The 54,646-nt window shown below is 70.0% G+C and carries 59 protein-coding genes and 1 riboswitch (2 of these 60 only partly in view); of the genes, 32 read left to right on the forward strand and 27 right to left on the reverse strand.

All coding sequences use genetic code 11. The annotated features are described in order from the left end of the window. From AC1XX3_RS07005 to AC1XX3_RS07030, 6 genes are all read right to left on the reverse strand, one after another. Window positions 1–508 carry the 5' portion of an ROK family glucokinase gene (locus AC1XX3_RS07005; protein WP_483320368.1) on the reverse strand. The gene continues 650 nt to the left of window position 1, outside the view, so only the first 508 of its 1,158 coding nucleotides appear in the window; it begins with the start codon at window positions 506–508; its stop codon lies off the left edge, out of view. Between the two features lie 2 nt (window positions 509–510). After that, complete coding sequence (locus AC1XX3_RS07010; protein WP_483320369.1) at window positions 511–939, reverse strand: SRPBCC family protein; 429 nt, start codon at window positions 937–939, stop codon at window positions 511–513. Window positions 940–1,030: 91 nt separating this feature from the next. Further along, window positions 1,031–2,140, reverse strand: coding sequence for a glycosyltransferase family 4 protein (locus tag AC1XX3_RS07015; protein WP_483320370.1), 1,110 nt, complete (start codon window positions 2,138–2,140; stop codon window positions 1,031–1,033). After that, complete coding sequence (locus AC1XX3_RS07020) at window positions 2,140–3,243, reverse strand: peptidase MA family metallohydrolase (RefSeq protein ID WP_483320371.1); 1,104 nt, start codon at window positions 3,241–3,243, stop codon at window positions 2,140–2,142. Before AC1XX3_RS07020 ends, AC1XX3_RS07015 begins: the two co-directional genes overlap by 1 nt. A gap of 223 nt (window positions 3,244–3,466) precedes the next feature. Then, window positions 3,467–4,666: a C40 family peptidase gene (locus tag AC1XX3_RS07025; protein ID WP_483320372.1), complete on the reverse strand. Its 1,200-nt coding sequence runs from the start codon at window positions 4,664–4,666 to the stop codon at window positions 3,467–3,469. An 8-nt stretch (window positions 4,667–4,674) separates the two neighbouring features. After that, window positions 4,675–4,847, reverse strand: a riboswitch (cyclic di-AMP (ydaO/yuaA leader). A gap of 148 nt (window positions 4,848–4,995) precedes the next feature. Next, window positions 4,996–5,232, reverse strand: a complete 237-nt coding sequence (locus AC1XX3_RS07030) for a hypothetical protein (RefSeq protein WP_483320373.1) — start codon at window positions 5,230–5,232, stop codon at window positions 4,996–4,998. A 129-nt stretch (window positions 5,233–5,361) separates the two neighbouring features. Here AC1XX3_RS07030 and AC1XX3_RS07035 point away from each other — a divergent pair, with 129 nt between their 5' ends. Genes AC1XX3_RS07035 through AC1XX3_RS07045 form a run of 3 tightly spaced genes read left to right on the forward strand, consistent with a single transcriptional unit; the run spans window position 5,362 to window position 7,686 of the window. Then, the gene (locus tag AC1XX3_RS07035; RefSeq protein ID WP_483320374.1) at window positions 5,362–7,104 is read left to right on the forward strand and encodes a DEDD exonuclease domain-containing protein; all 1,743 of its coding nucleotides are present in this window, start codon (window positions 5,362–5,364) and stop codon (window positions 7,102–7,104) included. 33 nt (window positions 7,105–7,137) lie between these two features. Then, window positions 7,138–7,416: an Lrp/AsnC family transcriptional regulator gene (locus AC1XX3_RS07040; RefSeq protein ID WP_483320375.1), complete on the forward strand. Its 279-nt coding sequence runs from the start codon at window positions 7,138–7,140 to the stop codon at window positions 7,414–7,416. Window positions 7,417–7,422: 6 nt separating this feature from the next. Then, window positions 7,423–7,686 (forward strand): hypothetical protein, encoded by a 264-nt coding sequence (locus tag AC1XX3_RS07045; RefSeq protein WP_483320376.1) that lies wholly within the window; start codon window positions 7,423–7,425, stop codon window positions 7,684–7,686. A gap of 32 nt (window positions 7,687–7,718) precedes the next feature. On the opposite strand, the gene AC1XX3_RS07050 is transcribed toward AC1XX3_RS07045, so the two are convergent. Both AC1XX3_RS07050 and AC1XX3_RS07055 read right to left on the reverse strand, forming a co-directional pair. Then, the gene (locus AC1XX3_RS07050; protein WP_483320377.1) at window positions 7,719–8,570 is read right to left on the reverse strand and encodes a rhomboid family intramembrane serine protease; all 852 of its coding nucleotides are present in this window, start codon (window positions 8,568–8,570) and stop codon (window positions 7,719–7,721) included. Beyond that, window positions 8,567–9,082: a peptidylprolyl isomerase gene (locus tag AC1XX3_RS07055; RefSeq protein WP_483320378.1), complete on the reverse strand. Its 516-nt coding sequence runs from the start codon at window positions 9,080–9,082 to the stop codon at window positions 8,567–8,569. The genes AC1XX3_RS07050 and AC1XX3_RS07055 overlap by 4 nt, the downstream gene beginning before the upstream one ends. 183 nt (window positions 9,083–9,265) lie before the next feature. On the opposite strand from AC1XX3_RS07055, the gene AC1XX3_RS07060 reads away from it, so the two are divergent. The 4 genes from AC1XX3_RS07060 to AC1XX3_RS07075 all read left to right on the forward strand — a co-directional run bounded on the left by AC1XX3_RS07060 (window position 9,266) and on the right by AC1XX3_RS07075 (window position 13,440). After that, on the forward strand, window positions 9,266–10,375 hold the full coding sequence (locus AC1XX3_RS07060) for a sunset domain-containing protein (protein ID WP_483320379.1): 1,110 nt from the start codon (window positions 9,266–9,268) through the stop codon (window positions 10,373–10,375). A gap of 228 nt (window positions 10,376–10,603) precedes the next feature. Further along, a complete protein-coding gene (locus AC1XX3_RS07065; RefSeq protein ID WP_483320380.1) occupies window positions 10,604–11,116 on the forward strand; it encodes a hypothetical protein in 513 nt (170 codons plus the stop codon). 33 nt (window positions 11,117–11,149) lie between these two features. Continuing rightward, window positions 11,150–11,824 carry an A24 family peptidase gene (locus tag AC1XX3_RS07070; RefSeq protein WP_483320381.1) on the forward strand — a complete coding sequence of 225 codons (675 nt, stop codon included), beginning with the start codon at window positions 11,150–11,152 and terminating at the stop codon, window positions 11,822–11,824. 275 nt (window positions 11,825–12,099) lie between these two features. Beyond that, window positions 12,100–13,440 (forward strand): HNH endonuclease signature motif containing protein, encoded by a 1,341-nt coding sequence (locus AC1XX3_RS07075; protein WP_483320382.1) that lies wholly within the window; start codon window positions 12,100–12,102, stop codon window positions 13,438–13,440. Between the two features lie 31 nt (window positions 13,441–13,471). On the opposite strand, the gene AC1XX3_RS07080 is transcribed toward AC1XX3_RS07075, so the two are convergent. Then, window positions 13,472–13,873 carry a pilus assembly protein CpaE gene (locus AC1XX3_RS07080; protein WP_483320383.1) on the reverse strand — a complete coding sequence of 134 codons (402 nt, stop codon included), beginning with the start codon at window positions 13,871–13,873 and terminating at the stop codon, window positions 13,472–13,474. Between the two features lie 104 nt (window positions 13,874–13,977). On the opposite strand from AC1XX3_RS07080, the gene AC1XX3_RS07085 reads away from it, so the two are divergent. Then, on the forward strand, window positions 13,978–14,883 hold the full coding sequence (locus AC1XX3_RS07085) for a DUF2510 domain-containing protein (RefSeq protein WP_483320384.1): 906 nt from the start codon (window positions 13,978–13,980) through the stop codon (window positions 14,881–14,883). 10 nt (window positions 14,884–14,893) lie between these two features. On the opposite strand, the gene trpD is transcribed toward AC1XX3_RS07085, so the two are convergent. Beyond that, the gene (trpD, locus tag AC1XX3_RS07090) at window positions 14,894–15,943 is read right to left on the reverse strand and encodes an anthranilate phosphoribosyltransferase (RefSeq protein WP_483320385.1); all 1,050 of its coding nucleotides are present in this window, start codon (window positions 15,941–15,943) and stop codon (window positions 14,894–14,896) included. 22 nt (window positions 15,944–15,965) lie between these two features. Beyond that, on the reverse strand, window positions 15,966–16,400 hold the full coding sequence (locus tag AC1XX3_RS07095; RefSeq protein WP_483320386.1) for a response regulator transcription factor: 435 nt from the start codon (window positions 16,398–16,400) through the stop codon (window positions 15,966–15,968). A 126-nt stretch (window positions 16,401–16,526) separates the two neighbouring features. Here AC1XX3_RS07095 and ctaE point away from each other — a divergent pair, with 126 nt between their 5' ends. The 5 genes from ctaE to AC1XX3_RS07120 all read left to right on the forward strand — a co-directional run bounded on the left by ctaE (window position 16,527) and on the right by AC1XX3_RS07120 (window position 22,079). Continuing rightward, window positions 16,527–17,237, forward strand: a complete 711-nt coding sequence (ctaE, locus tag AC1XX3_RS07100) for an aa3-type cytochrome oxidase subunit III (protein ID WP_483320387.1) — start codon at window positions 16,527–16,529, stop codon at window positions 17,235–17,237. Window positions 17,238–17,331: 94 nt separating this feature from the next. Beyond that, window positions 17,332–18,147: a cytochrome bc1 complex diheme cytochrome c subunit gene (gene qcrC, locus AC1XX3_RS07105; RefSeq protein ID WP_483320388.1), complete on the forward strand. Its 816-nt coding sequence runs from the start codon at window positions 17,332–17,334 to the stop codon at window positions 18,145–18,147. Continuing rightward, complete coding sequence (gene qcrA / locus AC1XX3_RS07110; protein WP_483320389.1) at window positions 18,144–19,220, forward strand: cytochrome bc1 complex Rieske iron-sulfur subunit; 1,077 nt, start codon at window positions 18,144–18,146, stop codon at window positions 19,218–19,220. Before qcrC ends, qcrA begins: the two co-directional genes overlap by 4 nt. Further along, a complete protein-coding gene (qcrB, locus tag AC1XX3_RS07115) occupies window positions 19,220–21,013 on the forward strand; it encodes a cytochrome bc1 complex cytochrome b subunit (RefSeq protein ID WP_483320390.1) in 1,794 nt (597 codons plus the stop codon). The genes qcrA and qcrB overlap by 1 nt, the downstream gene beginning before the upstream one ends. A gap of 184 nt (window positions 21,014–21,197) precedes the next feature. Then, window positions 21,198–22,079 carry a hypothetical protein gene (locus AC1XX3_RS07120; protein WP_483320391.1) on the forward strand — a complete coding sequence of 294 codons (882 nt, stop codon included), beginning with the start codon at window positions 21,198–21,200 and terminating at the stop codon, window positions 22,077–22,079. A 10-nt stretch (window positions 22,080–22,089) separates the two neighbouring features. Here AC1XX3_RS07120 and AC1XX3_RS07125 read toward each other — a convergent pair whose 3' ends face one another. Then, window positions 22,090–23,157 (reverse strand): glutathione S-transferase family protein, encoded by a 1,068-nt coding sequence (locus tag AC1XX3_RS07125; protein ID WP_483320392.1) that lies wholly within the window; start codon window positions 23,155–23,157, stop codon window positions 22,090–22,092. Between the two features lie 108 nt (window positions 23,158–23,265). On the opposite strand from AC1XX3_RS07125, the gene mraY reads away from it, so the two are divergent. Beyond that, a complete protein-coding gene (gene mraY, locus AC1XX3_RS07130) occupies window positions 23,266–24,369 on the forward strand; it encodes a phospho-N-acetylmuramoyl-pentapeptide-transferase (protein ID WP_483320393.1) in 1,104 nt (367 codons plus the stop codon). Between the two features lie 25 nt (window positions 24,370–24,394). Here the strand turns inward: mraY and AC1XX3_RS07135 are convergent, their stop codons facing one another. Further along, on the reverse strand, window positions 24,395–25,441 hold the full coding sequence (locus AC1XX3_RS07135; protein WP_483320394.1) for an App1 family protein: 1,047 nt from the start codon (window positions 25,439–25,441) through the stop codon (window positions 24,395–24,397). 123 nt (window positions 25,442–25,564) lie between these two features. On the opposite strand from AC1XX3_RS07135, the gene AC1XX3_RS07140 reads away from it, so the two are divergent. Further along, window positions 25,565–26,644 (forward strand): VIT1/CCC1 transporter family protein, encoded by a 1,080-nt coding sequence (locus AC1XX3_RS07140; RefSeq protein ID WP_483320395.1) that lies wholly within the window; start codon window positions 25,565–25,567, stop codon window positions 26,642–26,644. Window positions 26,645–26,661: 17 nt separating this feature from the next. Here AC1XX3_RS07140 and AC1XX3_RS07145 read toward each other — a convergent pair whose 3' ends face one another. Further along, the gene (locus AC1XX3_RS07145; protein WP_483320396.1) at window positions 26,662–28,086 is read right to left on the reverse strand and encodes an MFS transporter; all 1,425 of its coding nucleotides are present in this window, start codon (window positions 28,084–28,086) and stop codon (window positions 26,662–26,664) included. Window positions 28,087–28,163: 77 nt separating this feature from the next. Here AC1XX3_RS07145 and AC1XX3_RS07150 point away from each other — a divergent pair, with 77 nt between their 5' ends. From AC1XX3_RS07150 to AC1XX3_RS07160, 3 genes are all read left to right on the forward strand, one after another. Next, window positions 28,164–29,627 carry a GuaB1 family IMP dehydrogenase-related protein gene (locus AC1XX3_RS07150; RefSeq protein ID WP_483320397.1) on the forward strand — a complete coding sequence of 488 codons (1,464 nt, stop codon included), beginning with the start codon at window positions 28,164–28,166 and terminating at the stop codon, window positions 29,625–29,627. Between the two features lie 114 nt (window positions 29,628–29,741). Next, window positions 29,742–30,242 carry a mycothiol transferase gene (locus AC1XX3_RS07155; protein WP_483320398.1) on the forward strand — a complete coding sequence of 167 codons (501 nt, stop codon included), beginning with the start codon at window positions 29,742–29,744 and terminating at the stop codon, window positions 30,240–30,242. 17 nt (window positions 30,243–30,259) lie between these two features. Then, a complete protein-coding gene (locus AC1XX3_RS07160) occupies window positions 30,260–31,486 on the forward strand; it encodes a glucose-1-phosphate adenylyltransferase family protein (RefSeq protein ID WP_483320399.1) in 1,227 nt (408 codons plus the stop codon). 1 nt (window position 31,487) lies between these two features. On the opposite strand, the gene AC1XX3_RS07165 is transcribed toward AC1XX3_RS07160, so the two are convergent. The 4 genes from AC1XX3_RS07165 to ctaC form a co-directional block, all read right to left on the reverse strand. Beyond that, window positions 31,488–31,760, reverse strand: a complete 273-nt coding sequence (locus tag AC1XX3_RS07165) for a DUF2277 domain-containing protein (protein WP_483320400.1) — start codon at window positions 31,758–31,760, stop codon at window positions 31,488–31,490. Between the two features lie 132 nt (window positions 31,761–31,892). Beyond that, complete coding sequence (locus AC1XX3_RS07170; RefSeq protein ID WP_483320401.1) at window positions 31,893–32,288, reverse strand: cytochrome c oxidase subunit 4; 396 nt, start codon at window positions 32,286–32,288, stop codon at window positions 31,893–31,895. Beyond that, a complete protein-coding gene (ctaD, locus tag AC1XX3_RS07175) occupies window positions 32,285–34,108 on the reverse strand; it encodes an aa3-type cytochrome oxidase subunit I (RefSeq protein ID WP_483320402.1) in 1,824 nt (607 codons plus the stop codon). Before ctaD ends, AC1XX3_RS07170 begins: the two co-directional genes overlap by 4 nt. Then, the gene (gene ctaC, locus AC1XX3_RS07180; RefSeq protein WP_483320403.1) at window positions 34,105–35,013 is read right to left on the reverse strand and encodes an aa3-type cytochrome oxidase subunit II; all 909 of its coding nucleotides are present in this window, start codon (window positions 35,011–35,013) and stop codon (window positions 34,105–34,107) included. Before ctaC ends, ctaD begins: the two co-directional genes overlap by 4 nt. Window positions 35,014–35,150: 137 nt before the next feature. On the opposite strand from ctaC, the gene AC1XX3_RS07185 reads away from it, so the two are divergent. Next, entirely contained in the window at window positions 35,151–36,296 is a 1,146-nt protein-coding gene (locus AC1XX3_RS07185; protein ID WP_483320404.1) for a cysteine desulfurase family protein, read from the forward strand. Next, a complete protein-coding gene (locus AC1XX3_RS07190; protein WP_483320405.1) occupies window positions 36,293–36,547 on the forward strand; it encodes a sulfurtransferase TusA family protein in 255 nt (84 codons plus the stop codon). The genes AC1XX3_RS07185 and AC1XX3_RS07190 overlap by 4 nt, the downstream gene beginning before the upstream one ends. Before the next feature lie 102 nt (window positions 36,548–36,649). Here AC1XX3_RS07190 and AC1XX3_RS07195 read toward each other — a convergent pair whose 3' ends face one another. Both AC1XX3_RS07195 and AC1XX3_RS07200 read right to left on the reverse strand, forming a co-directional pair. Next, on the reverse strand, window positions 36,650–37,015 hold the full coding sequence (locus AC1XX3_RS07195; RefSeq protein ID WP_483320406.1) for a HesB/IscA family protein: 366 nt from the start codon (window positions 37,013–37,015) through the stop codon (window positions 36,650–36,652). 145 nt (window positions 37,016–37,160) lie between these two features. Further along, window positions 37,161–38,231, reverse strand: a complete 1,071-nt coding sequence (locus AC1XX3_RS07200) for a glycerate kinase (RefSeq protein ID WP_483320407.1) — start codon at window positions 38,229–38,231, stop codon at window positions 37,161–37,163. Window positions 38,232–38,325: 94 nt separating this feature from the next. On the opposite strand from AC1XX3_RS07200, the gene AC1XX3_RS07205 reads away from it, so the two are divergent. From AC1XX3_RS07205 to nadA, 3 genes are all read left to right on the forward strand, one after another. Next, window positions 38,326–38,811 carry a universal stress protein gene (locus tag AC1XX3_RS07205; protein WP_483320408.1) on the forward strand — a complete coding sequence of 162 codons (486 nt, stop codon included), beginning with the start codon at window positions 38,326–38,328 and terminating at the stop codon, window positions 38,809–38,811. 69 nt (window positions 38,812–38,880) lie between these two features. Beyond that, entirely contained in the window at window positions 38,881–39,435 is a 555-nt protein-coding gene (locus AC1XX3_RS07210) for a DinB family protein (RefSeq protein WP_483320409.1), read from the forward strand. Between the two features lie 43 nt (window positions 39,436–39,478). Continuing rightward, a complete protein-coding gene (gene nadA, locus AC1XX3_RS07215; RefSeq protein ID WP_483320410.1) occupies window positions 39,479–40,666 on the forward strand; it encodes a quinolinate synthase NadA in 1,188 nt (395 codons plus the stop codon). On the opposite strand, the gene AC1XX3_RS07220 is transcribed toward nadA, so the two are convergent. From AC1XX3_RS07220 to AC1XX3_RS07230, 3 genes are all read right to left on the reverse strand, one after another. Next, window positions 40,606–41,304, reverse strand: a complete 699-nt coding sequence (locus AC1XX3_RS07220) for a DUF2238 domain-containing protein (RefSeq protein ID WP_483320411.1) — start codon at window positions 41,302–41,304, stop codon at window positions 40,606–40,608. The genes nadA and AC1XX3_RS07220 overlap by 61 nt on opposite strands. Before the next feature lie 154 nt (window positions 41,305–41,458). Next, entirely contained in the window at window positions 41,459–41,743 is a 285-nt protein-coding gene (gene pspAA, locus AC1XX3_RS07225; protein ID WP_483320412.1) for a PspA-associated protein PspAA, read from the reverse strand. After that, window positions 41,740–42,558, reverse strand: a complete 819-nt coding sequence (locus tag AC1XX3_RS07230) for a PspA/IM30 family protein (protein ID WP_483320413.1) — start codon at window positions 42,556–42,558, stop codon at window positions 41,740–41,742. The genes pspAA and AC1XX3_RS07230 overlap by 4 nt, the downstream gene beginning before the upstream one ends. Before the next feature lie 229 nt (window positions 42,559–42,787). On the opposite strand from AC1XX3_RS07230, the gene AC1XX3_RS07235 reads away from it, so the two are divergent. Genes AC1XX3_RS07235 through AC1XX3_RS07245 form a run of 3 tightly spaced genes read left to right on the forward strand, consistent with a single transcriptional unit; the run spans window position 42,788 to window position 44,575 of the window. Beyond that, window positions 42,788–43,360: a DUF3043 domain-containing protein gene (locus tag AC1XX3_RS07235; protein WP_483320414.1), complete on the forward strand. Its 573-nt coding sequence runs from the start codon at window positions 42,788–42,790 to the stop codon at window positions 43,358–43,360. Window positions 43,361–43,370: 10 nt separating this feature from the next. Beyond that, window positions 43,371–44,378, forward strand: a complete 1,008-nt coding sequence (locus AC1XX3_RS07240; RefSeq protein ID WP_483320415.1) for an aldo/keto reductase family protein — start codon at window positions 43,371–43,373, stop codon at window positions 44,376–44,378. Continuing rightward, window positions 44,378–44,575 (forward strand): hypothetical protein, encoded by a 198-nt coding sequence (locus tag AC1XX3_RS07245; RefSeq protein WP_483320416.1) that lies wholly within the window; start codon window positions 44,378–44,380, stop codon window positions 44,573–44,575. Before AC1XX3_RS07240 ends, AC1XX3_RS07245 begins: the two co-directional genes overlap by 1 nt. A 9-nt stretch (window positions 44,576–44,584) precedes the next feature. On the opposite strand, the gene AC1XX3_RS07250 is transcribed toward AC1XX3_RS07245, so the two are convergent. After that, the gene (locus AC1XX3_RS07250) at window positions 44,585–45,508 is read right to left on the reverse strand and encodes an NAD-dependent epimerase/dehydratase family protein (protein WP_483320417.1); all 924 of its coding nucleotides are present in this window, start codon (window positions 45,506–45,508) and stop codon (window positions 44,585–44,587) included. A gap of 122 nt (window positions 45,509–45,630) precedes the next feature. Between AC1XX3_RS07250 and AC1XX3_RS07255 the strand changes: the two genes are divergently transcribed. Together AC1XX3_RS07255 and AC1XX3_RS07260 are read left to right on the forward strand one after the other, a co-directional pair. Further along, on the forward strand, window positions 45,631–46,332 hold the full coding sequence (locus AC1XX3_RS07255) for a TetR/AcrR family transcriptional regulator (protein WP_483320418.1): 702 nt from the start codon (window positions 45,631–45,633) through the stop codon (window positions 46,330–46,332). 72 nt (window positions 46,333–46,404) lie between these two features. Next, the gene (locus AC1XX3_RS07260; RefSeq protein WP_483320419.1) at window positions 46,405–47,319 is read left to right on the forward strand and encodes an aminoglycoside phosphotransferase family protein; all 915 of its coding nucleotides are present in this window, start codon (window positions 46,405–46,407) and stop codon (window positions 47,317–47,319) included. A 29-nt stretch (window positions 47,320–47,348) separates the two neighbouring features. On the opposite strand, the gene AC1XX3_RS07265 is transcribed toward AC1XX3_RS07260, so the two are convergent. Beyond that, window positions 47,349–47,663 (reverse strand): hypothetical protein, encoded by a 315-nt coding sequence (locus tag AC1XX3_RS07265; RefSeq protein ID WP_483320420.1) that lies wholly within the window; start codon window positions 47,661–47,663, stop codon window positions 47,349–47,351. Then, window positions 47,663–48,778 carry a glycine cleavage system aminomethyltransferase GcvT gene (gene gcvT / locus AC1XX3_RS07270; protein WP_483320421.1) on the reverse strand — a complete coding sequence of 372 codons (1,116 nt, stop codon included), beginning with the start codon at window positions 48,776–48,778 and terminating at the stop codon, window positions 47,663–47,665. The genes AC1XX3_RS07265 and gcvT overlap by 1 nt, the downstream gene beginning before the upstream one ends. A 156-nt stretch (window positions 48,779–48,934) precedes the next feature. Here gcvT and AC1XX3_RS07275 point away from each other — a divergent pair, with 156 nt between their 5' ends. Next, the gene (locus AC1XX3_RS07275) at window positions 48,935–50,437 is read left to right on the forward strand and encodes a leucyl aminopeptidase (protein WP_483320422.1); all 1,503 of its coding nucleotides are present in this window, start codon (window positions 48,935–48,937) and stop codon (window positions 50,435–50,437) included. 10 nt (window positions 50,438–50,447) lie between these two features. Here the strand turns inward: AC1XX3_RS07275 and AC1XX3_RS07280 are convergent, their stop codons facing one another. Next, the gene (locus AC1XX3_RS07280) at window positions 50,448–50,792 is read right to left on the reverse strand and encodes a hypothetical protein (RefSeq protein WP_483320423.1); all 345 of its coding nucleotides are present in this window, start codon (window positions 50,790–50,792) and stop codon (window positions 50,448–50,450) included. Between the two features lie 124 nt (window positions 50,793–50,916). Here AC1XX3_RS07280 and lpdA point away from each other — a divergent pair, with 124 nt between their 5' ends. The 3 genes from lpdA to AC1XX3_RS07295 all read left to right on the forward strand — a co-directional run. Further along, window positions 50,917–52,314 carry a dihydrolipoyl dehydrogenase gene (gene lpdA, locus AC1XX3_RS07285; RefSeq protein ID WP_483320424.1) on the forward strand — a complete coding sequence of 466 codons (1,398 nt, stop codon included), beginning with the start codon at window positions 50,917–50,919 and terminating at the stop codon, window positions 52,312–52,314. A 131-nt stretch (window positions 52,315–52,445) separates the two neighbouring features. Beyond that, complete coding sequence (gene sucB, locus AC1XX3_RS07290) at window positions 52,446–54,302, forward strand: 2-oxoglutarate dehydrogenase, E2 component, dihydrolipoamide succinyltransferase (protein ID WP_483320425.1); 1,857 nt, start codon at window positions 52,446–52,448, stop codon at window positions 54,300–54,302. Between the two features lie 116 nt (window positions 54,303–54,418). Further along, window positions 54,419–54,646, forward strand: the 5' end (the start) of a protein-coding gene (locus AC1XX3_RS07295) for a TIGR01777 family oxidoreductase (RefSeq protein WP_483320426.1). It continues 675 nt past the right edge of the window; 228 of the gene's 903 nt are visible here — the first part of the coding sequence; the start codon lies at window positions 54,419–54,421; its stop codon lies off the right edge, out of view.

The following is a 54,646-nucleotide window of genomic DNA, read 5'->3' on the forward strand; positions in this document are numbered from 1 at the left end:
GCTGGCCGTTGATCACCAGACCGCCGCCGATCCCGGTACCGAGGGTGATGCAGACCATCACCGACGCGCCCTGTCCCGCGCCGAAGCGGTATTCCGCCCAGGCGGCGGCGTTGGCGTCGTTGTCGACGATCAGGGGCAGGTCGATCCGCTTCGACAGCTGCTCCTTCAGCGGCTCGGCCCGCCAGGCCAGGTGCGGCGAGAACGCCACCACCGCCTGGGCGTTGTCGACCCAACCGGCCGCCCCGATGCCGACGGACTCGACCGTGTGGGACGAGCGCAGCCGGTCGACGACGCGGACGATGGCGTCCTCGACGGCTTTGGGGCTGTGCGACGGCGTCGGCTCGAGCAGCCGCTCCAGGATCACGCCGCTGTCGTCGACCACACCCGCGGCGACCTTGGTGCCGCCGATGTCGATGCCGATGCTCAACGGCTGGGGCAACGCCAGACTGCGCTGCGGGGAGGTCCGGGGCAGCCCGGCGGGGCCGGTCTGGGGGGCGGGGACCGTCATGCTCAGCCCTCCACGCGCTTCTTCAGCCCCGTCAGAGCGCCATCGATGATCGTCTTCTCGGCCTTGCGCTTGATCATGCCGATCATCGGCATGTTGACGTCGACAGCGAGGGTGTACGTCACCGTCGTGCCCGTCGGCGACGGCTGGACCCGATAGGACCCGTCCATCTTCTTCAGGAGCGTGCCCTGGACCAGGTGCCAGCTGACGTTGTCGTCGGTCCACTCGTAACGCAGCACGTAGTCGTCCTTGACCAAGGCATGGTCGAGAACCATCCGTACGGTCTCCGGCTTGCCGTCGGCGCCAGTCGTCTGCACCTCGGCAGACTTCATCGAGTCCACCCACGCCGGGTAGGACGCGAAGTCGGCGATCACCGTCATCACCTCCGCGGGCGAGGCCGCGATATCGATGCTGGCGCTCGTCTGACTTGCCATGTGTGCTCCTCGCCGTACGTGGTGGGTGGTGCGCCACCGCACCTCCCAGAACAATAACTGCTCACCCCGTGTCACTCCCGCATCGTCTGGGTCATCCCAGGTCGAGGGCCGCCCGCAGCGTCGCCCGGACCGCCGCGGAGCCGAACCACCCGGTCACGTACGCCCGCCCGGCCTCCCCCATCGCCCGGCACCGGTCTCGATCCTGTAACAACTCGCTCAGCGCGGCGGCGAATCCGACCTCGTCGTCGGAGGCCAGCACCAGGCCCGTCCGGCCCGGTTGCACGGTCTCGGGAGCCCCGCCGGAATCGCCGACCAGCACCGGCAGCCCGCAGGCGGCTGCCTCAAGGAAGCCCAGGCCGAGACCTTCCGGGTTCAGACCCGCGAGCCGAGTCCGGACCGGCAGCGCGAACACGTCGGCGTTCTGCAGCTCGCGGAGCACCGCCGACCGCGGCACGGCCCCGGTCAGGCGGAGCGACGCGGTCAGGTCGAGCCTGCGCGCCTGCCGCTCGATCCTGCCTCGCTGCGGACCGTCGCCGACCAGCACCAGCTCCGGCGTCGGCTGGTCGCCCGGCCAGCCGTCGAGGACCCGCCGCCACGCCCGGAGCAGCGTGGCGAACCCCTTCTGCCGGACGAACCGTGCCACCGCGATACAGCGCGGCCGGGCATCGACGCGGTGGCCGGGCCGGAACCGGTCGACGTCGACCGGCGGGGGGATCCGGATCAGGCCGGCGCGGGCACCGGGACCGAGCGCAGGGGCGATCCGGCCGGCGGTGTAGTCGGAGATGGTCGACACATGGTCCAGCCCTTCGGCCATCCGTCGCCACGCCGTCCGGGCACCCGGCACCGTCGACCACCAGGTCTCGTGCCCGTGGCTGAGGCCCAGCAGTCGCGTCGCCCCGGCGCGCCGCAGCGGTCCCGCCATGGCCGCCAGCGGTGCGGCCGCCCCGAAGACGACCCGGGTCGCCCGGTGCGCGCGGAGCAGGTCCACCGCGGTCGCCGTCGTCGCGGCGGTGGGCAGCAGCACCCGGCCGCGGCGGACGACCGGGAAGGCCAAGGCGGCGTCGTGCTCGGCCGCTCCGGGCTCGGTGGAGGTGAGGACGACCACGTCATGGTCGAGCAGATCGCAGACGTCGGCAACGAAGGACTCGATCCCCCCGATCCGGGGTGGGAAGTCGTTGCTGATGACCAGCGTGGTCGCCATCAGCTCCGCCGCGCCCGGTCAGCCAGATCTCGGCTCCACGCGCGGGTGAAGGCCGCCTGATCAGTGCCGGTCACCGCACGCAGGGCGGCATCGACCGCCATCCCGCCGTCGACCCGGGCGTAGAGGTCGGCCAGGGCGGCGGGTGACCACCGCTCGGCCAGGAACCGGCAGGCCAGCCAGGCCTCGGCGTAGCGCAGTTCGAGCTGGTCGGCGCCGGGACCGAACGAGGCATCGGCGGGCAGGCTCTGCGGTGGGCCGTCGCGCCGTACGGCCTCGAGCAGCGGCGCGGCCACGGCCGACCGGGCCGCCGGATGCGCCCGGTAGGCGACGTAGTCGGCGTACCCCTCTACCAGCCAGGTGGGGGCCGGTGAGGCGGCAGAGCGGGTAGCCACGTGGGTGGTCTCATGGGTCAACAAGATGTCCAGCCCTTCCTCCGACAAGCCGCGGACCCGCGCCGGGTTGATGACGACCCGGACCGGGGCCGTGGCCGGGTTCTCACCTTCCGGCCAGGCCACCGCAGCGATCCCGGCGTAGGAACCGGTCTGCACGCCGAGCACGCGTTCGAACCCGACCTGACTGGACGGCACCGCGATCACCGTCGCGCCGGTCCAGCCGTGCCACAGCGCGGGGGGAACGCCGGCCCGAACGGCAGCGGCGGCGCGGGCCGCCCGGTCGGCCCAGGCGGCTGGGTCGCCGGTGGCCACCACCGCTGTCGAGGTGGCTGTGCTGGCCACCCGGACCGGCTCCAGCCACCAGGACGGCTGCGGGCTGACGGACCCGTCGGTGTCGGTGGCCCCGACGATCCGTAGCCGCCGGTCGCGGTCGGCGATCGTGAGCCAGACGCGGTGCTCGGCCGGGGCCGTCTCGCCGCGCAGCTGCCAGCGCACCACCACGCCCCTCGCCTGCGCCCCGGCGCCCAGCCGGGCGAGCCGTTCGGGCGCCAGCGCGGCCGCGCGGCCATCGGCAGACAGCTCGAACGTTGTCAGCGGCAACGCGTCGAGGTTGTCTCGCCAGCGCTGCACCACGGGGGTGAAGGCGGAGTCGAGCAGCGCGAAGCAGTCCGCGTACGCCGCGGTGTCGCCGGCCATGACCGCTGTGGCCAACGCTTGGAGCAGAGCAGTCGTGCGCTCCGCGCTGTCGTCCGGTGGGACGGGAGCGTGGGTTGCCGGGCCGGCGGGCCTGGCGGGACTGGCGGGCTGGCCGTGGCAGCTCGCCAGCCACGGCAGCGCGAGCAGACCGGCGAGCAGCCTGCGGCGCGGCAGCTGGGCAGACGACGACGGCTCCCCCCGGGAAGGGAGGAGCCGTGACGTCGAAGGGGGGAACCGATCAGCCCGGACGGCGCGCACCGGCGTAGGGCATGTCAGACAGGCTCGCGTAGCCAACGGGCTTGCCCGGACGCGAAGCGTGCAGCACCGTGCCGTTGCCGGCGTAGAGGCCGACGTGGCTGATCCCGCTGTAGAAGAAGACCAGGTCGCCCGGCTGCAGGTTCTCCCGGGAGACTGCGGTCCCGTTGCTGAACTGGGCCTGGGAGGTGCGGGACAGGGTGACCCCGGCCGCGCGCCACGCTGCCCCGGTCAGACCCGAGCAGTCGTACGCGCTCGGCCCGGTCGCGCCGTAGCGGTACGGCTTGCCGATCTGCTGGCGGGCGAAGGCGAGTGCCTTCTGGCCGCGGCTGGAACCGGTGAGCGCGGCGCCGTCGGTGCTGGTGTCGTCGGCCGCGTCCTTGCGGTTGGTGGTCCGCGAGGTGCTGTCCGTGGTGTCGGTCGACCGCGTGGTGTCGGTCGTCCGGGTCGGGTCGGTGGTCCGCGAGGTGTCGGTGGCGGCCGGTTGGGCCGACTCGGCGGCGGCGGCCGCCTCTTCCTGCTTGCGCTTCTCCTCGGCGGCGAGGCGGGCACGCTCCTCGGCGGTGAGCTTGGCCAGGACAGCCTTGGACTCGGCGATCTTGGCGTCCGACTGCTTCCGCAGCGCGGCCAGATCCTTCTCCTGCTGCTGCAGGGTGGTCAGGTCGCTGGCGGCTGACCGCTCGAGGTCGGCCAGCGATGCCCGCTGAGTCTGGAAGTCCTGGAGGACGGTGTTCTGGTTCTCGCTGACCTTCTCGACAGTGGAGACCTGGCTCAAGAAGCCGTCGGTGTCGGAGGTGAAGAAGAGCTGGGCGGTGGTGTCGATGCTGCGGTTCTGGAACTGGGCCAGGGCGACCTGCCCGACCTGGCGGCGCATCGCGGCGACCTTGGCGGTCTGAGCCTTGACGTCGGCCTGCTTGGTCTGGAGCTTCCGCTTGCCGGTGTCGATCTTCTCCTTGACACCCGCGTAGTCCTGGTCGAGCGCTGCGGCCTCGGTCTCCAGCTTCTCGATCTGCGCCTTCGCGTCGGCGATGGTCAGGGCCGGATCGGCGGCGGCGGGGCTGCTACCGGGTCCACCGGCCAGCGTGGCGGCGAGCGCCAGCACCGCAAGACCCAGGATCCCCGAACGACAGGCGGTGCGCAGTTGCACCAGACGACCGTTGGCCTCGCGAGAGCGTGAGGTCACGCAGACATTCCCCTTCACATTGACGCCTACCAGGTGAGCTGACGGATTCGGACTGGGAAGGTAGTCCTACGACATCTCGCACCCAGTGCGAGCTGCCGATTCACCCCAACAATATTGGTTCCCCGGCTCCCGGGGGCCGCTCACCGTGGTGAAGGGCCTCGAGACTCAGCGTGCATCCTGGCCGACAACTTGTGTCATCTGGTGCACCACGATGCTGAGGACACATTAGGTCACGAAATGGTCACTGGCAAACCGCGAGTATCACGGTTGGACGACGCCGACAGCGTCCCGGCCGCCGCAGGGCCATTCCTGCGCTGCCGACGCCGGGCTCAGCCGTGCTCCTGCCAGTCGAACGGGGACTGCACAGACGTGCCGCGGCGGGCTCCGGGGACCAACCGCAGCGGCGGCACCAGTCCGGACTCCGCCAGCGCCGCGAGCGCGGCTCGCTCATCGCTGTCCAGGTCCACGCCCTGCGGGGGCGCGCCCAGCAGGACGGTGATCACGCAGTCGCCACAGGCGGGGCCACGGGCAGCGCAGCTGTCGCAGTCGACGTGCAGGGTGTTCATCGCGTCCTCCTCATCGGGACCGATCCGGTCCGTCGAGACCACGGTGCACGGCGCCTCTGACAGTTCTGCAGCGATCGCCTGTGACAGGAGTGACGCAACTGTCAGTAGGCCGACCTAACGTTCCTCGACATGAGCACCGCACCGGCCCCGAGTCTGCAGGCGTCCTTCGAGGATCTCGGCACCCACCTGGCCGACGTCACCTTCTGCGTCGTGGACCTGGAGACCACCGGCGGAGCCGAGACCGACGCCATCACCGAGATCGGCGCGGTGAAGGTGCGCGGCGGGGTCGTGCTCGGCGAGTTCCAGACCCTGGTCAACCCGCGCTCGCACATTCCGCCCCTGATCGCCGTGCTGACCGGGATCACCAACCAGATGGTCGCCGACTCCCCCACCCTGGGTCAGGTGCTGCCGGCGTATCTGGCCTTCGCCGACCAGACGGTGCTGGTGGCGCACAACGCCTCCTTCGACGTCGGTTTCCTGCGCCGGGCGTGTGCGGAGCACGGGTATCCGTGGCCGAAGTGGCCGGTGCTCGACACGGTCAGCCTGGCGCGGCAGATCATGCTGCGCGACGAGGTGCCCAACCACAAGCTCGCCACCCTGGCCCGCCACTTCGGCGCCACCAGCACGCCCAACCACCGCGCGCTGCAGGACGCCCGCGCCACCGTCGATGTGCTGCACGGTCTGATCGAGCGGGTCGGCAACCTCGGCGTGCACACCATCGAGGACCTGCACGAGTTCACCCGCCGGGTGTCGCCGCAGCGGCGGGCCAAGCGGACCTGGGCCAGCGACCTGCCGGAGCGGCCCGGCGTCTATTTCTTCGTCGCCGACCAGGGTGCGGAGCGCCACATCCTCTATGTCGGCACCTCCAAGAACGTACGCAAGCGGGTCCGCACCTACTTCACCGCCTCGGAGACCAGACCGCGGATGGACGAGATGGTGCGGCTGGCCACCGGGGTGGAGGCGATCACCTGCGAGACCCCGCTACAGGCCGAGGTGTGCGAGCTGCGGCTGATCGCCGCCCACCGCCCGCGCTACAACCGTCGTTCCAAGTTTCCGGAGCGCCAGCAGTGGATCAAGATCACCGAAGAGCCGTTCCCCCGGCTGTCGGTGGTGCGGCAGGTGCGCGACGACGCGGCGACGTACTTCGGCCCGTTCCGGCGTCGGCAGGCGGCCGAGGACGTGGTGTTGGCGCTCTACGACGGGTTCCCGATCCGCCAGTGCACGCCGCGGTTGAGCCGTACGGCCCGCACCGTCGCCTGTGCCCTGGCCGGCATGGGTCGCTGCAGCGCGCCGTGCGACGGCTCGATCACCGTCGATGCGTACGGGGCGCTGGTCGAGGAGGTCCGCACCGCCCTCTCCACCGACGTACGTCCAGCCGTGCGCGCGCTCCGGTCGCGGCTGCGTCGCCTGGTGGACCAGCAGCGCTATGAGGAGGCGGACCTGATCCGCCGGCGGCTGGAGACCTTGACCAGCACCGGGCGCCGGTTCCACCGGGTCCGCAGCTTGGCGGCCTGCCCCGAGATCGTGGCCGCGCGCCGGGAGGAGAACGACTGGCACATCCATGTGATCCGCTATGGCCGGCTCGCGGGCGCGGCGGTGGCGACCCCGCACGATGTCCCGCAGGCGGTCGCTCGAGCGGTCTGCGCCACCGCGGAGACGGTGGCCCCGCCGGTGGGACCACAGCCGGCCGGCGGATTCGAGGAGGCGGAACGGATCGCGGACTGGCTGGAGCAGCCGGGGGTCCGCCTGATCGACATCACCGGTGACTGGATGTGGCCGCTGCACGCAGTGCTCAGTCACGCCGCCCTGGTGCGCTATGCCCTGGGCGACGAGCTCGATCCGGACGTGCGGCCGGACCGGCCGAATCCATGACGAGTCGCGCCCCGCGGCCGTTACCCTTACGCCATGGTGACTGCGATCGTGTTCGTCAAGGCAGAGGTGGCCCAGATTCCGCAGGTGGCGGAGGAGATCGCCGCCCTGGCCGGAGTCAGCGAGGTCTACTCCGTCACCGGTGCGATCGACCTGATCGTGCTGGTGCGGGTGTCCGGCAACGACCAGATCGCCGAGGTGGTGGCTGACCGGCTGAACAAGGTACCCGGAGTGCTGAGCACCGAGACCCATATCGCGTTCCGGGCGTACTCCTCGCTGGACCTGGACGCGGCCTTCGCCATCGGTGCCGAGTAGACCGCGGTGAGCACCTCACAGCCACCTGCTCCGACGACGGGGTCGCACCCGACGGCCGGTTGGCACCCCGAAGACGAGCTGGTGGACGACGACAGCCATGTCGAACCGGAGTCCGATGATGACCCGGCATCCTGGCTATCGTCCAAGGCGCTGATCGTGACGGCGCTGGTGCTGGCCGCCATCTTGTTCGTCACCATCGTGGTGTGTGCGGTGGTCTGGTACACCGCACCACTCGAGCCCGTACCGGTGCCGAGCGTGCCGGCGATCTGAGCGCGATCAGTTCAGCGCGAGCTTCGCCGCGATCAACTCAGCGCGAGCTTCGCCGCGACCGCCACGACACAGAGCACGGCCACCCCGGCCAGCCCAACTCCCTGCATCAGCACCCGCTGGCCGCGCGGCGCGTACGCGAGGACCCAGCCGACCAGCAGGCCGACCAGGATGCCGCCGACCAGGCCGAGCCAGCCGAAGCTGGAGAATCCGATCACGAGGCCGTAGAGCACGATCAGGGCCAGCAGGCTCAGATCGGGACGGATGTCCTCGCCGCCGCGGCGCTTGACCACAGCGTTGGCGCCCAGCAGCCCGATCACGGCCGCCGAGGCGCCTGTCGTCCCGACGCCGATCGGACCGAGCAGGAAGAACACTGTCGCGCCGCCGAGACCGGCCAGGACGTAGAGCGCGACGAACCGCCACACGCCCAGCGCCGCTTCCAGCGCCCGGCCGGCCATCCACAGCACCAGCAGGTTCATCAGCACGCCGAACAGCCCCACCGAGGTGAACCCGAAGGTCAGCAGCCGCCAGTACTCCCCGGCATAGATGGCTCCGTTGGACAGCGCCATCAGGCTGAGCAGCAGGTTCCCGGAGACGAAGTTCAGCACGTAGACGGCGGCGAGCACGCCCATCAGCACCTTCGTGGCGGTGCCACCGGCGCCGGAGGTCAGTGCCCCGCCGAAGCGTGTCTTCGGGGCGCGCACGCCGGCCCGCCCCGACGACACGCACGACGGGCACTGGAAGCCGACGGAGGCGGGGTTCATGCACTCCCCGCAGATCGGACGGCGGCACCGCTGGCAGGAGATGCCGGTGGGCCGGTCCGGATGCCGGTAGCAGACCGGCTGCGAGGGCGCGGCGAAGTCCGGCCCGGTCGGCGACTCGGTCACTCCGAGATGTCGACCGACTCGATCACCACGGCGTCGACAGGGCGGTCGTTACGACCGACCTTCACCCGGGCGATGGCGTCGACCACGTCGCGGCTGGCCTGGTCGGCGACCTCACCGAAGATGGTGTGACGGCGGTTCAGGTGCGGGGTCGGGCCGACGGTGATGAAGAACTGCGAGCCGTTGGTGCCGGGGCCGGCGTTGGCCATGGCCAGCAGGTACGGCTTGTTGAAGACCAGCTCGGGGTGGAACTCGTCACCGAACTGGTAGCCCGGGCCGCCGGTGCCGGTGCCCAGCGGGTCGCCGCCTTGGATCATGAAGCCGGCGATGACGCGGTGGAAGACGAGTCCGTCGTAGAACTTGCCCGTGGTCTTCTGACCGGTCTTCGGGTCGACGTATTCCTTGGTGCCGTTGGCCAGGCCGACGAAGTTCTCGACCGTCTTGGGGGCGTGCGTCTCGAAGAGGTTGATCACGATGTCGCCATGGTTGGTGTGAAGGGTTGCAGTCTGCGCCACGATGGGTGCACCTTTCTTGGTCACGAGAAGTACGTACGGGCTGAATTGTCCGGGTGCCATCCTGTCACGCCCGCACAACGCATCGGCCAGGCCCGAACATGGGCTCCTCCCAGGCGAGCGGCCCTACCGGTACGGTGGTGGTCGTTCCGAACCGGAGCATCAGGTCTCACTACGGAGGAAACCGTGAAGCGCAAGAGTTCCCGCGTCGAAGCCGCCAAGGACTTGGTCAGCCCAGCCACCGAAGCCGCCGAGGAGATTCTCCACACGGCCGCCGATCGGATCGGACCTCTGGTCCACACCGCTGCAGACCGAGTCGGGCCGCTGGCGCAGTCAGCCGTCAATCTGGTGTCGCCCTTGGCGCAGCAGGCTGCAGAAGCGGTCACCCCCTACGCCGAGAAGGCCACATCTTTCGTGACGCCGTACTACACCGACCACGTCGTTCCGCTGGCGAACACCGCCCGCAAGCGCGGAGCCCGCGCCGCCCATGACGCCGTGGACGCACTCAGCCCGCGGCTCGACGACGCACTCGACCGGGTCACACCCGCCTTCGAGTCGGCGCGTGACCACGTGCAGGACGACCTGCTCCCCCGACTCACCGGTGCGATCAGCGCCGCTGCCGCCGCTCCTGCCGTGGTCGAGGCCGGCAAGCGGGGCAAGGCGGCGATGGCCGCCGCCCGCGGCGAGCTGGTGCTGCCGGAGCCGGAGAAGAAGAAGAGTGGCTGGCTGAAGAAGCTGGCTCTCATCACCGCCGTCGGCGCTGTCGTGGCGGTAGCTACCAAGAAGCTGCTGGGCGAGAAGGACTCGGGCTGGCAGTCAGCCCGGCCGACCACTCCGTACGCGCCGAGCAGCACCGGCTCGTCCACCACGTCAAGCACGTCGAGCTCGACCACGGCGGCCGAGCCGACCGTGCCGGTGAGCGACCCGGGCGCGACCAGCCCGGCCGAGACCGCTGCCGACGACACGGTTCAGACAGCACCGGTCGAGACGCCGGTCGAGACAGCGCCGGTCACGGCCGAGCCGGTGTCGACCGATGCGACCGAGCATTCGGTCGCCGCGGACCTGAACGACACTCAGGTCGACGGGATCTCACCCGGAGCTGACCGTTCTCGCTACGTCGGCGACGACGTGTACGTCGGCAAGGAGCCGCCGGCCGACTTCCTGATCAAGGGCAACGAGCGGTCGATGAAGTACCACCTGCCCGACTCCGCCGGTTACGTCCGGACGATCGCCGAGGTCTGGTTCCGGACCGAAGCGGCCGCCAAGGAAGCCGGGTTCGTCCGCGCCCAGCGCTGACCCCGCTCGAACTGGCCTCGCCCGATCTGGCCCCGCCCGGTCGGGTCCGGCTCGCTCATGCCGCTGCCCCCGTCCTCTCCGCTGAGGGCGGGGGCAGCGTCGTTTCGCCGGTCGGCCGCGAGCCCCGCCCGGATTGGCCAAAGAAATTCGGTAGGTCGCGCTCACAAATCGTCCACCTCAGAGGCCTTCTTCCACTAAGACCACTGTGGAAGGACTCCGATGCCCTCGATGACCGCGCGACCGCCCGACCTCCCGCCGCATCCAGACGACCCGCACCCGCACGGCTGGGTCGACGCGACACCGTTCCGGGCCCACGTTCTCTTCCTGATGAGAGCCGGCCGGCTCGAGCCGGAGGTGATTGCCTTGCTCGCCGGCGTCTCCCCTCGGCTGGTCGAGCGGCTGCTGGTCGGTCATCGGGGTCGACCGGTCCGTCGGCTGCGCCCCGAATGCGCCCGGCAGCTCTATGCGCTCAGCTGGCCGAGTGTGCGCGACGCCATCCGACGGACGGTCCCGGCGACGGTCGCCCGCGACCAGCTCGCCGTCTTGGTGCAGCGCGGCTGGGAACTCCCCGAGCTCGCCGCCGCGGTGCAGCTGAGTGGTCCGGCGGTGCAGGCCCTCCTGGCGGGGCAGCTGCGGGTCTGCCCGCAGTTGGTGGTGCTCCGCGCTCGGGCGGCGGTCGAGCGGAGTGAACGGACGCGGATACGTCGCGCGGAGCACACCATCGCCGCCCGGGCCGCCTAGGATCGCGCCCATGGCGGAGCCGACGGTGGCGGCGTGACGGTCGACGTGTGGCCGGGCGCGGTCGCCGCCCTGGCCACGGCCGCGGCGATGGCGCTGGGATCAGCCCCGGTGCTCCGTCGCCTCCCGGAACCGGAGCACGGCGACGAGACCAAGATCCCCTACGCCGCTTTAGCGACCAACCGGTTCGTCCTCGGCTGCGCCGCGGCCAGTGCCGTGGCGTCCCTGGTGTCGTGGTGGTGTCTCCCGGGCGCGGTCCAGCCGCTGTGGGCCGTGCTGGCGACCGTCGGCGTCCTGCTCGCCGCGATCGACCAGGTCACCACCTGGTTGCCGTTGGGACTGACCCGGGTGGGATGGCTGGCGATGCTGCTGGCGGCGGCCGGGTTCGTGCTGCTGGGCGCCACACGTGCTGACCTGCTGCGGCTGGTCGTCGGCGCCGGAGCCGCCGGTTTGCTCTATCTGGGCGTCTGGGCGGCCACCCGGGGCGGCTTCGGCTTCGGCGATGTCCGCTTCGCACCACTGCTCGGGGCTGCGGCAGCCAGCTGCTCGTGGACTCTGCTGCTGTGGGGACTGACCCTGGGCACGATGGTCGGGGCGGTGTACGGGGTGGTACGTCTGCTGCGGGGTCGCCGGGGTCCGTTTCCGTACGCGAGCTCCATGCTGGCGGGTGTCTATCTGGGCGCGGTGCTGCTTGCTCTGACCGGAGCCTGAGTCCGCAGGCAGCCCTGTGGATGAGCGCCGAAATTGTCAGTAGTGGGTCGTAAATTGTACGTATGTTCGATTCGAGGATGGAGTTGCCGGCAGACACTGCCGTTGCTGCGGCGCGCGTCGCCGAGCTGCACCCGGCTGCTAGTGGGGACTGAGACCCGGTTGCTGGTGTTCGCCGCGCACTGGGCTGACCTGCACGGACCAGGACCTGATGCTGTGGTTGATTCCGGACCGAACACGGAACACTTTCGCCAGCTCGGTGGCGACGGACACCGCTGGTGTCGGAGTACGCCGCCGGGGAGCTCGGGACGTTGCAGGAGACCACCACCGGTGCCGCGTCGGCGCAGATGGCCGATGCGTTGGATCTGCGGCACCGCTTCCCGCGCTTGTGGGCACGGGTGCTGGCTGGCGAGGTGCGGGGGTGGAAGGCCCGTAAGGTCGCCCAGCACACCCGCCACCTGACATTCGACGCAGCCGCGATGGTGGATGCGATGGTGTGCGGTCCGATCGGGGCGATCTCCTGGGCACGGTTTGAGAACCTGCTGCAGGCGACCGTGATGAGCGCGGATCCGGTGGGTGCGGAGGCACGGGCAAGGTTGTGGGAGGCGGAGCGGTTCGTCCGCGTCGGTCGGACCGAGGTGGGTGGGTTGAAGGTGTTGGTGGCCCGGGCCAATGCTGGTGATGTGGTTTGGTTCGTCGCGATGGTCAACCGCATCGCGGAGATCCTTCAGCTGGAAGGCGATACCGGTCCCGTCGGTGTGCGCCGGTCGAGGGCGATCGGGATTCTCGGTCAGCCGGCGACGGCGCTGGCGATGCTGCAAGCCCATCAGGGCGACCCATGCGATCAGGTCGAACCCAGTACCGACGACCCCGGCAACACCGACACGCATCAGTCGGTGCGGTTCGACGGGCCGGTGGTGGATCCGGTGAAGGCGCGGCCGCAGACCACGCTCTACATTCACCTCAGCCACGAAGCCCTGATGGCCGCAACCCACGAGAGCGCCCCCGACACCGGCGGCGCCGGCCCTCATGACCCCGCGAATCCATCCGTCGTCGGCAGAACCGGGGGTGGGGCCGAAGGTGGCGACCGGCGCACCATCGGTGGCTACGTGGGCCGGATCGAAGGCGACGGCCCTGTCACCATCGACCAGATCCGCCGATTCCTCGCCAACACCCCCAACACCATCACCATCCGCCCCGTCCTCGACCCGAACCCGGCACCGGTAGATGCGTACGAAGTCCCCCACCGCCACCGCGAAGCCCTCCGACTCCGCAACCCGGCCGACGTCTTCCCCTACAGCACCAGCCTCAGCCGCACCATGGACCTCGACCACACCATCCCCTACGCCAACCCAGGCCCACCCGAACAGACCAGCCTGACCAACCTCGGCCCGCTGGACCGACGACATCACCGACTGAAGACCCACGGCCGTTGGCGACTCCGACAACCCGTACCCGGTGAGTACCTGTGGCGATCACCGCACGGCTGGGTCTACCTGGTCACCAACCAAGGCACCCACGCCCTCGGCAACAACGCTTTCACCGACCGCATCTGGCACACCGCCACCGCCATGCAACGCCGACCAGCCCGGGCCGCGCCGGCGGCCAACGCCGCCTGACGGCGACGCCTCCGCTCGGGACTACCGCGACTCAGCGCTCACCGAAGACATACAGCAGCGCCCGACCATAGGCGTCGGCCGCGGTGGACTGCGGTTCGGTGTGGAAGGCCTTGTCCGGCCCGCTCACCGTGACGACGTACGCCTCACCGGCGAGGTCGAGGGAGAGGAAGTGCTCGCCCAGCAGCTCGCGGAGCTGCTCCTCACGCGGCAGCCACACCACGTCGGTGGACTCGACCGAGTCCAGCGCCCACTCGACAGTGCCGTTGAAGTGGAAGCGTGACTCCCCGTCACGCGTGACCAGCTCGACGACCATGTCGCTGACGGTGAACACCGACTCGGAGATCTCTGGTTGCGGGATGAAGAACTGATCGGAGTTCTGCGGCGTCCAGTCGAGGTGCGGAGCGAGACGGGTGGCGAGTTCGCGCGAGATCATGTCAGCAGTATTGCCCGGCACCGCCAACCCGGCACCACCAACCGCTGGGATTGGCCCCTGCGCTGCCGGTCCCAGGCTTGGCGACCACAGTTAGGCTTCTGATCATGACCGCCCCCAGGCCGGGCTGGTATCCAGATCCAGCAGGCACCGCCGAGCTGTATCGCTGGTGGGACGGCGAGGACTGGACGCAGGCGATCAGCGAGTCGGCACACGCACCGGCTCCCGGCGGACCCATGCCGGACCAGACATGGCCGCCCGAGCTTGACGTGGACCCCGCCGACGAGCCTCTCCCCCGCCGCCGGTCGGTGCTGCGCTCTGTGGTGGTCGTCACCGTCTGTCTTGCTCTGTTCGCCACCGCCGGGCTGGGTGCGGGCCTGGTCATCTGGCGTGACGCCTCTCAGCCCCGCTCCGCCGAGCGTGACGTTCCACCGCCCGGCCACTCCCCGGTCGCGACCGCCTCCACCTCGACCCGCCCGACCGGACAGCTGGACGAGTCCACCGGTGTGGCCTCGATCGGGCGGGCCTCGATTCAACTCCCGCCGGAGCCGTACGAGACCTACAGCGACCCGATGACCGTGCCCGGCGTCTTCGACATCTATTTCACTGCCAACGCCGTGATCCACGATCGGTACGACCGGCGCCACGACTGGTCGGCCTCGGTCGGGCTGGCCCACCTCACCCCGACACTGACCGAGTCCGGCGACCTCGACCAGGCCGCCGGAGCCGCCATGAACGCCGTCGTCCAGCGCTTCTTCGGAGGTCAGGCCGACTCGGTCAGTGACCCGACCACCTCTGACTGGTCGGTCGACGGTCACCCCGGCGTGATGTTCACCGCCACGGTGCACTACACGATCGATAAGCTGCCGAGCCGCTACGACGAGGTGACCGTCCTCCTGGTACGCCTCGACGACGGCTCGCTCATCGCCGCCCTGAGCTCGGTGCCCAACGACGCCGACGCCACGACGCGCTCGCTGGCGCAGGCCTCACTGGAGTCCCTCACCGTCTCCTGACGGGTACGCCTCAGCGTACGGAGCGACTGGCCTCGACCCAGGCAGCCAGCTTGTCCCGGGCGGCGCCGGAGTCGATCGCCCGCTGGGCGACCCCGACGTTCTCCCGCAGCTGCTCCACCAACCCGTCGCCGGCCAGCGGACCCGCGTAGGCGGTCAGAGCCGCCGCAGCGTTGAGGACCACGATGTCGCGGACGGGCCCCTGCCGGCCGTCGAGCACGTCACGGACGACCGCGGCGTTGACCGATGCATCCCCGCCCACCAGGTCGGCGACGTCGGCGCGCGCGATGCCGAGCTCGGTCGGGTCCAGCTCGCTACGGTGCACCTCACGGCCGGCGTACGACCACACCGTGGAGGTCGTGGTCGTGGTCAGCTCGTCCAGCCCGTCGTCGCCGTGGAAGACAAGTCCCTGGCCGCCACGCGCGGCGAAGACGCCGGCCATCAGGTCGGCCATCCGGGCGTCGGCCACGCCGACCGCCGAGGCGACCGGCTGCGCCGGGTTGGTCAACGGGCCGAGGAAGTTGAACGTGGTCGCGATCCCGAGCTCACGCCGCGCGGCCGCCGCGTGCCGCAGGGCGGGGTGATAGCGCGGAGCGAACAGGAAGCCGACACCGACCTGCTCAACCACGCGGGCCTGCTGCTCCGGCGTGAGATCGAGCGCCACGCCGAGCTCCTCCAGGACATCTGCTGCCCCGCAGGCCGACGATGCTGAGCGCGCGCCGTGCTTGACCACGCGAGCGCCGGCTCCGGCAGCCACGATGGCGGCCATGGTCGAGACGTTGACCGTGTTGGCCCGATCTCCGCCCGAACCCACGACATCGACCGCCGGGCCCGGCACCTCGATCGGGGTGGCGAACTCGATCATCGTGTCGGCCATGCCGGTGATCTCGGCCACAGTCTCGCCCTTGGCCCGCAGGGCGACGACGAACGCCGCCATCTGGGCGGGTGTCGCCTCACCGGAAAGGATCGTGCCCATCGCCCACGCCGTGGCGTCGGCGTGCTGGTCCTCGCCACGGACCAGGGCGGACAGCACCTCTGGCCAGCGGTTGCCCTGACTGGTCATCGCAGAATCGTCATCGCGGTCGTCAGGCTGACTGAATGGTGCCGGCCAGCCGTTCCCGCAGCAGCGAGGCCACGGTCGCCGGCAACCGGACCGGATCCACCGGATGCCCGACGACGCCGTCGGCGCGCGACCAGGTCGCCAGCCAGGCGTCGTCAGCACGCCCGGTCAGCACCACGATCGGCGGGCAGCCGAACACCTCGTCCTTGAGCTGGCGGCACAGACCCATGCCACCGGGCACGGCCTCGCCGTCGAGGATGGCCAGGTCGATGCCACCGGCATCCATAGCGCTGATCACGGCCGGCTGGGTGGCGACCTCCACCACCGTCACCGGCGGCAGGTCACGAGCCACCTTCCGGCCCAGCGTCAGCCGCACGTTCTCGCGCACCGTGCGGTCGGAGGCGTACAGCAGCACGGTCAGGGCTTCCGGAGCGGACTGGCTGTCGTGCGCACTGCTCATGGGATACCTCACCGGGACGGCGGACGGGACGGCCCGATCGTATCGCGGGCGGGCAGCGACGCCGAGAGGGTGTGCCCGGGCGAGCCCCAAGGTGACCTCAGGCGTTTGTCGGGCAATAATGACCGTGTGGCCATTCACACCTCCGACGCCCACGGCGCGCCCGTCGTGCCCCACGGTGCCCTGCACCCCATCGCGCAGTCGCGCCTGCGAGGGACTCCAGGCAGACCCGACATGGTTGCCGTCGGCACCATCGTGTGGCTGGCCTCGGAGCTGATGTTCTTCGCGGCCCTGTTCGCCGCGTACTTCACCATCCGCAACGTCACCAACGCCCAGGGCGCAGCCGCGGGCACTGGCACTTTGTGGGACACCGAGACGGCGCTGCTGAACATCCCGTTCGCCATCGCCAACACCACGGTGCTGGTCGCCAGCTCATTCACCTGTCAGATGGGCGTCTTCGCCGCCGAGCGCGGCCAGGTCGGCCGGACCGGCTCGTTGCTGCAGATCAAGGGCTGGGGCCTGCGCGAGTGGTACGTCCTCACCTTCATCATGGGTGCGTTCTTCATCGGCGGCCAGGTGTTCGAGTACGCCGAGCTGATCCACGAGGGCCTGACCATCTCCTCCAACGTGTACGGCTCGGTGTTCTTCCTGGCCACCGGTTTCCACGGCCTGCACGTGGCGGGAGGTCTGATCGCCTTCTTGCTGCTGCTGGGGCGTACGTTCCTGGCCCGCACCTTCACCCATGAGCAAGCCGTCAGCGCCGTTGTAGTGTCCTACTACTGGCACTTCGTCGATGTCGTGTGGATCGCCCTCTTCGGGGTCATCTATCTCCTGCGCTGACCATAGCGACACGCCCAGCGTGACCGAGGCTCCGCATCCAGGAGCTCTCCCCGAACCGAATACCTGTTGACTGCATAACCGAGAGGGACCCCCAGTGCGATTTCTGAGTTCGAGACGACGGCACCCCGCAACGAAGGCGCTGATGCTCGTCTTCGCGCTGTTCGTCATGGGTGGCCTCTACTCGGTCGTCGCCCCGGCCCCACAGGTGGCCGCAGACACCGGAACCAGCCAGCAGGTGGCTGAGGGCCGCACCCTCTTCGCCGTCGGCTGCGCCTCCTGCCACGGGCTGAACGGCGAGGGCAACCAGTCGGGCACCGTGCTCGGCCCGTCGCTGGTCGGCGTCGGCGCAGCCTCCGTCGACTTCCAGGTCGAGACGGGACGGATGCCGATGGCACGACCCGCCGCGCAGGCACCGGAGAAGCCCAACGTCTACACCGAGGAGCAGATCGCCGCCCTGGCCGCGTTCGTCGCGTCGCTCGGCCCCGGTCCCGACGTCCCCGATCCCTCGCAGTACAGCGGCGAGGGTGTCTCCGAGGAGGACATCGCCCGTGGTGGCGAGCTCTTCCGCACCAACTGCTCGGCCTGCCACAACTTCGCCGGCGCCGGCGGCGCACTGCCCAACGGCGGGTACGCCCCCGCGCTCTACGGCGCCAGCAACGAGCACATCTATGAGGCCATGATCACCGGCCCGCAGCAGATGCCCGTCTTCTCCGACCAGGTCGTCACCCCGGACGACAAGAAGGCGATCATCGCCTACCTGAACACGCTGCACGAGCAGCCCAACCAGGGCGGTCTGACCCTCGGCGGGCTCGGTCCGGTGAGCGAAGGCCTCTGGGCCTGGATCATCGGCATCGGATCCCTGATCGGCTTCTCCGTCTGGATCGCAGCCAAGGGAGCCAAGGCACGATGACCGACATCCTCAAGCACGAGCCGAATGTCGTCGACCCCGACGACCAGCGCCACCCGGTGCCCGACCCCGGCATCGAAGAGCACGTCCCCCGGCTGACCGACGTCGACGAGGCGGCGGCCGACCGGGCCACCCGGCAGGTGGCCACCATGTTCGGCCTGGTGCCGGTGCTGGCCATCTTGTTCGTCGTCATCTACTTCGCGGTGCCGCGGACGGCATTCATCGACTTCGGCCCGCTGCACGCCAACGCCCAGCACGTCGGGCTCGGTCTGACCTTCGGTCTGGCGGTGCTGCTGATCGGCATCGGGGCCATCCAGTGGGCCCGGCAGATCATGGGCGACGAGGAGATGACCGACGAGCGCCACCCGGTCGCCTCCTCCGAGGAGGATCGCAAGGCGATTCTGGCCGACCTCAACGCGGGTATCTCCGAGTCCCAGATCACCCGCCGCAAGGTGCTCGGACGCAGCCTGGGCGGCGCTCTCGCCCTGGTCGGCCTGCCGGCCATCGTGTCCTTGGCCGACCTCGGACCGCACCCGACCAGGAAGGTGATCGACGCCACCATCGCGCGCACCATCTGGGCCGAGGGCGTCCGGTTGGTCAACGACATCACGTACCAGCCGATCAAGGCCTCCTCCCTGGTTCTTGGGCAGCTCGTCAACGCGGAGCCGGAGAACCTCCAGGATTTCGAGGGCACCGAGTTCCTCGTCGAGAAGGCGAAGGCAGCCATCATCATCGTCCGGATGAACCCGGAAGCGATCAAGATCCCCGACTCCCGCAAGGACTGGGCCGTCGGCGGCATCCTCTGTTACTCCAAGATCTGCACCCACGTCGGCTGCCCGATCAGCCTGTGGGAGCGACAGACCCACCACCTGCTCTGCCCGTGCCACCAGTCCACCTTCGACCTCGGTGACTCCGGCGTCGTCGTCTTCGGACCGGCCGCACGTGCACTGCCCCAGCTCCCGATCACTGTCGACGACGAGGGCTACCTCATCGCCCGGGGACCGTTCACGGTGCCCGTGGGTCCCAGCTACTTCGAGCGCGACTCGCGCGGTGATTTCAAGGAAGGTCAGAACTGATGGCCAAGCCAGCAGCGACCGTGACCACCGAGCCCAGTCTCGAGCCTCGTACCCCTGAGCCCCAGCTCGGTCCGGTGTTCAAGGCGGCAGCAGGACCGGCGAAGTGGGCTGACGACCGTCTCGGGCTCGCCGCCCTCGGTCGCAAGAACCTCCGCAAGGTCTTCCCCGACCACTGGTCCTTCTTGCTCGGTGAGATCGCGCTCTACTCCTTCATCATCTGCTTGCTGACCGGTGTGTTCTTGACCATCTGGTTCAAGCCGTCGATGGGTGAGATCGAGTACGACGGCTCCTACCAGCTCCTCAAGGGCCTGCACATGTCGGAGGCGTACGCCTCCACGCTCGACCTGTCGTTCGACATCCGTGGCGGCCTGCTGATGCGGCAGATGCACCACTGGGCGGCGATGCTGTTCATCGCCGCGATGATCGCGCACAGCCTGCGAGTGTTCTTCACCGGCGCGTTCCGCAAACCGCGCGAGATCAACTGGCTGCTCGGTGTCGGCCTGTTCTCCATGGGAACGATCGAGGGCTTCGCGGGCTACTCGCTGCCCGACGACCTGCTCTCCGGCACCGGTCTGCGGTTCGTGGACGGCCTGGTCCGCTCCGTCCCGATCATCGGCACCTGGGTCGAGTTCTTCGTCTTCGACGGCGAGTTCCCCGGTGACCTGATCATCCCGCGGCTCTACATGGTGCACATCCTGCTGGTTCCGGCCCTCATCCTCGGCCTGATCGCAGCGCACCTGGCGCTGGTCTTCTACCACAAGCACACCCAGTTCCCCGGCCCGGGCCGGACCGAGCAGAACGTGGTCGGCTACCCGCTGTTCCCCGTCTACATGGCCAAGGCCGGTGGCTTCTTCTTCATCGTCTTCGGCGTCATCATCTTGATGGGCGCCCTGATGCAGATCAACCCGGTCTGGACGTACGGTCCGTACAACCCGGCCGAGGTGACCGCCGGTTCGCAGCCGGACTGGTACATGGGCTTCGTCGAAGGCGCCATCCGGATCATGCCGAACTGGGAATGGGCCATCGGCAACACCACCTGGTCGTGGAACGTGTTCATTCCCGGCGTCGGCGGGATGGGCCTGCTCTTCGGTCTGATGGCGATCTACCCGTTCGTCGAGCGGTGGGTGACCGGCGACGACCGGGAGCACCACCTGCTCGACCGGCCGCGCAACGCACCGACCCGGACCGCCTTCGGTGTGGCTGCCATGACCGGTTACGGCATGTTGTGGATCGGCGGCGGCAACGACATCATCGCCACCCAGTTCGACCTGTCGCTGAATGCGGTGACGTACTTCCTGCGGGTCGCTGTCTTCGTCGCCCCGGTGATCGCCTTCCTGGTGACCAAGCGCATCTGCATCGGCCTCCAGCGGGCCGACGCCGAGAAGGTGCTGCACGGCTCGGAGACCGGCATCATCGTCCGCGACCCGTCCGGGTCGTACTCGGAGGAGCACGTGCCGGTGAGCCAGGAGCTGGCCTTCACCCTGACCCAGCACGACGAGCCGCGTGCGCTGGGCGAGCTGAGCGACGAAGAGCTGGCCCAGATGACGTCGAAGGAGGCTCGCCGGGAGCGGCTGCGCCGCCGCGCCACCCGGTTCTACTTCAAGGACGATCTGCGCAAGCCCACCCGCGCAGAGCTGGAGGAAGCCGCTCACCATCACGCCATCGAGGCCGGTCGCCACGATGGCGAGGACGACGGTGACGGCCATGGGAATGGCAACGGTAATGGCCATGGACACGGCCACCACGAGATCACCTCCTCCGGCAGCTCAGCGCTGGGATCCGACGACCGCTAGCGCCACAGCTCGGATCACCGACGACCCGCCCCCTCCTGCTTCGGCCGGAGGCGGCGGGTCGTTCTGCGCTGTGGCCTTGGTCACTTCTGCTCTCCGCTGCAAACGATCGCCGCACCACCGACGTTGACACCGGTGGACTGGAGATGACCAGACAGACGAAACCGACGCGAGCGACGACGAGGACATGAGCACCGACTTCCGCACTTCCCGCCCCGACCGACCGACGACCAGCACCGACGAGAAAGAGCCCGACGCGGAACCCAAGCGCCTGTTCGACCTGTCGATCGTGCAGGTGGCGGGCGGCGCCCTGGCAGCCATGACCGCCGCGGCGCTGGGATCCCAGCTCGGGGTGGGCGGCACCATCCTGGGCGCGGCTGTGGCCAGCGTGGTGGCCGCCGTGGCCAGCGCCCTTTACACCGCGTCGCTGAAGCGCACCTCCCAGAAGGTCCGTACGGTGTGGACCGGCCGGGTGTCGACGGGCGCAACGCTGCAACCCACCCGCGACGCCGCCAGGCCGGCGGACGCCCCGGCGGGCGGCCAGCTCCCGCTGCTGCCGGAGCCGGACGAGCCCTCGCTCCCCCGACGCAGCGTGCTGCGCTGGCGGACCGTCGTGGTGGGCGCGGTGGCAGTGTTCGCGCTCGCGCTCGCCACCATCACCGGTCTCGAGCTGATCTCAGGCTCCCCGTTGTCCGGCGGCGAGGGCACCACCATCAGCCAGGTCGGCGAGGACAGCGATCAGGAATCCGGCGACGTTCAGCAGGACCAGGACAACGACCAGGGGGTCGATCCCAGCACAGCGCCCGGTGACCGCTCGGACGACGCCGAGACCAGCGCCGAGCCGAGCGCTCCGGCGGCTGAGACGACAGCCCCGACGTCGGAGCCGTCTACGGAGAACACCACCGAGCCGAGCGCACCGGCGGCCGAGCCGACCGACGGGCCGAGTGCGCCGGCCAGCTCGGAGCCGACCGACACCACCCGCGACTCGGGTGACGGTGCCACCAGCGGCTCGGACAGTGAAGGCAGCGGCTCAGACGGCGGCGACGCCACGGACGCGCCGACCGGCTGAGCGCGCCCGTTCAGGCGGTGAGCGGCACCCAGTGATCCGCCGGCACGGCCTCCGACGGCGGCGGGGGCGGCGGCGGGGTGCCGTCCCCGAACGGCCGGCCACCCAGCTCCTCGCGGTGATGCGGTGTCAGCCAGTTCGCCAGGTCCGGGCCCTTCGGCACGATCCGGGTGGGGTTGATGTCGGTGTGGACGATGTAGTAGTGCTGCTTGATCTGCACGAAGTCGGTGGTGTCACCGAAACCGGGCGTCTGGAACAGGTCGCGGGCGTACGCCCAGAGCACCGGCATCTCGCTCAGCTTGCTGCGGTTGCACTTGAAGTGACCGTGATAGACGGGGTCGAAGCGTGCCAGGGTGGTGAACAGCCGAACATCGGCCTCGGTGATCGTGTCGCCGACCAGGAACCGCTGACCGGCCAGCCGCTCCGAGAGCCAGTCCAGGCGTTCGAACAGGCGGTCGTACGCCTTCTCGTACGCGGCCTGGGAGCCGGCGAAGCCGCACTTGTAGACCCCGTTGTTGACGTCGCGGAACACCAGCTGCGACACCTCGTCGATCTCGTCGCGGAGCCGCTCGGGATACAGATCAGGGGCGCCGTCTCGGTGGAACTGGGTCCACTCGGTGGAGAAGTCGAGCGTCATCTGCGGATAGTCGTTGGTCACCACGGCCTTGGTCGGGATGTCCACCATCGCCGGGACGGTGATGCCGCGGTCGTAGTCGGGCGCCCGGGCGAAGAAGGCGTCCTGAAGGCGCTCATAGCCCAGGACGGGATCGACCCCACCGGGGTCCAGGTCGAAGGTCCAGCTCCGCTTGTCATGGGTCGGTCCGCAGATGCCCATCGAGATGGCGCTCTCCAGCCCGAGCAGTCGGCGCACGATCACCGCACGGTTGGCCCATGGGCAGGCCCGCGCCACGATCAGCCGGTAGCGTCCGGCCTCGACCGGGTAGCCGTCCCGGCCGTCTGCGGTGATCCGGGTGGGGATGTAGTTGGTGTCGCGGTTGAAGTCGCTGCCGGTGACGACGTACGCCCCTCGGGTGGAGAACTCGTCACTGGTCCGTGGGTCCGTCGTGGTGTCGTCGCTCACATCGCCAGCCTACAAGGCTGAATGCGACCGGCAGTCTAATGTTGAGCCGGTGATCCCCGCCGTACCCGCGCGACCGAACCGCACCACCGCCGCGGGCGGTGACCGCTCGTGATCGCGCTGCTGATCGCTGCGGTGACCTCATTGCTGTACTCACTGCTGTTGACCCCCTGGTTCGGACGGCTCTTCGGCCGGATCGGCTGGACCCAGCTGATCCGCGTCGACGGCCCGACCACCCACCACGTGAAGCGCGGCACACCGACCAAGGGCGGCATCGTCTTCCTCAGCGGTGCCGTGGTCGGCTATCTGGTCGGCCATGGGCTTGCTCCCGGCACCCCGATCACCGCCAGTGGCCTGCTGGCGCTGTTCTTGATGGTCGGCCTCGGCGTGGTCGGCTTCTTGGATGACTTCACCAAGACCCGCCGACAGCGCAGCCTCGGCCTGACCGGCTGGCAGAAGATCGGCGGCCAGGTGCTGGTGACGACAGTCTTCGCCATCTTGGCGCTCCGGTTCGCCGACCCCGTCACCGGTCTGTCCCCCGCCTCCACCGCCATCTCGTTCGTCCGGGACCTGGCCTGGCTGGATCTGTCCGCGCTCGGCCCGGTGGTCGGGCTGGTGCTGTATCTGGCCTGGATCAACATGTTGTCGGTGGCCACGTCCAACGCGGTCAACGTGACCGACGGTTTGGACGGACTGGCCGCGGGCGCGACCATCATCGCGCTCAGCGCGTATATGTTCATCGCCTTGTTCCAGTCCCGCCAGGCCTGCCAGAACCTGCGCCCCGGCGACGAGTTCGCCGAGAAGTGCTTCGCGGTCCGTGACCCGCTGGACCTCGGGATCGTGGCCGCTGCGCTCGCGGCCAGCCTGGTCGGCTACCTGTGGTGGAGCGGGCCGCCGGCGTCGATCTTCATGGGCGACACCGGCTCTCTCGGCCTGGGTGGTGCCCTGGCGGCCCTGGCCATCCTCACCCGTACCGAGCTGCTGCTGATCGTCATCGGCGGCCTGTTCTGCATCGTCACCGGCTCGGTGATCCTGCAACGGGCCTACTTCAAGGTCACCCACGGCAAGCGGATCATCCTGATGAGCCCCCTGCACCACCACTTCGAGCTCAAGGGCTGGCCGGAGGTGCTGATCACCGTGCGGTTCTGGATCCTGGCCGGGATATGCATGGTCGCCGGGGTGGGGATCTTCTACCTGAGCTGGGTGTCGGCCTGAGCTGGGTGTCGAGCGGGAGCCTGCACTAGGCCACCGGCTCCGTGGTGGGGTCGGTCATCGCCTTGGCCAGGCCGAACCCGTCCGGAGCGCGATACTGCGGTGCCTTGGGGCTGCTGGTGCGCTCAGAGTTGGGCAGCGGCGAACCGTGCGACAGCACCTGCTCGGTCGGAGTCAGCTGCCGGATCGCAATGACCTCGACGCGCTCGGGCTGCTCGATGGCGAACTGGGTGTAAAGATCCGGGTCGTGCTGGCCGTCGTCGCCCACCAGCGCCCACTTGATCTGCGGGAAGTCCTCGGCCAGCTGACGCAGGTTGTTGCGCTTGTGCTCCTGGCCGCTGCGGAACCAGCCGGTGTTGGTCGGACCCCAGTCGGTCATCAGCATCGGGCCGGTCGGATAGTCGTGGCGCCGCATGAAGTTCATCAGGTTGGGGGCGGTGTTCCACGCCCCGGTGGAGAGATAGAACGTCGGCGCGCCGGGCCGGTCGGCCAGCAGCTGGCGATAGAGCTCGGGCATCCCGGGCACCACCTTGCGGGCGCTCTCATGGCGGACGAAGGTGTTCCAGGCCGCGATCAACGGTCGCGGCAGGGCGGTCACCACGATGGTGTCGTCGATGTCGCTGAGCAGCCCGTGCTGCACGTCGGCGGCGATGATCAGCACCCGCAGCTCGACCAGCTTGCCATCTCCGAGCCGGAGCCCGACCTCGTTCCACCCGGGGGCCAGGCCATGGTCCTCCAGCCGTACGTCCAGATAGCCGCCGCGGTCGGTGGTGACCGTCCGCTCACCGGTCGGCAGCAGGACGGTCACCTCGACGGCCGGGGCCGGAGCGGCGAAGAACACCCGCCAGCCGCGGTGCCGGTCCGGGTCGTCGGCGTGCCAGACCCGTTCCTCGCCCGGGCTGTCGCCGGGCAGCGCGCGGGTCAGCACCACCCGACCGAGAACCCGTACCATCTGCTCGTTGCCATAGCTGATGTAGCTGATCAGCCGCTCGAACCAGCCGCGGCGCCGCAGCACCCGACCGAGCACGGCACTGAACCGGTCTTCCGCGACGGCGGCGATATGAGAGCGTCCCATGTCCATAACCTAGTGGCTGGGCACCTGCTGCTCCGACGGGCGGGTGCCGTCGATGCGACAGCAGGCCAGCACGCCGCTAACTTGGGTCCTCAAGCACGGACCCGACTGACCGAAGGCAGCACCATGAACGAACGCGCGGGCCGGAGCCGGAGCGATATCCGCCGGTGGCGCCAGTACCTGGCCGACGAGCGGGCCGAGGCCGCCGTCTACCGCGATCTCGCCGGTCGCCGCCAGGGCGAGGAACGCGACATCCTGCTGGCGCTGGCCGACGCCGAGTCGCGCCACGAGGCGCACTGGCTGCAGCTGCTCGGCAACGATGTCGGGCACCCGCTGCGGGGCGACCTCCGGACCCGGCTGCTCGGCTGGTTGGCCCGCCGGTTCGGCTCGGTCTTCGTGCTGGCGCTGGCTCAGCGGGCCGAGGCCCGCTCCCCGTACGAGCAGGACTCCGACGCCACCCCCCGGATGGCCGCCGACGAGCGGATCCACGAGGAGGTCGTCCGCGGCCTCGCCGCCCGGGGTCGGAGCCGGTTGTCCGGCTCCTTCCGAGCCGCCGTCTTCGGGGCGAACGACGGCCTGGTCAGCAACCTGTCGCTGATCATGGGCGTCAGCGCCAGCGGGGTCTCCACCAACATCGTGTTGCTGACCGGGCTGGCCGGGTTGCTGGCCGGCGCGTTGTCGATGGGAGCCGGCGAATATGTATCGGTCCGGTCCCAGCGGGAGCTGCTCGAGGCATCCTCCCCCGCCACCGACACCCACACCGTGCTGCCGGCTCTCGACGTCGACGCCAACGAGCTGGCGCTGGTCTACCGGGCCCGCGGGATGGCGCCGGACGAGGCTGAGACGCACGCCGTGGAGATGCTCCGCGAGCTGCGCCAGGACCTGGCCGCGCCGGCAGTGGAGGTCGACGTCGACGAGCACGAGGCCATCGGCACCGGACTGGGCGCTGCGGTGTCCAGCTTCTGCTTCTTCGCCTCGGGGGCGGTCATCCCGGTGCTGCCGTATCTGTTCGGCCTGTCCGGGCTGACTGCCGTGGTGGTGGCCGCCGTGCTGGTCGGTCTGACGCTGCTGGCCACCGGTGCGGTGGTCGGCCTGCTGTCCGGCGCGTCACCGCTGCGGCGTGGCGTCCGCCAGCTGCTGATCGGCTACGGCGCGGCCGCGATGACGTACCTGCTCGGGCTGGCGCTGGGCACCGGTCCGGTCTGAGCCGGCAGCGACGCAGCTCAGGAGCGTACGGGCGCCCGCCGGCCCGCCACTTCGGCGCCCGCGTGGGCGGACATGGTCAGCGTCTCCACCAAGGGGAACACCATCACCACGGCGAGCGCCACGAACGCGGCCTGGTAGTCGAACAGCCGGTCGTCGGCGACCGAAGCCGCCTCACCGAGGGCGTCGGCCGCCCGCAGGGCCAGGGCACCGAACGCCACCCCGAGGCCGGCGGCCAGCTGGCCGACCGTGGACGAGAACGTGTTGGCCCCGCTCAGGTCCTCCGCCGCGATGTCGGCGAACTGGATCGAGTTGTACGCGGTGAAGCCGATCGACCGGAAGGCACCGCTGACCACCAGCACCGCGGCGATCACCGGCCACGGGGTCTGTGGGGTGATCAGCGCGCAGGCCACGAAGGTGAGGGCTGAGCCGACGATCCCGGCCAGCAGGACGGTACGGAACCCGAACCGGCGGATCAGCGGCGTCGTGGTGGGCTTGATGCCGAGATTGCCGATGAACACCGCCATCACCAGCAGGCCGGAGCGCACCGGCGACCAGCCGAACGCCTCCTGGAACATCAGCGGCAGCAGGAACGGGACGGCGCAGATCACCAGCCGATAGACCGCGCCACCGGTGTTGGACTGCCGGTAGGTCGTCACCCGCAGGATCGACAGGTCGACCAGGGGATGCTCGCGCCGACGCATCCAGCGCACGGCCACGGCGCCCAGCACGACGGCGACCAGGACCCCGCCGACGGCCAACGGCCACCGCGCCTCGACGCCCACCTGCTCGAGGCCGAGCACCAGCGCGCAGGTGGCGGCGGCGAACAGGGCGAAGCCGACCCAGTCGAGTCCGGCCACTCGCTGCGGCGCGAGATCCGGGACCACCCGCAGCGCCACCACGAACGCCAGCACCCCGAGCGGCAGGTTGACCAGGAAGATCCACTCCCAGGGCGCGTAGGCGCTGATCAGCCCGCCGAGCGTCGGCGCGATCACCGGCGCCACCAGGCTGGGCCAGGTGAGATAGGCGATGGCCTCCAGCAGCTCACTCTTGCGGGTGGCCTTCAAGACGACCAGCCGCCCGACCGGCACCATCATCGCGCCGCCGAGACCCTGCAGCACCCGGGTCAGGCACAGCGTGAGCAGGTCGGGGCTGAGGGCGCACAGGCCGGAGGCGAGGGTGAACACGACGATGGCAGACAGGAAGATGCGCCGGGCGCCGAACCGGTCAGCGAGCCAGCCGCTGGCCTGGATCCCCACCGCCAGCGCCAGCAGATAGCTGGTCATGGCGGCGTTGATGGCCACCGCCTCCACCCCGAGGTCGGCGGCGATCGACGGCGCCGCGGTCGCGATGATGGTGCCGTCGAGGTTCTCCATGAAGAGGGTGCCGGCGACGAGCAGCGCCAGCGGCCGGTTTAGTCCGCCGGGCCCGTCAGTTCTCGTCATGGCGCTCCTTCTCATCAGCATTGCGGCGGGATCACGCTATAGCGGTCCGGGCGTCGTCTCGCCGCGGGCGGGTCATAATGGCTGGCGTGCGCTTCCTGACGAGTCCACCTGCCCACGATCTGACCTACGCCGACGTGTTCATGGTCCCCCGCCGCTCGGCTCTCACCTCACGGCTCGAGGTCGACCTCACCAGCACGGACGGGATCGGCACCACGTTGCCGCTGGTGGTGGCCAACATGACGGCCATCTCCGGCCGACGGATGGCCGAGACCGTCGCGCGGCGTGGTGGGGTCGCCATCATCCCGCAGGACATCCCGACCGATGTGGTGGCCCAGGTGATCGCCAAGGTGAAGGGCTCACACCCGGTCTATGACACCCCGGTCTCGGTCGATCCGCACACCACGGTCGGTGAGGCGCTGTCGCTGCTGCCGAAGCGGGCGCACGGGGTGGTTGTCGTCGTGGAGGGGGGCCGACCGCTCGGTACGGTCAGCGAGGCTGACGGCGTCGGGGTCGACCGGTTCGCCCAGGTGCACGAGGTGATGTCGGACGATCTCCTCACCGTCTCGGCGGGGATGGCGCCGACCGAGGTGTTCGACGCGTTGGCGACGCGGCACCTGGAGGTGGCGCTGGTGGTCGACGGTGACCAGCTGCTCGGCGTGATGACCCGCAAGCACGCCCTCCGCTCAACCCTCTACACCCCTGCCCTGGACCCCGACGGTCGGCTGATCATCGGCGCCGCGGTCGGCATCAACGGTGACGTCGCCGGTCGCGCCGAGGCGCTGCTGAGTGCCGGCATCGACGTGCTGGTCGTCGACACCGCCCACGGCCACCAGGAGAAGATGCTGCAGTCGCTGAAGGCGGTTCGCGAGGTTCGGGACCGGCAGGCCGAGGCGGGCGGTCGGCGAATCCCGCTGGTGGCGGGCAACGTGGTCGCCACCGACGGCGTGAACGACCTGATCGACGCCGGCGCCGACGTGGTCAAGGTCGGCGTGGGCCCGGGCGCCATGTGCACCACCCGGATGATGACCGGGGTCGGGCGTCCGCAGTTCAGTGCCGTGCTGGAATGTGCGGCGGCGGCCCGCGCGGCGGGAAAGTCCATCTGGGCCGACGGCGGTGTCCGCTACCCCCGCGATGTCGCGCTCGCCCTGGCCGCCGGCGCCGGCAGCGTGATGATCGGCTCCTGGTTCGCCGGGACGTACGAGAGCACCGGCAACCTGATGACCGACGCTCAGGGCCGGTTGTACAAGGAGTCCTTCGGCATGGCCTCCGCGCGGGCGGTCAAGCTGCGGACCAAGAGCTCGTCGGGCTTCGAACGGGCCCGGGCCGGGCTGTTCGAAGAAGGCATCTCTTCCTCGCGGATGTATCTGGACCCGGAGCGCCCGAGCGTGGAGGACCTGATCGACTCCATCGTGGCCGGCGTCCGAAGCAGCTGCACCTACGCCGGCGCGGCGACGCTGGAGGAGTTCCACTCCTACGCCGTCGTCGGGGTCCAGGCGAGCTCCGGCTATGACGAGGGACGTCCGCTGCACGCCAGCTGGTGAGCCGCACCCCGTTCCCGGCCCGGTCCCGATCCCGGCCGGGACGCGCGCCAGGCGTACGTTGGGAGCGACCCTGATCTCCGGCACCGCTGTGCCGGGCAACCCGCAGGAGGACCCATGAGTGACATCGCCGTGCTGAAGGACGCCTTCGGCCGTGTGCACGAGGAGGTCGGTGCCGTCACGACCGGCCTGACCGAGCAGCTGGCCACCTTCCGGCCCGACGCGGAGGCCAACACCATCGGCTGGCTGATCTGGCACCTCAGCCGGGTCCAGGACGACCATGTCGCCGACGCGGCCGGCACCGAGCAGGTCTGGCCGCAGTGGCGCGACCGGTTCGCGCTGCCGTTCGACCCCGACGCGACCGGCTACGGCCAGTCCCCCGGTGACGTTGCACAGGTCCGGGTGAGCGGAGAGCTGCTGGCGGGTTACCACGAAGCGGTGAACGCCGCGACCGCCCGCTATCTCGACCGGCTGAACGCCGACGAGCTCGCCCGAGTGGTCGACGACAGCTGGGACCCGCCGGTCACCGTGGCGGTCCGGCTGGTCAGCGTGATCAGCGACTGTCTGCAGCATGTCGGGCAGGCAGCCTACGTACGCGGGCTCGCCGAGCGCGCCTGAGGAGAGGAACACCCCCGATGCGTCTCCCCCGGATCCTCGCCATCATCCAGGCAGGCGGTCGCGGCAGCCGGTTGGATGTGCTGACCCGCGAAAGCCCCAAACCGGTGCTGCCGTTCGCCGGGTCCTACCGGCTGATCGACTTCCCGCTGTCCAACCTGCGCAACTCAGGTGTCGACGACGTCTGGCTGTCGGTGCAGTACCTGGCTCAGGACCTGTCGGACGCCGTGGCCAACGGCAAGCCGTGGGACCTGGACCGCCACCACGGCGGCTTCAAGCTGGTGATGCCGCAGGAGGGAAGTGGGTCGGAGGTGGACTCGGGCTTCGTCAGCGGCAACGCCGAGGAACTGCTCCAGAACCGCGACATGATCCGCACCCACGACCCCGACGTGGTCGTGGTGATGAGCTCCGACCACGTCTATCGGCTCGACTACACCGACGTTGTGCAGCGCCACCTGGAACGGGGTGCGGAATGCACGATCGTGACCACACAGGTGCCCCGGGAGGAGGCCGGCAACCACGCCACGGTGACCTTCGACGCCGACCACCTGGTCACCGGCTTCGCCTACAAGCCCGACCGGCCCGACACCGAGGTGGTGGCGACCGAGGTGTTCGTCTATTCCCCCGGCCCGCTGATCGAGGTGCTGGAGGAGATCCACCGGGAGCAGGCCGGACGCGCCGACCCGGAGCAGTCAGGGCTCGGCGACTTCGGCGAGCATCTGCTGCCCCGGCTGGTGGAGCGCGGCCTGACGTACGCCCATCCGCTGCAGGGCTACTGGCGCGACCTGGGCCGGCCGGAGACCTACCTGGCCGCGCACCGTGAGCTGCTGTTCTCCGACCTCGGACTGTTCGACCCGTCCTGGCCGATCATCACCAACGGAGTGCCGCGTCCGCCGGCCCGCATCCACGCCGGCGGGATGGTCTCGGACAGTCTGGTCAGCCCGGGCTGTGACATCGGGGGCACTGTGGTGAACAGCGTGCTGAGCCCTGGCGTGGTCGTCGCTGCGGGCGCCACTGTCCGCGACAGCGTGGTGTTCGAGCACGTCACTGTCGAGGCCGACGCCACCGTCGACTGGGCCATCGTCGACCGGGGCACGCAGATCGCGGCCCGGGCCACCGTCGGTGCGGCGGCGGCCGGCGACCAGCCCGCCACGGACCAGATCGTGATGATCGGGCGGGACTCCACGGTCGGCGAGGGCGTACGGGTGCCCGCGGGTGCCCGGCTGGAGCCGGGTACTACCGCCTGAATCAGGCGCTGGCGAACCGCTTGGCGCTGCGGGCGCGCGCCTTGGCGGCCTCCTCGTCGCGGTTCTTCGGCGGTCCGACCGTGACCAGCTCCGCCAACAGGTGCTCGGTGGCGTGGGCGATGTCATGGACCGCCCGGTCGAACGCCTCCTGGTTGGCCTTGGAGGGCTTCGTCGTCCCGGCGATCTTGCGCACATACTGCAGGGCGGCGTCATGCACCTCCGAGCCGGTGGCCGGTGGCTCGAAGTTGTTGAGCGGACGGATGTTTCGGCACATGCGTCGACGATAACGCCGCCGCCGGGATCAGACCAGAGGTCACATGGCCGTCGCGCCCCGGGGTGCCCAGCAAACGCAACAGCCACCCCGCGGGAAGACCCACGGGGTGGCTGTGAACGCTTGCGGCGTAGCTCAGTGCGCGTGCTCGCCGCGGTAGAACTCGTAGATCCAGCCGGTGCAGGTCATGATGCCCGCCCCGAACCCGAGGATGGTCAGCCACCAGCCGTAGACCGGGCCGAGCACGATCAGGCCGAAGGCCGCCGCGCAGGCCAGTGGCCAGATGCTCTGCGGCGGGAAGAAGCCGAGCTCGCCGGCTCCTTCGGCGATCTCGCCGCCCTTGCGGTCCTCCGGACGTGGGTCCAGCCGCTTCGCGATCAGGGCCAGATAGCCGGTGATCATCAAAGCCAGGAAGAAGGTCAGCACCAGGGCGGCGGTGCCGGTCGGGTCCTTGCTCATGAACCAGTAGATCGGGGTGACCGGCACCAAGAAGATGGCCAGCGCACCGAAGACCCATGCCTCAGCCTTCATCGGCCGGCCTCCTTCTCCTCGTCGGTCGCCACGTTCGGCGACTTGGTCTGCGTCTCGGACTCGCCGACGCGGTCCTCGGAGCGGCCGTCGACCCGCGACTGCAGCTCTTCGACCCTGCCCTCGTCCTCGCCGGCGTCGATCAGGCCGTCCCGATCGGCACCCATGTCGTCGTACTCCGCCAGCGCCACCTCCGGGTGGTGCAGGTCGAAGGCCGGCGACTCCGAACGGATCCGCGGCAGCGAGGTGAAGTTGTGCCGAGGCGGCGGCGAGGACGTCGCCCACTCCAGCGACCGACCCCAGCCCCACGGGTCGTCGGAGTGGACCAACGGCGCGTTCCGCGACTTCCACACGTTCCACAGGAACGGCAGCATCGAGGCACCGAGGAGGAACGCCCCCACCGAAGAGATCTGGTTCAACAGGGTGAAGCCCTCGTTCGGCAGGTAGTCCGCATAACGACGCGGCATCCCCTCCACCCCGAGCCAGTGCTGCACCAAGAAGGTGGTGTGGAAGCCGATGAACAGGATCCAGAAGTGGATCTTGCCCAGCGTCTCGTCCAGCATCCGGCCGGTGAACTTCGGCCACCAGAAGTAGAACCCGGCGAACATCGCGAACACCACCGTGCCGAACACCACGTAGTGGAAGTGCGCCACCACGAAGTAGGAGTCCGACAGCTGGAAGTCCAGTGGCGGGCTGGCCAGCACGACGCCGGTCAGACCACCGAACAAGAAGGTGGTCAAGAACCCGACGGCCCAGAGCATGGGGGTGTCGAAGGACAGGTTTCCGCCCCACATGGTGCCGATCCAGTTGAAGAACTTGACCCCCGTCGGCACCGCGATCAGGAACGTCATGAAGGAGAAGAACGGCAGGTTCACCGCACCGGTGACATACATGTGGTGGGCCCAGACCGCGACCGACAGCGCGGCGATCGCCAACGTGGCGCCCACCAGTCCGACGTAGCCGAAGATCGGCTTGCGGCTGAAGACCGGCAGGATCTCGGTCACGATGCCGAAGAACGGCAGCGCGATGATGTAGACCTCGGGGTGGCCGAAGAACCAGAACAGGTGCTGCCACAGGATCGGGCCACCGGTCGAGGCATCGAACACATGAGCCCCAAGGGTCCGGTCAGCTTCCAGCACCAGCAGCGCCGCGGCCAGGATCGGGAAGGCGATCAGCACCAGGATCGAGGTGACCAGGATGTTCCAGGTGAAGATCGGCATCCGGAACATCGTCATGCCCGGGGCGCGCATGCACATGATCGTGGTGATGAAGTTCACCGAGCCGAGGATGGTGCCCAGACCAGCCATGTAGAGACCCATGATCCACAGGTCGCCACCGACGCCCGGCGAGTTCACCGCGTCGCTCAGTGGGGCGTACGCGAACCAGCCGAAGCTGGCGGCACCCTGTGGCGACAAGAAGCTGGAGACGGTGATCAGGGCGCCGAACAGGTAGAGCCAGTAGCTGAACATGTTGAGGCGCGGGAACGCGACATCGGGGGCGCCGATCTGCAGCGGCATGATCGCGTTCGCGAAGCCCGCGAACAGCGGGGTCGCGAACAGCAGCAGCATGATCGTGCCGTGCATGGTGAAGAACTGGTTGTAGGTCTCATACGACAGGTACTGCAGACCGGGGAACGCCAGCTCGGCCCGGATCGCCAGCGCCAGCAGACCACCGAAGGCGAAGAAGATCATCGACGTGATGAAGTACAGGTTGCCGATCACCTTGTGGTCGGTGGTGACCAACCATTTCCAGGAGATCGTGCCGAGCTTTCGCTTCGGCGTCACGAGCTCAGGCGCAGTGACCGTACGGTCCAGGGTCGTCATCGAACGCTTCCTCCTCCGGAATCGGCCTGACCGCCACCGATGGCCTGGCCGATCTGACCACTCTGGGCCAGAGACTTCAAATACGTGTTGTACTCCTCTTCACTGACCACATGCACGTTGAAGAGCATCGCCGAGTGGTAGGTGCCGCACAGCTCGGCGCACTTACCGGCGAAGACACCTTCCCGGGTGGGGGTCATGTCGAAGGAGTTGAGGCGGCCGGGGACCACGTCCATCTTGAACGCGAACGCGGGCACCCAGAAGGAGTGGATGACGTCGGACGACGAGAGCTCGAAGCGAACCGACTGGTTCACCGGCAGATACAGATCAGGCGTCTTGGAGATCGTGCCGGCCTCCCAGACGTCGTTGCCGACCGCCGGGTTGTCCGCCTCGCGGTAGTTGAACACCCATGACCACTTCTGCCCGTTCACCACGATCGTGTGGTCAGGGTCGGGGACCTTGGCCAGAACCTTGTCCTGGGTCAGGATCGTGTAGTAGAAGAGCACGCCGATGATGATGAAGGGCGCCAGCGTGTAGAAGACCTCCATCGGGAGGTTGTAGCGGTTCTGCCGCGGCAGCTCGTCGTTGCGGCGCCGGTAACGGATCACCGCCCACAGGATCAGCCCCCACACCAGCACACCGATGGCACCGGCGGCGATCCAGGTCCCGATCCACAGGTCATGGATGGCCGGCGCCCGGTCGCTGGCGGACTCGGGCATGCCGAGCCGCTTCAGCGAAGCGACGTCGCCCGAGCTGCAGCCAGCCAGGGCGAGCGCGCCCAGCGTGACGAGCCCGGCCAGCGAACGCCGTCGGCCGGAGCGGACACGCTGCCCGTCTCGCGCAGCGCGCTGCCCGTCCCTCGCTGAAGCGTTCCCAGCGGGGGTGGGGATGATCTCGGTGCCACCCACGTCGTGCCTTTCAAGTCGGTCCAGAAGAACGGACACGACACCCGTGGGCCGGAGCCGGTGGGGGTCGGTCACTAAGTCTTCACCCTAACCCAGGACGGCCGATCGGCCGCGACCGGTTGGGGCGTAAGTTGCTCGCTGTGACGCAGTCGACGACACCGGTCTTCCTGGACTCTTCCGCAGGCGAGCCGTTGCTGCCAGAGGCCCGGGAGGCGTGGCTGGCGGCTCAGGACGCCGGTTGGGCGGACCCGCTGGCCCTGCACCGGGCCGGACGGCGGGCCGCGCAGGCTCTGGACAAGGCGCGTGAGCTGGTTGCCGCCGCGATCGGTGCCCGCCCCGACGAGGTCGTCTTCACCGCCTCCGGTCCGCACTCCGCCCACGCGGCGGTGGCAGGGCTGGCCCGTGGTCGACGGCGGACCGGGTCCACCGTGGTCACCAGTGCCGTGGACCACTCCGCGGTGCTGGCTGCGGCCGCTGCGTACGGGGAGCCGAAGACGGTGGCGGTGGACCGGCTCGGCCGCCTCGACCTCGCCGCCTGGGCCGCCGCAACCGCCGAGCCCGGCGTGGCGGCGGCGTGCCTGCAGGTGGGCAACCACGAGGTGGGGACACTTCAGCCGGTGGCCGACGCCGCCGCGGCCTGTCGGGCGGCCGACGTACCGCTGGTGGTGGACGCCACCAGCGCCCTGGGGCGGGTGCCGTTGGAGGACCTGGCCGGGTGGTCGGTGCTGACCGGATCGGCGGCGGCCTTCGGCGGGCCGACCTCGGTCGGTCTGCTGGTGCTGCGCCGGGGAGTCCGATGGCGGGCGCCGTACCCGGTCGACGACTATCAAGACGGTCGCTGGCCGGGAGCACCCGACGTGGCGGCGATCTTCGCCGCCGCTGTCGCGCTGGAGACCTGGCTCGACGAGCAGGCGGCGGTGGCCGCCCGGCAGCGGGCCCTGGTCGCGACCCTGCGGGACGGGATCGCGGCCACCGTGGCTGACGTCGACGTGGCCGGGGACCCGGATGCCAGGCTCCCCCACCTGCTCACCTTCTCCGCCCTGTATGTGGACGGCGAGACGCTCACCGTGGAGCTCGACCGCGCCGGGTTCGCCGTGGGCAGCGGATCGGCCTGCAGCGCCCGCAGTGAGCATCCCTCCCACGTGCTGGCCGCGATGGGCGCGCTCACCCACGGCAATGTGCGCCTGGGACTGACCCGGAGCACCACCCCGGCCCAGGTGGCCGCGTTCCTGGACGCGCTGCCGGGCGTGGTCAGCGGGATCCGCAGCCGGCTGGGAGCACCATGAGCACCACCGGGTCCCCGCAGCCGGGTCACGACGAGCCGGCACTGGTGCTGGACTGCCGCGGGATGAAGTGCCCACGCCCCATCATCGAGCTGGCCAGACACCTCGGCGACGTGGCGGTCGGGGCCGACATCGTGCTGTTGGCCGACGACCCTGCGGCGATACCCGATGTGGCTGCCTGGGCCCGGATGCGAGGCCAGCAGCTGCTCGACTCCGACCCGCCTCGATTCCGGATCCGCCGTAGCGACGCCTAGCGGCAGCGAGCACAGAAAAAAAGCTCCCTGCCCCCGGACTCGGTGGGGGCAGAGAGCTTTCGTCTGCAGGTCAGGGCTGAGCCCTGAGGTCGAACGCCGCGATCAGTGGAAGCTGTCGCCGCAGGCGCAGGAGCCGGTCGCGTTCGGGTTGTCGATGGTGAAGCCCTGCTTCTCGATAGTGTCGACGAAGTCGATGGTCGCGCCCATCAGATACGGGGCGCTCATCCGGTCGGTGACCACATGCACGCCGCCGAACTCCTTGACGACGTCGCCGTCGAGGTTGCGCTCGTCGAAGAAGAGCTGATAGCGCAGCCCGGAGCATCCGCCCGGTTGGACGGCCACCCGCAGCGCCAGGTCATCGCGGCCTTCGCCGTCGAGCAGGGCCTTCACCTTGGAGGCTGCTCCCTCGCTGAGCACGATGCCGTCAGCAGCCGGGGCGTCGACGGTGGTCTGGTCGGTTGCAGTCATATAGGTCTCCCAGTTGGGTGCGGTTCGTCTGCTCACAGGTGCAACGCCGACGCTCGGTCGGCTGTTCCTGCCCGCTCAGTCTAGAACGGCCGGGCCGATAGGCCAACCACCTGCCCGGCGGTGAAATCCCTCGTCCGGGTGAGATTCACCACTGCCAGGAACGCCCGACCCGCTGGGCGAGGGCGGCGAGCTCGGTCTCGGACACATCGCCACCGGTGGGCACGTCCAGCGTCGACTCACGCACGGCGTAGGCCGCCTCCACCCCCATGGTGCGCATCTCCCGACCGCCGATCAGCACCTCCCCGGCCACGGCGATGCACGGCCGCAACGCCGCAGCGGCCAGTCGGGACGCCTCGGCCACCACCGGGCCGCCGCGGCCGGCGAAGTCGAAGACGCTGCAGCCGGTCACCACCACGTCAGCGCGAGACAACGCCGTCGTCACCGCCGGCCGGCGCAGAGCCCATTGCGGACCGCTGACCAGCTGCCCGCCCAGGGCCGCCACCGCCACCCCGATCCCGCCCAGCGCGCCCGACCCGTCGTGGCCGGCGAGGTCCGGACCGAGCAGCCGGGCCCACTGCTCGAGGTCGGCGTCGGTGGACAGCAACAGGCCGGGGTCGGCCCCCGGCAGTCGCCCGCGCAGCGAGGTGATCCCGCGCAGCCCGAGCAGCGGCTGGTGGAGCTCGTCGGTGGGCACCACGGCCACCAGCTCGGCGCCCGACAGCAGCCGCCGCGGTTCGGTCAGGTCGACCTCGGTGAGGCCGTGCAGACCACGCACCCCGAGGTCCAGGGGCCGGTCGGCGGTGGCGCCCAGGGCAGCGAGCAGCCCCGCTCCCCCGTCATGGGCGTGCAGGCCGGCACAGTCAAGCACCACCCGTCGCGGTGGTGCGGTGCGAGCCTCGAGTCCCGCCCGCAGGGCGCGACCAAGATCGGCGGAGGATGCGTCGTACGGGATGCCCGGCGTGGCTGAGCCGACCGCTGGCTCGATCGCCACCAGCAGCTCGTCCTCGGTGTCAGCCAGGCTCACCACCCGGTGCCCCAGGACGCCGGTCCGCAGCTCAACGCCCCAGATGTCAGCCACCGCCTGCGGCAGGCCGCGACCGGACTCACCGACCGGCGCCACGCTGACCTCGGCGTTCGGCCAGCCCCGGGCGAGCACCGCGCCGGCCCGGGACGAGGACAGCGCCCCGATCGCGTCAGTCGCCACCAGCACTCGCATGGGGCCATCCTCCCAGCACCCTCGTCGCGGAGACCGGTCGGCGTCCGGACGGCTAGAGTGAGATTCCCCGCAGGCGAGCAGAAGAGGAACGCAGATGTCCGCAGACGTCACATCGGACGAGCAGGTCGAGGCAGTCGAGGCCGCGAACATCGTGGTCGGACACGACGGGTCGGTCGGCGCGGACGAGGCCTTGATCACCGCCTTGGACCTGGCTCAGCAGCTTGGCGCGCCGGTCACCGTGGTCCGCGCCTGGTCGATCGCCACGGCACCGCGGCCGGCGAACTGGAAGTTCGGCTATGTCTCTTCCTACGACGAGCTGGCCGAGGCGGTCCGTGACGACCTGGTGGCCCGGACGAAGCACGTCGTCGCCCGCTTTCCCGACGTGGACGTCAGCTATCAGGTCTTCTGCACCAGCCCGGCCAAGGCGCTGATCGAAGCGTCCCGGGGAGCGCGGATGCTCGTCGTCGGTTCCCGCGGCCTGGGCGGCTTCGCCGAGATGGTGCTCGGCTCGGTCAGCGACCAGTGCGCCCGGTACGCCGCCTGTCCGGTGCTGATCACCAAGGCAGAGCCGGCGGAGTAGCGCCGTTTTCTTGCCGGCCGCATAAGCCGGCCGCAGCAGACTGTCAGTGCGGGGTGCCACCGTAGGCGCATGACATCCTCCAAGCCTCTCAGCGCCGAGCTGGCCGAGCAGCTCGACTGGCTGTGGCAGAACCAGACCCGCCCGCGGTTCGACGGCCTCACCGACGCCGAATACTTCTGGGAGCCGGTGCCCGGCTGCTGGAACGTACGTCCCCGCGCCGCAGCCCGCGGCCAGGCCATCGGCAGCGGCGACTTCGTCATCGACTTCGTCGATCCTGAGCCGGAGCCCGCCCCGGTCACCACCATCGCGTGGCGGCTCAGCCACCTCCTCGTCGGCGTGCTCGGCGAACGTAACGCCACCTATTTCGGCGGCCCGCCGGTGGGCTATCACGACTACGGCTACCCCGGATCGGCCGACGACGCCCTGGCCCGGCTGGACGAGGCCTACGCCCGGTGGGACGCCGGGGTCAGGTCGCTGGACGACGCGGCGCTGTCGAAACGTTGCCGCGAGCCGGGGTTCGACACCGAGTCGATGGCCGCGTTGGTGCTCCACATCAACAAGGAGATGATCCACCACAGCGCCGAGATCGCGCTGCTGCGCGACCTCTGGGGGCACCGCGAATGAACGGGTGCATCGCGGCCGAGAGCCTGGCCCGTACGCTTGGAGCGTGACCACGACACCTCTGCCTCCGGCGCGGACCCCGCTGTCGCTCTTCGTGCTCGGTACCGGAGCGGATCCGCTCTCCGAACGCGGCGTCGAGTGCCCGGGCGACCTGCCGCCCGCCTCTGACCCGTCACTGGTGGAGCGAGCGCGCCGAGCCAAGGAGGCACTCGGGGATCGGTTGTTCGTGCTCGGCCATCACTACCAGCGCGACGAGGTGATCCAGTTCGCCGACGTCACCGGCGACTCGTTCAAGCTCGCTCGCGAGGCAGCGGCCCGGCCGGACGCCGAGTTCATCGTGTTCTGCGGCGTGCACTTCATGGCCGAGTCGGCCGACATCCTCACCCACGAGGCGCAGAAGGTGATCCTGCCCGACCTCGCCGCCGGCTGCTCGATGGCCGACATGGCCCGGCTGTCCCAGGTGGAGGACTGCTGGGACGTGCTGGCCGACGCCGGGATCGCCGACGTCACCGTCCCGGTCACCTACATGAACTCCTCCGCCGACATCAAGGCCTTCTGCGGCCGGCACGGTGGCGTGGTCTGCACCTCCTCCAACGCCAAGACGGTGCTCGAGTGGGCCTTCGAACGGGGCGAGAAGGTGCTCTTCTTCCCCGACCAGCACCTTGGCCGCAACACCGCCGTGCTCGAACTCGGCATCGCGCTGGGCTCCTGTGTGGTCTATGACCCGCACCAGCCCAACGGCGGGCTCACCGCGGAGCAGCTGCAGGCGGCGACGATGATCTTGTGGAAGGGCCACTGCTCGGTGCACGGCCGGTTCTCCGCCGAGGCGGTGGACGACGTCCGCAGCCGCATCCCGGGCGTCCAGGTGCTGGTACACCCCGAGTGCCAGCACGAGGTCGTCTTGAAGGCCGACCTGATCGGGTCGACCGAGTTCATCATCAACACCATCGAGAAGGCCCTCGCGGGTTCGAAGTGGGCCGTCGGCACCGAGCTCAACCTGGTGCAGCGGCTCGCCAAGGCGCACCCGGAGCAAGAGATCGCCTTCTTGGAGAAGCACGTCTGCTACTGCGCGACGATGAACCGGATCGACCTGCCGCACCTGGTCTGGGCGCTGGAGAGCCTGGTCCAGGGTCAGGTCGTCAACCAGATCACCGTCGACGCTGAGACCGAGCGCTACGCCAAGCTCGCCCTGGAGCGGATGCTCGAGCTGCCCGGCCCCACCGCCAGGGACTGATCCTCCCCCGGGCTCCGCCGGTGCCGGGGCAGCACCGCTCCGGCCAGCAGCGAGCCGGCGGTTCCCCCGGCGAGGTCGCCGAGGGTGTCCAGATAGGCCCCGGACAGCTCGACCCCGTGCCGCATGAAGGCGGCGTACTCGGCCAGCTCCCAGCCGAGCCCGGTGATCCCGGCGAAGGCGGCAGCGGCCGTCATGGTGGTGAGCCGACCGGCGTGACGAGGCAGCAGCTGCGCCAAGACACCGGCGGTGAACAGCGCGTGCATGCTGAAGTGCATCACGTCGTCCCACCACCACACCCGGTCGAACAGGTGCGCCCGGTTGCCGACCAGGTCCACCAGGATGGGGGTGGAGCAGAGCACGTCAGCCGTCCAGGAGAAGGCCCGTGGCCGATGCCGGCGCAGCAGCCACCACCCCAGGGGCAGCGCGCCCAGACCCAGCGGGTACGCCACCAGCCGCGCCGACAGACCCTTGCTCTTCAGCCCGGTCAGATCCGGCTGGACCACCGCCAGCAGGAGCAGCATCAGCGCGGCCAGCTTGACCGCCAGCGCCAGCCGGCACATCCACCGGTGACGCGCGGCCAGACGTCGGTCGTCACCGGGCGGGGAGTCGATCGGGACCGAGACGGGGTCGAGAAGCATGTGCTCCACGATCCGCGCTCGCTCCCCTAGCCGCATCGTGCCGGGAGAGGAGATCCGGCCCCACCTACGGGTGGATGGTCGAGATGCTCGAGGTGGAGGCGTCCACCCACAGGATGACGCCGGGTGCACTCGGCTCAGAAGCGAGCCGTCGACCTCAGTTGGGGATCAGGCCTTCGATCGAGCCGCTGAGCAGACGCTGCACGTCCTCCAGGGTCGAGTCCGCCGACGGCAGGATGAGGTCGGAGTCCTCGAGTGCGTCGTCGGGCACCGGCGTACCGCTGGCGCGGACCTTGTCATGCAGCACACCCAAGGCCTCGGTCAGCTGGTCCTGGTCCTGGGCCGACACGGCCTTCTCGATCGCGTCGTCGATCGGGTTCAGCTCGGCCACCGCCTCGACTGACAGCTGCCACTGACCCTCGTTGAGGATGCGGACGATCATCGCAGGTCCTCCGAGTTGGTCTGCGCCTGTTGCGGAGCGGTGTACCCCTGGACGGGCGGCGCCTGCGTGTCGGATGCCTGACCCTCGATCGCCGGCGGTGCAGCATTCGGTCCGCTGGTGATCGAGGCCTTCATCTGCGCCAGCTCCGACTCGACGTCGGAGGTCGACGCCAGCTGCTCCAGCTCCAAGGTGATGTCGTCCTTGGTGGTGCCGGTCGGGTCGTCGAGCGCGCCGCTCGCCAGCAGCTCATCGATCGCTCCGGCGCGGGCCTGCATCTGCGCGGTCTTGTCCTCGGCCCGCTGGATGGCCATCCCGACGTCGCCCATCTCCTCGCTGATGCCGGAGAAGGCCTCGTTGATCCGGGTCTGCGCCTCGGCAGCCGAGTACGTCGCCTTGATGGTCTCCTTGCGGGTGCGGAAGGAGTCGACCTTGGCCTGCAGCCGATGGCTGGCCCGGGTCAGCTTCTCCTCTTCACCCTGCAGCTGCGCATGCTGGGCCTGGAGGTCGGTCAGCTGCTGCTGCAGCGCCGAGCGGCGGGTCAGGGCCTCACGCGCCAGGTCCTCGCGCCCGACCTCGAGCGCCTTCTGCGCCTGCTGGGTCAGCTTGTCGGCCTGGGTGCTGATCTGGTTGGCCTGCAGCTCCACCCGCTTGCGGCTGGTAGCCACATCGGCGACGCCGCGGCGCACCTTCTGCAGCAGCTCCAGCTGGCGCTGGTAGGAGTAGTCGAGGGTCTGGCGTGGATCTTCCATCTTGTCCAAGGCCTTGTCGGTCTTGGCTCGGAAGATCAACGACATACGCTGAAAAATGCCGCTCATGAGATGTCAGCAGGTCCTTCCAGTTTTCATGGGGTGCGCAAAGCCGCGGTAGTGGCCTCCACCCTATGCCCGCTGACCCAACGACGCACCGCTGTGGAGTGGAGTAGTTTCGTATTTGGGTTGAAGCCCTGAAAGAATCCCTCAGACCAGCACCATCACTGGACCGCCTGGCCACCGTCCGACGGGCTCCCCGCGGCGCCGGCCGGACGCACATTCCCGAGAGGTACCCGTGGCACTACTTCGTCGCAAGACTCCCGTCGAGCCGGAGCCGCAGCCGGAGCCGGTCCAGCCGGCGACCCCGGCGCGGACAGGTCCGGCCAAGAAGGACCGGCCGACGCCGACCCGAAAGGAGGCCGAGGCGATGCGCCGCCAGCGGGTCACCCGGACCATGACGACGAAAGAGGCACGGCTCGAGGAGCGGCGGCTGGCCCGGGAGCAGCGGCTGCGCACCATGAGCGTGCGCGAGTCGGTGCCGGAGAAGGTCCTGCTGCGTGACTACGTCGACTCACGCCGCAACATCGGCGAGTTCCTGCTGCCCAGCCTGATCGTGATCCTGGCGGTGACCTTCCTCAGCAGCGTGCTGCCGTCGCTCACGCTGATCGCGACCGTGGTGATGTATCTGTTCATCTTCTTGGTGCTGGTGGACTGTGCGCTGATGTGGCGCGGGTTCAAGAAGGAGCTGGCCCGGCGGTTGCCGAAGGCGTCGCCCCGCGGGCTGTTGATGTACGGGGTCAACCGCAGCATCCAGATCCGCAAGTTCCGGATCCCCCCTCCCCGGGTGAAGCGCGGCGAGTCGTTCTAGGGTCATACCCATGGAATACAGATATCTGGGCAACAGCGGCCTGAAGGTCTCCGAGATCAGCTATGGCAACTGGGTGACGCACGGGTCGCAGGTCGAGGCCGAGCAGGCGACGGCGTGCGTGCAGGCCGCGCTGGACGCGGGCATCACCACCTTCGACACCGCCGACACCTACGCCAACACCTTGGCGGAGGTCATCTTGGGTGACGCCCTCGCCGGCCAGCGCCGCGAGAGCCTGGAGATCTTCACCAAGGTCTACTTCCCGACCGGGCCCAAGGGCCCCAACGACACCGGTCTGTCCCGCAAGCACATCCTCGAGTCGATCAACGGCTCACTGACCCGGCTGCGGACTGACTACGTCGACCTCTACCAGGCCCACCGGTTCGACTACGAGACCCCGCTGGAAGAGACCATGCAGGCCTTCGCCGACGTGGTCCGCGCCGGCAAGGCGCTCTACATCGGGGTGAGCGAGTGGACCCCCGAGCAGCTGCGGGCGGGTGCCGCGCTGGCTCAGGAGCTCAAGGTGCCGCTGGTCTCCAACCAGCCGAAGTACAACGCCTTGTTCCGCGTCATCGAGCAGGAGGTCGTGCCGACCTGCCGCGAGCTCGGCATCAGCCAGGTGGTCTTCTCCCCGATCGAGCAGGGCGTGCTGACCGGCAAGTACAAGCCGGGTCAGCCCCACCCCCAGGGGTCGCGGGCCACCGATGAAGCCGGCGGCGGGGCGAACTTCATCAAGGACCTGCTGACCGACGAGACCCTCACCCGGGTGCAGAAGCTCGGCCCGCTGGCTGAGGCCGAGGGTCTGTCGATGGCTCAGCTGGCCATCGCCTGGGTGCTGCAGAACGACAACGTCGCCTCGGCCATCACCGGTGGCTCGCGGCCGGAGCAGGTCCGTGACAACGTGGCCGCGGCCGGCAAGAAGCTGTCGTCTGAGACGCTGGCGGGGATCGACGAGGCCCTCGGCGACGCGGTCCGGCGGGTGCCGGAGGGCTCCATGTCGCCCGCATCCCGGCTCACCTGATGCCCTGGCTGTGGCGCCCGGACGCCGCGCCGGCGTATCCGGTCGGCTTGGACAAGACGTTTGCCACCCAGGGTGAGGCCGAGAGCTGGCTCGGGGAGTTCTATCCCGAGCTGCTCGAGGCCGGTGTCCGCGCCGTCACCCTGCTGGAGGAGGACCGTACTGTCTACGGCCCGATGAGCCTCGAGCCACCGAGCTAGCCGGCTGGGCTAGTTGCCGGTCACGGTCCGGCGGCAGACCTCGTCCCACGGGGTGGCCGTCAGACCGAGGACCGCACTGGTGTGCGCCGAGCTCATCTCGTAGCGGCGTCGGAACATGTACGCCATGTCCTCCAGCTCGCGCACCATCGGGGAGAACCGAGCCCCGACCCGGGTCACCACCGAGGGGTACGCCCGCAGCCGCACCGGCGGAAGCCCACCGGCCGCCAGCACGGCGGTCAGCGCCTCGGTCTGGGTCCGCGGCGCGTTGCTGGGGGTATGCCACACCTGTCCCCAGCTGTCCGGGCGGCCGGCCACCGTCACCAGCGTCCGCGCCACGTCAAGGACATCGGTCCAGGTATGCGGCTGATGCGGCGATCCCATCACCCAGGCGGTCCGGCCGCGACGGGCGGCGGGCAGCTGACGGGTGATATGACCGTTCGGCCCCACCCCCGCACCGAGGTAGTCCGACGCGCGTACCTCCACCGCACGGAGCCGGTCCTGCTGGTGCCTGGAGCGCGCCGCTGCCCACATCTGGGCCCGGATCCGGCCTTTCGTGTCGGTAGCGAGGTCCGGCTGTCCCTCCACCATCACGCCGTCCACCGGGCCGTAGCCGTAGAGCGACGACGCGGTCACCAGCGTGGCCCCGGTCCGTTCGGCGGTGGTCAGCAGGCTGTCGGCCAGCGGCGGCCAGACGCGGGTCCACTGGGTGTAGTTCGCCGGGTTGGCGCAGTTGTACAGCGTCGTGGCCCCGGACGCGAGTCCGGTCAGCGCGGTCGGGTCGGCCGCGTCGGCGGCCACCAGGCGTATCCCGGGTTGGTCGGGTCCGCCGCCGGAGCGCGTCACCACCACCACCTGTTCTCCCTGCGCCGCCAGCAGCAGGGCCGTCTGGCGGCCGACCGGTCCGGCTCCGACGATCACCGATGTGGTCTTCATGTTTCCTCCTATTTTCGAGAGCACCGCTCTCGTTTCTCCAGTATGGGCATGCCGTGGGGACAAATCAAGAGCACCGCTCTCACATGTTGCCGGTGTTCTCACCTGCTGGCAGAATGGCGACCATGACCGACGACACCCCTTCGGCTCCGCGGACCGCCCGCAGCCTGGCCCGGGCCGAGCTCACCCGCGCCATCTTGGCCAGCGCCTCGGCCCAGCTCGCTGAGGTCGGCCCGGCGTCGCTGTCGGTGCGCGCGGTGGCCCGAGACCTGCAGATGGCGTCGTCCGCCGTCTATCGCTACTTCCCCAGCCGCGACGAACTGCTGACCGCGCTGCTGATCCAGGCGTACAACGACCTCGGCCACGCAGCGGAGTCAGCCGACGCAGCCGTCCGGCGACGGACCGACTACTCCCGCCGCTGGCTGGCCGTGGCCACCGCCGTCCGGGAGTGGGCGGTGGCGCATCCGCACGACTACGCGCTCCTGTACGGCTCGCCGGTGCCCGGCTACGCCGCGCCGACCGACACCGTAGGGCCGGCCACCCGGGTCATGAGCGTCCTTGCCGGGCTGCTGCGCGACATCGCCGCTGCCGACGCGGCCCCGCCGCCGAGACCGGTGCCGCGGCCGGTGCGGGCCGCGATCCCCGGCTTGAGGGAGTTCATCGGGCCTGAGGTCGGCGATGACCTGGTGCTGCGCGCCATGACGGCCTGGAGCGGAGTGCTCGGCGCCGTGTCGCTGGAGCTCTTCGGCCATCTGCACCGCGCAGTGGACGACCACGAGCCCTACTTCGAACACCTCTGCCGCCGGCTCGATCCCTCCCGGGACTGACGCAGGGCCTCCACTATCCGGACCGGCGGGGTTAGGGTCGGGTCATGCCGACCCACCGCGACTGGTGACCACGTGAGCCGATGCAGCCAGTCCACGGTGACGCTGCCGGCGACCTTCGTCCGGCAGCTCGGCTCCCGCGAGGGCGACCTCGGTCGGCAGTGGCTCGACTGCCTGCCCGAGCTGGTCGCCGAGCTGCTGGAGAGCTGGCAGTGCACCGTCGATGGCGAACCCGGGCACGGCGGCGTCGGGCTGGTGCTTCCGGTCCGCGACCGGCACCACACCCCAGCGGTGCTCAAGGTGTCCTTCCCCCACCCGGAGAACCAGCACGAGCCCGATGCGCTGCAGCTCTGGGCCGGTGAGGGCGCCGTCCGCCTGCTGGCCCGCAACGACGACAGCTTCGCCATGCTTCTCGAGCGAGCCGGGCCATCATCGCTGTCCAGGGTCGACTTCGACGAGGCGCTGACCGTGTCCGGCCAGCTCGCCGCGCGACTGGCGGTGCCGGCGCCGGAATCGACGCCCCGGCTCACCGACCGCTGCGGACCGTGGGCGGCGCTGCTCCGGGCTCAGGATGCGGATCTGGGCCAGCCCTTGCCGCGCCGGCTGATGGCCGAGGCGGTGGACGCCATCGCCGAGCTCGCCGCGGATCCGACCACCACCATGCTGCACGGCGACCTGCACGTCGGGAACGTGCTGAGCAGCGATCGCGGCTGGTTGGCGATCGACCCGAAGGGCTGGGCGGGCACCGCCGCGTTCGATGCCGCCACCCTGATCTGGGAGCGGCTGGAGCAGATCGTCCGGCGTCCAGACTTCGCCAGACTGGTGGAGCGGCGGGTCCGGCTGTTCGGCGAGGCCGCGGGGGTCGACCCGCTCCTGGTCTCTCGGTGCACCGTGGCCCGGACCGCGAGCACGGTGCACTGGCAGCTGCAGCATTCCAACCCGAAGGCTGCCGCCAGCCTGACCTCGCTGCTCGAGGTCCTGCCCCGCTGAACACCGGCTCAGCCCCGCTGAACACCGGCTCATCCGGTGGTGCCCGTCCCGAGCTGCGCGGCGGCAGCTCCCTTGCGGCTGCGGAGCTCGCCCGCGAACAGCACCGCCCCGAAGCCGGCGACGAGGGCCCCGACGACGGCGACGACCGGACGGGCATCGGCGACGTCGTCGGCCCGCTGCTGGTAGGTCTGGGTGCCGTCGCCGTCAGCCTTGGCACACACATCGCCGGGCTGCATCACCGCTCCCCGACAGGTCACCGCAGGGTGCGCGCCGACGGTCAGCGGATAGGCCATCACGAGCAACCCGACCAGCACCACCACGGCGTGCGCGATCAGGGCGCGCATCAGAGCTCCCGGACGCCGGGGGTGACGAACGGGGGCTTGGTCACGATGAACTGCTCGGCCCGACCCCGGATGTCGACCAGCACCAGGTCGCCGTCGACATGGTCGGCGTCGACCAGTGCCAGCGCCACCCCGGTCTTGAGCGTCGGGGAGAAGGTGCCGGAGGTGATGGCGCCGATCTCGGTGCCGGCGTCGTCGAGCACGCGCATGCCCGGTCGGGGAATGCCGCGCCCGGCGGCCTTCAGCCCGCGCAGCAGCCGCTTCGGACCTGCCTGCTTCTCGGCGCGGAGCGCCTCGGCGCCGAAGAAGTCCGGCTTCTTCCAGCCCACGGCCCAGCCGAGTCGGGCCTGGACGGGCGTGATCTCGGGTGAGATCTCGTGCCCGTGCAGCGCATAGCCCATCTCGGTCCGCAACGTGTCCCGCGCTCCCAGCCCGGCCGGCTGCAGCCCGTACGGCTCGCCGGCGGCGGTCACGGCATCCCAGATGTCCAGCGCCGCGGCCACCGGGGCCACCAGCTCGTAACCGCGCTCACCGGTGTATCCGGTCCGGCAGACGGTGACCGGGGTCTGCGCCACGTCGGTCACCGCGAAGCTCATGTAGTCATGCCCGGTCGGGAACCCCGCTGCGCCGAGCACCTCGTCGGAGTGCGTCCCCTGGACGGCCAGCACGACATAGTCGTCGTGCTGGTCGGTGATCGCGATGTCGGGCGGTGCCGCCGCGGCGAGCCGGGCCACCACCTCGGCGCAGTTGGCGGCGTTGGGGATCAAGAACACCTCATCGGGGCTGCGCAGATAGGCGATCAGGTCGTCAATCACACCGCCGTCGGGCGCACAGAGCATCGTGTACTGCGCCTGGCCCGGCGCGATCCGTCCGAGATCGGCCGTAAGACAACGGTTGACGAACGCGGCGGCGCCCGGGCCGGCCACCGTCGCCTTGCCGAGGTGGCTGACGTCGAAGATGCCCACCGCGGTGCGGACCGCGGTGTGTTCGGCCAGCACGCCGGCACCGGCGTATTCGAGTGGCATCGACCAGCCACTGAACTCGGCGAACTTGGCGCCGGCCGCGACATGGCGGCTGTGCAGCGGTGAGGTCTTCAGGGTCTTCACGGTCTCGGTCACGAGTGCGATCCTCTCACCGTGACGAACCTCAGCCCAACCTCGCCGCGATGCCCCGGGGAGGCGCGGGACGGGCAGCGACGGATAGCCTGATCCTGTCCACCAAGGTGTCGCGGTCGTGTGCACCGCCCACCGTTCGGAAACCCGAAGGAGGCCCTCGTGCCCGTCCCCACCTTGCCCGACCTCGACCTCGGTCGTACGCCGCCGCGCAGTGCCCACATCTTGGTGGTCGGCCTCGGTGCCGACGGACCGATCGGTGTCCCCGACACGGTCGACGCGGCGTACGCCAAGCGCTTCGGCGTCGGCGTGGCCGCGATGGCGGCTGCCCTCGGCGCCAAGCCGACTGCCGGCTCCCGACAGACCCTGCCCGCGGCCGGTGACGGCCCGCGGCTGGTCGTGGTCGGGGTCGGTGCCAACGCGGTGACGCCGGAGGATCTGCGCCGGGCGGCTGGCGTCGGCGTCCGGCAGGCGATGTCACTGGTCGAGGACGGCACCGTGTCGGTCGCGGTCTCGTTCGGCATCACGGAGCCGGAGGAGCTGCAGGCCGTCGCCGAGGGTGCCCTGCTGGGCAGCTACCGGTACGCGCCGATCAGCGGCACGCCCGGCGGAGTCACGGTGGAGGCGGTCACCGTCATCTCGGAGGCGTCCGGCCGCAAGGCCGACGTCGCCGCCGCGCTGGAGACTGCGCGGGTGGTGGCCGGCGCGGTCGCCACCGCGCGCGAATGGGTGAACATCCCGCCGAACCTGCTCTACCCGGAGTCCTTCGCCGACCAGGCCCGGGCCCTGGCCAAGGACGCCAAGATCGCTGTCGAGGTGCTCGACGAGAAGGCACTTGCCCGGGCCGGCTACGGCGGCATCCTGGCCGTCGGTGGCGGCTCGTCCCGGCTCCCCCGCCTGGTCCGGTACAGCTACGCCCCGCGCGGGGCCCAGTTCCACCTCGCCCTGGTGGGCAAGGGGATCACCTTCGACGCCGGCGGGCTCAACCTCAAGTCCGGCGACGGGATGTACACGATGAAGTGCGACATGGCGGGCGCTGCGGCCGTGCTGGCCGCCACCCACGCCATCGCCCGGCTCGGACTCAAGATCAAGGTCACCGCGTACGGTGCGCTGGCCGAGAACCTGCCCAGTGACACCGCGTACCGACCGTCCGATGTGCTCACGATGTATGGCGGCAAGACGGTGGAGAACGGCAACTGCGACGCCGAGGGACGGCTGGTGATGGCCGACGCCCTGGCCCGGGCCGGCGAGGACAAGCCCGACCTGGTGATCGACGTGGCGACCCTGACCGGTGCCTGCGTGGTCGCCCTCGGCGACCGGGTCGCCGGTCTGATGAGCAACGACGAGGAGTCGGCCGACCGGATCCTGGACGCTGCGGAGACGGCCGGGGAGGACCTGTGGCAGCTGCCCATCCCGCGCGAGATCCGCTCCCGGCTGGAGTCGAAGGTGGCCGATCTGCGCTCCACCAGCGGCGACCGGTACGCCGGCGCCTCGGTGGCCGCCGCCTTCCTCCGGGAGTTCGTCGCCGAGGACACCGCCTGGGCCCATCTCGACATCGCGGGTCCGGCCTTCCACGGCGGTGAGCCGTACGGCTACGTCACCCCGGGCGGGACCGGCGTGGGCGTACGCACGCTGGTCGCCCTGGCCGCCTCGCTGCAGGCCTGAGCGAGGTCGGTCAGCGCAGGTCGGGGTGCTTCTTGTTGCGGCTGTTGTAGTCGCGCATCCGCTGCGGGTAGCCGACCACGGCGGCGTCGTAGCCGGGGATCTGCAGGTGCTCGGCGAAGGCGTGCGCCCACTCGGGCGACGGCACCACTCGCCGGGTCCACTCGCCGTCGAACGCCACCAGCAGCAGCGTGGTCTGGGTGACTGAGGTCTTGGGCTCGACGAAGGCCTCCACGCCGCGGCGGGTGCGGGCGAACTCGGTCAGATGCGCCACCACCGCGTCGTCGACACCGCGTCCGTCACGACCGACCTTCGCCCCCTGCTTGACCCGCGCCGCGCTCCGCCTGAACCAACCCATGACCCGAGTATGGCGGCACCGGCCAACATCCGCGGGCGGCACGCGGGCTTCGTCGCCGCCCGAGCCGCGCTGAGCGCCGCGGAGCAGCGGAGACGATCCCGGCGCACCTGAGAGGATGACCGCCATGACCTCACGCTTCGACCTCGTCGTCCTCGGTGCCGGCAGCGGCGGGTATGCCTGTGCCCTGCGCGCGGCCCAGCTGGGGCTGTCGGTGGCCCTGGTGGAGGAGGCGGAGCTCGGTGGCACCTGCCTGCACCGCGGCTGCATCCCGACCAAGGCCCTGCTGCACGCGGCCGAGGTGGCCGACGCGGCCCGACACGGCAGCCAGTTCGGCGTGCACTCCACCGTCGAGCGGATCGAGCTCCGCGAAGTCCGTGACTATGCCGACGGGGTGGTCCGGCGGCTGCACAAGGGGCTGACCGGGCTGATCGACTCCCGTGGCATCACCGTCGTCCGCGGCTCGGGCCGGCTGGTCCGCGACGCCGAGGGCACCGGCGTGGTGGTCGGCGAACAGACCTACCGGGCCGACCACGTCGTGCTGGCGACCGGGTCGTACGCCCGGACGCCGCCCGGCGTCGAGGTCGACGGGCAGCGGATCCTGACCAGCGACCACGCCCTGCGGCTGGACACCCTGCCCCGGTCCGCGGTCGTGCTGGGGGGCGGCGTGATCGGGGTCGAGTTCGCCTCCGCCTGGCGCTCCTTCGGCGTGGAGGTCACCGTGGTCGAGGCGCTGGACCGGCTGGTCCCGCTGGAGGAGCCCGAGATCTCCGCGGCGCTGCAGCGAGCCTTCCGCAAGCGCGGGATCACGATGGCGCTGGGCCAGCCGATGACCTCGCTGACCCACACGCCCGAGGGCGTACGCCTCACCGTCGAGGGCGGTGCCACGGTGGACGCCGACGTGGCGCTGGTGGCCGTCGGGCGCGGTCCGCGCAGCGACGGGCTGGGCTACGTCGAGGCGGGCATCGAGCTCGAGCGCGGCTTCGTCCGGGTCGACGACCGGCTGGCCACTGCAGTGCCCGGGGTCTGGGCGGTCGGTGACCTCGTCGCCGGGCTGCAGCTGGCGCACCGCGGCTTCGCCCACGGCATCTTCGTGGCCGAGGAGGTCGCCGCCCGAACCGGACGGCTGGACACCGCGCCCGCCCCGGTCAGCGACGTCAACATCGCGAAAGTCACCTACAGCGACCCCGAGATTGCCTCCGTCGGTCTGGGCGAACAGGCCGCCCGGGCGGCGTACGGCGACATCACCACGCTGACCTACGACCTGGCCGGCAACGGCAGGTCACAGATCCTGAAGACCGCCGGCTTCGTCAAGCTGGTTCGCCAGACCGACGGCCCGGTGGTCGGCGTCCACCTGATCGGTGCCCGGGTCGGCGAGCTGATCGCCGAGGCGGGACTGATCACCGGCTGGGAGGCGCATCCCGAGGACGTCGCCGGACTGCTGCACCCCCACCCGACCCAGAGCGAGGCCCTCGGCGAGGCACACCTAGCCCTGGCCGGGAAGCCGCTCCACACCCACGGGTGAGACCCGACCGAGCGACACCGTACGGTGTAGACCTGATTTCACTCGGCCTCGGAACAGCCCCGGTGGGCGGAGGCTAGAGTGAGGGCAAATCTCACGCACTGGCAGCACGATGAAGGAGTCCGAAAACCACCATGCCGACTTCTGTAACACTCCCCGCACTGGGTGAAAGCGTCACCGAAGGCACCGTCACCCGCTGGCTGAAGCAGGTCGGCGACACCGTCGAGGCCGACGAGCCGCTGCTGGAGGTCTCGACTGACAAGGTGGATACCGAGATCCCGTCCCCCGCGGCCGGTGTGCTGCTGGAGATCACCGCGCAGGAGGACGACACGGTCGAGGTCGGCGCCGTGCTGGCCGTCATCGGCGACGCCGACGAGGCGCCGTCGAGCGACTCGGGTTCCGACAGCGAGCCGGCCGCCGAGGAGGCGCCGGCAGCCGCCGAGGAGCCGACCCAGGCCACCGCACCGGCCGAGGAGTCGCAGGAGCCCGAGGGCACCGCGCAGGGACCCGACCCCGAGGCCCCGGCACCCAAGGCCGAGACCTCCGGTTCGTCCGCAGGCGGGACCGAGATCACCCTGCCGGCACTCGGTGAGAGCGTCACCGAGGGGACCGTGAGCCGCTGGCTGAAGAGCGTCGGCGACTCCATCGAGGTGGACGAGGCACTGCTGGAGGTGTCCACCGACAAGGTCGACACCGAGATCCCCTCCCCCATCGCCGGCACCCTGCTGGAGATCCGGGTCCAAGAGGACGAGACCGTCGAGGTCGGTGCCGTGCTCGCCATCGTCGGCGACGAGTCCGCGGCCCCGGCCGGTGGCGACACCGGTGGCTCCGAGAGCGACAGCCAGCCCGAGCCGGAGCCGGAGCCCGAACCCGAACCCGCAGCTGAGCCCGAGGCTGAGCCCGACCCGGAGCCCGAGATCGTCCACCAGGCCAAGGAGGACCCGCAGGCGGCTCCGGCGGCCGAGTCGGCCCCCACCACGAGCGGGCGCGCCCCCGCGGCGCCGTCCAGCTCGGCTCCGGCGCCGACCCCGGTCGCGACCGACTCCGACGCGACCTATGTCACCCCGTTGGTCCGCAAGCTGGCCAACGAGCACGGCATCGACCTGTCCTCGCTGAAGGGCACCGGCGTCGGTGGCCGGATCCGCAAGCAGGACGTGCTGGCCGCCGCCGAGGCGGCCAAGGCAGCTCCCCAGCCGGAGCCCACCCCGGCCGCAGCGCCCGCCGCCGCTGCGGCCCCGGCCGCGGCCGGCGCCCCGACGGTCGAACCGAGCTCGCTGCGCGGGACGACCGAGAAGATGTCCCGGCTGCGCAAGACCATCGCGAAGCGGATGGTGGAGTCGCTGCAGACCTCCGCGCAGCTCACCACGGTGGTCGAGGTGGACCTCACCCTGGTCTCGCGGCTGCGCGCCCGGGTCAAGGACGACTTCCTCGCTCGCGAGGGGGTCAAGCTCTCCTATCTGCCGTTCATCGTGAAGGCCTCGGTCGAGGCGCTGAAGGTGCACCCGAAGGTGAACTCCACCGTGGACACCGAGGCCGGGGAGATCACCTACCCGGCGACGGAGAACGTGGCTATCGCCGTCGACACCGAGAAGGGCCTCATCGTCCCGGTCATCCGCGACGCGGGTGACCTGAGCATCGCCGGGATCGCCAAGAAGATCGCCGACCTCGCTGCGCGGACCCGGTCCAACAAGCTGTCGCCGGACGACCTCGTGGGCGGCACCTTCACCATCACCAACACCGGCAGCCGTGGCGCGCTGTTCGACACCCCGATCATCAACCAGCCGCAGGTGGCCATTCTCGGCACCGGCGCGCTGGTCAAGCGTCCGGTGGTGATGACCGATCCGAACCTCGGTGAGGCGATCGTGGTCCGCGACATGATGTATCTGGCTCTGTCCTACGACCACCGGGTCGTGGACGGCGCCGACGCGGCACGCTTCCTGGGCACCATCAAGGAGCGCCTCGAGGGTGGAGACTTCGGCTCGGAGTTCTGAGCCGGTCGGTCCCCGACCACCACGGACGCCCCGCGACAGCCCGCCTATCCTTGCGACACCGCAGCGAGACGGCGGGCTGTCGCACGTTCTGACCCCGACGCAGAGGCTGGATCATCATGAAGGTGCTCATCGCCGGCAGCTCCGGCTTCCTCGGCACGGCGTTGCGGGTACGGCTCGCCGAGCTCGGGCACGAGGTGGCCCGGCTGGTCCGCCGCGAGCCCGCCAGCGCACTGGAACACCGGTGGGATCCCGACGCCGGCCGGCTGGAGCCCACGGTGCTGGCCGGTGTTGACGTGGTGGTCAACCTGGCCGGGGCCGGGGTGGCCGACCGGCCCTGGACCCCG

Source organism: Microlunatus sp. M237, assembly GCF_056896895.1.

Bases quoted from the DNA above. Each gene is read 5' to 3' on its own strand.
- AC1XX3_RS07010 (WP_483320369.1), bottom strand. From the start codon at position 939: ATGGCAAGTCAGACGAGCGCCAGCATCGATATCGCGGCCTCGCCCGCG.
- AC1XX3_RS07015 (WP_483320370.1), bottom strand. From the start codon at position 2,140: ATGGCGACCACGCTGGTCATCAGCAACGACTTCCCACCCCGGATCGGG.
- AC1XX3_RS07030 (WP_483320373.1), bottom strand. From the start codon at position 5,232: ATGAACACCCTGCACGTCGACTGCGACAGCTGCGCTGCCCGTGGCCCC.
- AC1XX3_RS07035 (WP_483320374.1), top strand. From the start codon at position 5,362: ATGAGCACCGCACCGGCCCCGAGTCTGCAGGCGTCCTTCGAGGATCTC.
- AC1XX3_RS07040 (WP_483320375.1), top strand. From the start codon at position 7,138: ATGGTGACTGCGATCGTGTTCGTCAAGGCAGAGGTGGCCCAGATTCCG.
- AC1XX3_RS07065 (WP_483320380.1), top strand. From the start codon at position 10,604: ATGACCGCGCGACCGCCCGACCTCCCGCCGCATCCAGACGACCCGCAC.
- AC1XX3_RS07080 (WP_483320383.1), bottom strand. From the start codon at position 13,873: ATGATCTCGCGCGAACTCGCCACCCGTCTCGCTCCGCACCTCGACTGG.
- AC1XX3_RS07085 (WP_483320384.1), top strand. From the start codon at position 13,978: ATGACCGCCCCCAGGCCGGGCTGGTATCCAGATCCAGCAGGCACCGCC.
- trpD (WP_483320385.1), bottom strand. From the start codon at position 15,943: ATGACCAGTCAGGGCAACCGCTGGCCAGAGGTGCTGTCCGCCCTGGTC.
- AC1XX3_RS07095 (WP_483320386.1), bottom strand. From the start codon at position 16,400: ATGAGCAGTGCGCACGACAGCCAGTCCGCTCCGGAAGCCCTGACCGTG.
- qcrA (WP_483320389.1), top strand. From the start codon at position 18,144: ATGACCGACATCCTCAAGCACGAGCCGAATGTCGTCGACCCCGACGAC.
- qcrB (WP_483320390.1), top strand. From the start codon at position 19,220: ATGGCCAAGCCAGCAGCGACCGTGACCACCGAGCCCAGTCTCGAGCCT.
- AC1XX3_RS07120 (WP_483320391.1), top strand. From the start codon at position 21,198: ATGAGCACCGACTTCCGCACTTCCCGCCCCGACCGACCGACGACCAGC.
- AC1XX3_RS07135 (WP_483320394.1), bottom strand. From the start codon at position 25,441: ATGGGACGCTCTCATATCGCCGCCGTCGCGGAAGACCGGTTCAGTGCC.
- AC1XX3_RS07140 (WP_483320395.1), top strand. From the start codon at position 25,565: ATGAACGAACGCGCGGGCCGGAGCCGGAGCGATATCCGCCGGTGGCGC.
- AC1XX3_RS07145 (WP_483320396.1), bottom strand. From the start codon at position 28,086: ATGACGAGAACTGACGGGCCCGGCGGACTAAACCGGCCGCTGGCGCTG.
- AC1XX3_RS07150 (WP_483320397.1), top strand. From the start codon at position 28,164: ATGGCTGGCGTGCGCTTCCTGACGAGTCCACCTGCCCACGATCTGACC.
- AC1XX3_RS07155 (WP_483320398.1), top strand. From the start codon at position 29,742: ATGAGTGACATCGCCGTGCTGAAGGACGCCTTCGGCCGTGTGCACGAG.
- AC1XX3_RS07160 (WP_483320399.1), top strand. From the start codon at position 30,260: ATGCGTCTCCCCCGGATCCTCGCCATCATCCAGGCAGGCGGTCGCGGC.
- AC1XX3_RS07165 (WP_483320400.1), bottom strand. From the start codon at position 31,760: ATGTGCCGAAACATCCGTCCGCTCAACAACTTCGAGCCACCGGCCACC.
- AC1XX3_RS07170 (WP_483320401.1), bottom strand. From the start codon at position 32,288: ATGAAGGCTGAGGCATGGGTCTTCGGTGCGCTGGCCATCTTCTTGGTG.
- ctaD (WP_483320402.1), bottom strand. From the start codon at position 34,108: ATGACGACCCTGGACCGTACGGTCACTGCGCCTGAGCTCGTGACGCCG.
- AC1XX3_RS07190 (WP_483320405.1), top strand. From the start codon at position 36,293: ATGAGCACCACCGGGTCCCCGCAGCCGGGTCACGACGAGCCGGCACTG.
- AC1XX3_RS07195 (WP_483320406.1), bottom strand. From the start codon at position 37,015: ATGACTGCAACCGACCAGACCACCGTCGACGCCCCGGCTGCTGACGGC.
- AC1XX3_RS07200 (WP_483320407.1), bottom strand. From the start codon at position 38,231: ATGCGAGTGCTGGTGGCGACTGACGCGATCGGGGCGCTGTCCTCGTCC.
- AC1XX3_RS07205 (WP_483320408.1), top strand. From the start codon at position 38,326: ATGTCCGCAGACGTCACATCGGACGAGCAGGTCGAGGCAGTCGAGGCC.
- AC1XX3_RS07210 (WP_483320409.1), top strand. From the start codon at position 38,881: ATGACATCCTCCAAGCCTCTCAGCGCCGAGCTGGCCGAGCAGCTCGAC.
- AC1XX3_RS07220 (WP_483320411.1), bottom strand. From the start codon at position 41,304: ATGCTTCTCGACCCCGTCTCGGTCCCGATCGACTCCCCGCCCGGTGAC.
- pspAA (WP_483320412.1), bottom strand. From the start codon at position 41,743: ATGATCGTCCGCATCCTCAACGAGGGTCAGTGGCAGCTGTCAGTCGAG.
- AC1XX3_RS07230 (WP_483320413.1), bottom strand. From the start codon at position 42,558: ATGAGCGGCATTTTTCAGCGTATGTCGTTGATCTTCCGAGCCAAGACC.
- AC1XX3_RS07240 (WP_483320415.1), top strand. From the start codon at position 43,371: ATGGAATACAGATATCTGGGCAACAGCGGCCTGAAGGTCTCCGAGATC.
- AC1XX3_RS07245 (WP_483320416.1), top strand. From the start codon at position 44,378: ATGCCCTGGCTGTGGCGCCCGGACGCCGCGCCGGCGTATCCGGTCGGC.
- AC1XX3_RS07250 (WP_483320417.1), bottom strand. From the start codon at position 45,508: ATGAAGACCACATCGGTGATCGTCGGAGCCGGACCGGTCGGCCGCCAG.
- AC1XX3_RS07255 (WP_483320418.1), top strand. From the start codon at position 45,631: ATGACCGACGACACCCCTTCGGCTCCGCGGACCGCCCGCAGCCTGGCC.
- AC1XX3_RS07265 (WP_483320420.1), bottom strand. From the start codon at position 47,663: ATGCGCGCCCTGATCGCGCACGCCGTGGTGGTGCTGGTCGGGTTGCTC.
- AC1XX3_RS07280 (WP_483320423.1), bottom strand. From the start codon at position 50,792: ATGGGTTGGTTCAGGCGGAGCGCGGCGCGGGTCAAGCAGGGGGCGAAG.
- lpdA (WP_483320424.1), top strand. From the start codon at position 50,917: ATGACCTCACGCTTCGACCTCGTCGTCCTCGGTGCCGGCAGCGGCGGG.
- sucB (WP_483320425.1), top strand. From the start codon at position 52,446: ATGCCGACTTCTGTAACACTCCCCGCACTGGGTGAAAGCGTCACCGAA.